The organism is Bacillus sp. ISL-55 (genome assembly GCF_018613155.1).
Lineage (GTDB): Bacteria > Bacillota > Bacilli > Bacillales > Cytobacillaceae > Mesobacillus.
Genome location: NZ_JAGGQU010000002.1, coordinates 56,778 through 105,675, shown reverse-complemented (window position 1 = coordinate 105,675; position 48,898 = coordinate 56,778). Strand labels below are relative to the sequence as shown.

Below are 48,898 nucleotides of genomic sequence, written 5' to 3'. Positions count from 1 at the left end.
AGAAGTAGTACAATTGGCGAACCTTTCAGTAGCCCTTTAGGGTTTGGTCAGTAACAAAGGCTTTCAGCCGCAGAGAAAACCACCCGTTCTCACGGGTGGTTTTTATTTTTACCAAAAATGAATATCAATGAATGAATAGCACAGATTCTTTATCACATTTAGTTCTTTCTTTTAATCCATCCAATTAATATGGAAGCAACAAAAATACGTTAAATCATCAGAAATCTCTTTATATATCGAAAAAGCTCCTGTCAATAAAGCCTATTTGCATAACCTTCTTTTAATTCCTTTTCCACTTGTTCTGCAGAAACATTCGGAATTTTTGAGTGAGCGACTAACATGCTGGGAACTGAGGGGAGAGTCTCTTTCTCCAGCCATGTATCAGGCTTCCATAATTCCGATCTAATAAATGCTTTTGCACAATGTGCATAACATTCTTCAACTTCTACTAAAATACCAAACAAAGGAGCTTTTCCATTCACAGCACTTTGCTCAAGCAGTTCAGGATCACGACTAATATACGCTTTCCCATTTATTCGTAAGGTTTCACCTAATCCAGGGATTAGAAAGAGCAGGCCAATATTAGGGTTAGTAATGATATTGTGGACAGAATCCATTCTTCGGTTTCCCGGCCGTTCAGGAATAAACAAATGCTTTTCATCGAGTACCGACACAAAACCAGGAGCGTCTCCACGTGGTGAAACATCACATTTACCGCTTATGTGCGAAGTGGATAAAGATAAAAAGGGGGATTTAGAAATAAAGTTCCTGCAATGATCATCAACAAAAGAAATGACTTTATTAGCTGCCCGTGGGCTAGGATTTCCTATACTGGAACGGAATTCTTCAAATTCATCTTGTGTAGAAATAATATGTTGATAATTTATAGTCATGGAATCACCTTTCGAAATGGAATATGTACCAATAATACCATTTTATTGATGTTTAAGTTAGGAGCAAGTCGATGCCTGGTTTCTCACCAGTAAAATTGAGGGCTTGGCTTTTGTTATTACCGTCAACGATGAGAATGTGCAGCGAGTAGCCTGGAGCTTCAGGCATCCCATAAACCCACATTGCGATACCTTCAGGATTATCACTGAGCGTTGTATTCGCACCGGAACCTGCATAAACTCCAAGTGTCGTCCTAACCGGTGAATTTGTAAAATCAAAATCCAGCTTCAAGACGGAGAAAACATCGATGAGTTCACGGTAGTAAATGGAGATTGTTTTTTAGGAAAATAAATACCATGGACAAGGCCAGCCCATTAAACAGCATGGGTCTGGCCTTTCTTTATGATTAAATATTTTATCTTGTTATATAAATAAAAGGTGGATAATGAACGCTATTCTAGCATATAAATGGGTGCAGCCATTCTCCGAATTGCAGGTGATTGAAATGGAAGTACAAAAAGGTTTTCAGAATTTGTCAAAGCGGAACATGAATTTTGATGAAGTTTTCCAGCATATCCTGACATTCATCAAAGTGCAGCCAAGTGGCAGCCACCGATTGATCATAGGCACGGACTCCCAAGTACATAGTATGTACACACGCTTCATAACAGGTGTTGTCATACAGCGGGAAGGCAAAGGTGTGTGGGCATGTTACCGGTCCGTTAATATAGCAAGGCGAATTGAATCCCTACAGGAAAAAATTTCGATGGAGACAACCTATACACAGGAAGTTGCCTATATGTTCACTCCGGAGAAACAAAACCAAATTATCGATCTATTGCTGCCTTACGTCAATGAAGGAGCCAGCTTCAAGATGGTGGGGCACTTAGACCTTGGCCGAAGCACAAAAAACAAAACAAGAGTGTATGTGAATGAGATGATTCAGCGAATTGAATCAATCGGGCTGGAAGCAGAAATCAAACCTGATTCATTTGTAGCGTCGAGCTATGCGAACAAGTATACTAAGTAGATTCTGATCTTGAACATCCAGTTCAGGACTATTTTTTTGTCGATAAAGTTGAGGACGATTTTAAAAAAAGGTGTACGGGGGATTAAATTACTTTTCTTAAGCTTGCTGGTCAGATAGAAAAGCGGTTTTTTCGCCATTAAAATAAGACCTTAAATAAGGTCTTGAAATATCCACTCTCAATTTTATGGTTCACTTTTGTTTAGCCTTTAATCGTTTTATTTTTCTCTTATGTGTTCTTATAGCTGTTTGCTTATCCTTTAAACTGGTAGTAATCACTCCATAACTTTCGACAACCACCAGATTATTGTTCCCGCCTTGATAATTTCTATAGGAAATTAACAGAAATATCATCCTTCCCCTATGAATAATATTTGTTTTTCCTTTTTATTGTTCTATCACAATCATTCTAGCTTTTGTTTTTTAAATTAAGATTAAGAACCAATTAAGGTTTCTTTAAATAATTTTTTTGATTCACTAGGCCACTTTCTAGACGTATTTAACCTTCCGATAATAATACTTCAATCGCAACCTTCCCCAGTTGAAACTGCAGTCTCTCCAAATGAAATATAATTATTTTCATGTTAAGGTTGTTTCTTCAATATCATTTGAGGCGAGGATTGAAGGAATACAAGTCTTTTTATGGAATTTTAATAGGAACACTGGAAAATAAGTTGATTCCAAATGGAGTCGCGGGAATTAATGGTATCAAACTAATCACAACTGCCATTCAATGGAGGCTTGTCATGAATAATGAGAGTATAGTAGATGTAAAAGGGTTGAAAAAACGATACGGCAGCTTTACTGCTGTTAATGGAGTTTCTTTTCAAGTTAAAAAAGGAGAAATCTTCGGTCTGCTTGGTCCGAATGGTGCTGGCAAGACGACCACGATTGAAATGTTAGTCGGTCTGAGAAAGCCAGATGAAGGCACCGCAACATTAGCGGGCTTCGATGTAATCAAAGAAGTGAACAAAGTCAAAGAGGTAATCGGGGTACAGCTTCAGTCCACCTCTTTGTTCGAATTGTTAAAAGTAGAAGAAATCCTGCATTTGTATGGAAGCTTTTATCCGACTCACGTGGATATCAATGGACTAATCGAAGATATGCTGCTGACGGAGAAGCGGAATGACAGAATCAAAGGACTATCAGGCGGGCAAAAGCAGCGTCTTGCCATTGCACTTGCACTGATCCATGACCCGGACATTGTGTTCCTCGATGAGCCAACGACCGGTCTTGATCCACAGGCGAGAAGGACCCTTTGGGACATCGTCCTTCGATTGAAAGAGCGGGGAAAAACGATCATTCTCTCGACGCATTATATGGACGAAGCTCATGTGCTCTGTGACCGAATCGGAATCATGGACCAGGGCGAACTGATTGCACTTGACACACCAACGAATCTCGTAAAAAAACTGCAGTCTACAAGTTCTGTAGAATTCCATTTGAGCAATCCGCCAGAGCAAGACTGGTTTTTGAAAATGGACGGAGTCGAGGATGTGTCGATCAAAGACAACTTTGTCCAGTTATATACCGATGATGTTCAAGTCACCTTGACCTCCTTGATCCATGCATCTGCAGAACATCAGTTCAAAATTGAGGATTTACAGACTCGATCAGCGACTTTAGAGGATGTATTTATCCATATGACTGGAAGGAGCATCAGGGAATCATGAGAGCTTATTGGCAACTAACACTGGCACAATTACGGATTTTTGCAAGAAACAAGCAGGTTTTGTTCTTTACCTTACTGTTTCCGATCATTCTAATGCTGGCCCTTGGAACTTTTGCCGGAAACGATAGCAGCCTTTCACTAACAGTAGGGCTGATCGACTCAGATCAAAGTGATTCTTCAAAAGTTTTTACAGAAAGATTTTACAAACATGAAGGTCTTGAGACGATAACGTTCAAAAATGTCAAAAGCGGAAAAGAAGCCCTTAAAAATGGAGACATCCAGCTGTTCATGGAAATCCCAAAAGGATACGGGAACAACCTGGAGGAGCAGAATGAACCATCAACTCTGCCTGTCTATTATAATGAAAAAAATCTCACAACCTCAGAGCTCGGTCTGACAGTAGTGAACGGAATCATTGATCAATACAGCAAGGATCTTGCTGACTATGAGCCAGTCGTAACAATTGAAAAAGTGGGAATAAAAGCACTGACCATCCGTTATGTCGACTTCCTCGTTCCAGGAATCGTCGCCATGATGATCATGAGCAACAACATGAACGGAGTCGCCGGTCAAATCTCCGCCTGGCGTGAAAGAGGAATTTTGCGAAGAATGCAAGGAACGAGACTGAAAGCTTCGACCTTCATTGCTGCACAAATCACCGCCCGCCTGCTGCTCAACGGAACCCAGGCACTCCTCGTCGTCCTAATCGCTCATTTCGTCTTTAGCATCCATGTCGCAGGTTCCTGGCTTGCCTTGATCTTCTTCATCATCCTTGGCACACTAGCTTTCATGGCACTCGGTTTCATTATCGCAGGGATCGCCAAAAACCCAGAAAGCGCAGGACCGATTGCCGGCTTCATCACCTTCCCGATGCTGTTCCTTGGAGGAGTGTTCTTCCCGATAAACAATATGCCAGAACTCATCCAGCCAATCGTAAAAGTCCTGCCAATCGCCCATTTAAGCTCCGCCTTGAGGGAGACGATGAACCTCGGTACACCATTCCTCCAACTAGGGACAGAAACACTGATCCTCGGCTGTTGGTTAATTGGCGGATTCATCGTGGCAAGTTATGTGTTTAAGTGGGAGTAGGAAAGTGAGATGTTGAATAGGTTCTCTAGTAATAGACAACCAGCCATCTACTTGTCTCAATAGAGGTTTTTCATTTGCTTCCTTTTAAAAATAATAAATAGAAATTTGCGGCAGTTATCTTGAACTGCCGCTTTTCAATGCGAAAAAAATGTTGCACTAAGGAAACAAATACCTAGTTATCTAAGTGTATCTATTTGTAAAATAAGTTTGTAATGGTCTTAAAAAGGAGTCATTCACTTGAAAAAAGAAGAGACCATTATTGTTGGCAAGATCATTAAAGCCTTACGAAAACAACTGCTGTTTAGTCAAGAAGATTTAGCGGACTTCAGCAAAAAAGACCGGAACACAATCCGCGACCTGGAAAGAGACCAATACAATCCCGCGCTTGTTACCATCTTTAGATTAGCTGTTGTGCTAGATATGAAGCCATCTGAATTAGTAAGGAAAATAGAAAAAGTAGAAGAAAACTCGGAATACATTAATGTATTCCAAAGTGAAGTAGATGAGATGAAGATCGTTATTAAAAAGGACAAAAGGTCCCAATAGAATGGAGAATACCTATATGAATTCATTGGAGTATATTGACCGCAGCGTCTCCCGAATACAATGATGAAATTGAGATGGAGATCATAAAGTATCAGGATCAGTATAAAGTAGTCGTTACCATATGCCAGGAAGAACCGCCTTATAAGGATTTTATTGGGGTAGGGACTGATAAAAGAAGTGCGAGGAGAGCGGCTAGGAAGGCATTAAAAGGTTTATACTCGGAAGCATATAGTGAGGAAAAGAATTAGTAATCTATATATTCATTTTATCTTTTTCTTGAAGTTTTTCCTGTAATCATTTGGTACTTATTGTTATATTTATACTATAAAAACAAAGGAGAATAACTATGCCCATATACAATAAATTAGTTCGAGATCGCATACCACAAGTAATTGAAAACACAGGAAAAAAATTCTCAACCAGAGTCTTAAATGAAACTGAATATATAGATCATCTCAAGAAAAAAGCCTACGAGGAATTAGATGAATACGTTAATACTGATAACAAGAAAGATGCTGTTGAAGAACTTGCAGATTTGTTAGAAATTATTCATTCTCTTTCTGAATACCATGGTTATTCTATTGATGAAGTTGAAGAAGTTCGAAAGCAGAAGGCTGAGAAGCGCGGTGGTTTTAAGGAGAAGATTTTCTTAATTGAGGTTGAAGATGAGTAAGATTGAGTTAATTACAAATGACTTGGGTAGTCATTTATTGAGTCAAATTGAAAAGGCGTCGACAATATGTATACTGACTTCTTTTGTAATGAAATCTGGTGTTGCATTTTTAAAGAACGCTTTGGCAAGTGCTGCAAAAGCTGGTGCGGATATTAAGATTTGTACGGGGGATTATCTTCATATCACTCAGCCTGAAGGTCTTGCTGAATTATTAGGTATTGATGACAATATTGAAGTTCGTCTTTGGAAGAGTAATGGTGTTTCTTTTCATCCCAAAGCTTATTTGTTTAAGTCAGATTCTGAGGATTGCTTGTTTATTGGGTCTTCGAATCTATCAAAATCTGCTCTTAACAATGGGGTAGAATGGAACCTGTCAGTTAGCAATGATAAGGCAGTCTTTAACGATGCTCTTGAAGAGTTCTTAAAGGTTTTTTATGCTGATCAAACTGTTAAGTTAAATGATGAAACATTGAAAGGGTATATGGAAGTCTATGAGCGATACCATGGAGATAAGCCAAATCTCGCTAAGGTTTGGTCAGATACTGATGAACTGGATTTAATGTTACCTACTCAAAACGAGGTACCTGTACAGCCGGAAATCATTCATGATCCACCGAGAAGTGAAACATACGGTGATATTAAACCACGATTCGCTCAGATTGAAGCACTTGAAGAGCTTGATAAGACTAGGGAAGAAGAATACCAAAAGGCACTTGTGGTAATGGCTACAGGCCTTGGGAAAACTTACCTTGCCGGTTTTTTTGCTAAGGATTACAAAAAGGTCTTATTTATTGCTCATAGGGAAGAGATCCTTTACCAGGCGAGGCAATCTTTCAAAAATATTATGCCCAATAAAAAGTATGGGATATATAACGGTAAGTACAAGGATAGCGATGCTGATGCTATGTTTGCTTCCATTTATACTTTAAGCATGAAGGCACATATTGAGAAATTCAGACCGGATGAATTTGATCTGATTATAGTAGATGAATTTCATCATGCTGCAGCTGAATCTTATCAGAGAGTATTGGATTATTTTAAACCAGAATTCTTACTTGGAATTACAGCTACTCCAGATCGAAATGATAATAAAGATGTTTATGCGATTTGTGATGGAAATGTCGCATACCGGCTTGATTTTCTTGATGCAATTAAACATGAATGGCTTGCTCCTTTTAAGTATTATGGAGTGTACGATGAAACGGATTACAGCCAAATCACCTGGTTGGGAACACGTTATGATGAAGAAGAACTTCTACACTTACAGTTAAAAGAAGAAATGGCTTCGAAAATACTGGGTGCTTGGGAAGATAAAAAGCAGTCAAGGACAATTGGTTTTTGTTCTTCGATTCGCCAGGCAAACTTTCTATCAAGCTATTTTAATAAACAAGGATATAAAACAGTCAGTCTTCATTCTCAACAAAAGGAAGTTGGAAGAGCTGACGCCATAAATAAGCTGGAAGCTGGGGAGTTGGATGTAATCTTCACTGTTGATCTATTCAATGAGGGGGTAGATATTCCGCCAGTAGATACCCTTCTGTTTGTAAGGCCGACAGAGTCTTTGACTGTTTTTACTCAACAAATCGGACGTGGTCTCAGATTAGCTCCTGGAAAAGAGCATTGCGTGATTATCGATTTAATTGGGAACTATCGAAACGCAGATGTTAAGTTAAGTTTGTTTGATATGGCAAGAAGTGTAGGAACATCAAAGAAAATCGAACCAAGAGTTCCTGCAAGTTGCGAACTGAACTTGGACTTACAGGTAGTTAATCTCCTCAAGGAAATGACAAGAAAGCGATCTCCACGTAAGGAAAAGCTGCTGAATGATTATCTTGAGCTTAAGAACGACCTTGGCAGGAGGCCAACTTATCTGGAGCTGCATCTTAAAGGGCACTCTGACTCAGTACACTATAAGCAAGAGTTTAACTCCTATATAGGGTTTTTAAGCTGGGCTGATGAGTTAAGTGGCCATGAAAAGAACGTTTATAAGCGTTATGAGAAGTGGCTGGTTGAGGTTGAGAAAACCAGTATGTCAAAAAGTTATAAAATGGTTCTTCTGTTGGCAATGCTTAATCGTGGTGCCAAAGAATGGAATAAACCGATTTCATCAAGAGAAGTAGCTCCATTTTTCCATAGGTACTTAACTGAAACAGAATATCGAAAGCGGATTGATTTCTCGGATAAATCATCGAAAAAACTATGGGAATACAATGAGAGGGCAGTCAGCAACCTCATTGAAACCATGCCAATGACAATGTGGAATCGTGGAGACGATGGATTAACCATCTTTTCGGATGGGATGTTTAGGGTCAATTTTGATATTTTGGAAGAGGACCACGAAATTCTCTATAAATGGACAAGAGAAATAGCAGAATATCGTTTGCATTCACATTTCGAAAGAAGAGCTATTAACAGTACTCATTAATTTGGGTACTGTTTTTATGTATAATGTAAACTTCTTCAAGTATTCATCCAAATATAGTACAATTTTACATATAGTTCAGAAAGATTAAGGTGATACACATGGAAGTAACAGAAAAGGAACTGATCGTTAACTCTGATGCGGGTAATCTATTAAAAGAGTTAGTAGATTCGATCCAGGAATGTGATCGTTTTTATTTTAGTGTGGCTTTTATTAACTTCAGTGGACTGCAGTTATTGCTTGATCCTATTAAAGAAGCTGAGTTAAGGGGCGTAAAAGGGCGAATCATTACGTCTACATATTTGAATTTTACAGATGCTAAAGCATTGGAGCGGTTAAAGGAATTCTCAAATATTGAGTTGAAGGTTTTTGTAACGGATAGAGAAGTAGGCTTCCATACAAAAGCATACATATTTGAGTATAGAGATCACTTTAAAGTAATTATAGGTTCCTCCAATATTACTCAGAGTGCCTTGAAAAGTAATATTGAATGGAATGTCAAAATTATCTCTAAAGAGGATGCTCATTTTATTAAGGATGTCATTAAAGAATACAATAATCTTTGGGAATTGAGTGTGGAAGCAGATCGGGATTTCATTAAACGCTATGAAGAATTCTTGGAGTCTTTTAAAAAGTCCAATCCAAGGCAGAATGTTATTTATGAGGACAGAAGGTATATCGTTCAAAACAGAATGCAAAAACGAGCAACGGAAAACCTAGAACGATTACGTAGTTATGGAGAAAATAAGGCGCTTGTTATTGCAGCAACTGGAACGGGCAAAACCTATATGTCCGCTTTTGATGTTAAAAATGTTAACCCAAAGAAACTGTTATTTGTCGTTCATCGGGAAGAAATTTTAAAAAAGGCGAAAGAAACTTTTGAATTACTATTGCCTAATGAAGGTTTAACATTTGGACTTTTAACGGGAAATCATAAACAGAAAAATGCTGATTACGTTTTTACGACGATCCAAACAATCTCAAAGTGTTATCATGAATTTTCTCCAGAGGAATTTGATTATCTAATTATTGATGAAGCCCATCATGCAGCTAGCCCAACATATCAAACTATTCTCAACTATTTTAGTCCTAAGTTTACTTTAGGGATGACAGCAACACCAGAGAGAAGTGATAGCCGGAATATTTTTGATATATTTGATAACAATGTCGCATTAGAAGTCCGTTTACATGAAGCTCTAGAAGATGATCTTGTCATCCCATTTCATTACTTCGGAATCACTGATATTGAAAGTGTTGATCTAAGCGATGTAGATATTGATGATATCGCAGAAATCACGAAAAGATTAAAGGTGAATGAGAGGGTCGACTTCATCATAGATAAGATGGATTTTTACGGCCATGACGGGGATAAGCGAAAAGGACTTGGGTTTTGTGCGAGCATTGAACACGCTGAGTATATGGCAAACGAATTCAATACACGGGGTTATAAGAGTGTCATATTACATGGCGGAGACTCTACTGATAAGAGACAACTTTACATTAATAAGCTGGAAGATGACAATGATGAACTGGAGTTTATTTTTAGTGTAGATATCTTTAATGAAGGTGTTGATATTCCTTCTGTTAATACTGTGCTAATGCTTAGACCGACAAACTCTCCCATTGTTTTTATACAGCAATTAGGAAGAGGATTAAGGAAATATGCCAATAAAAGCTTTTTAACGGTACTCGATTTTATTGGAAACCATAGTAAAACCTTTTTGATTGCGCTAGCGCTAAACGGTAGTAGATATTACGACAAGGAGAGCTTGAAGGTTGCAATCGCAACAGGCTTTGCTAATATCCCTGGAGCTACCCATATCCAAATGGATAAGATTTCTCAGGAAAGAATTTTAGAGCAAATCGATCGAGAAAATTTCAACTCTATGAAGTATCTAAAGGAAGAGTACAATGAATTTAAAAAACTAAACTCTGGTCGAATTCCTTTTCTTCTAGTTGATTTTTTAAAGTACGATGGTGCTCCTGATCCGGTTAAATTTATCAATAGGGAAAAGTCGTATTTGCAATTTGTTGCTAAAGTTGAAAGAGATGATCATTTAAAAAAGCTTCTACTCAATGAGGATTTTGAAGGAACTCTCAAGGAGTTATCAAGTAAGCTGCCAATTAAACGGATCCATGAATTTGTGATTCTTAAGTACTTATTGCAACACGATTCGATTAACGCTGAGGAAGCAAAGTATCAAATCCTAAAGTTTGTAAGGGATGTTGACCAAGATACCATACGGCATGCCTTTGAATACCTTAATCAAGATTACTATGATTCAGGTCAGTTAAAGTCAAAACCAAAGCTAGTACAGTATAGAGATGGGCAGCTGGTCAGAACAAACCTGTTAACAAATTTACTGAAAAATGAAGAGTATTATAAATTTATTGAAGATGTGATATCATATGGTATTTTCCGATATGAAAAGGAATTTCAAAGTAATTACTACGGCATCCCGCATTTCAAGCTATATGAACAGTATCAAATGATAGATGCAGCCTTACTATCCAATTACCGTAAGATTCATAGTTCTTTCAGAGGCTCAGGCTTATTAGTGAATGGGAAAGAATTCTTCCTGTTCGTGGACCTTCACAAAGAGGCGGATGTGAAAGAAAGCATTAACTACCAAGACAAGTTTATTAATCAACGTTTGTTCCAGTGGCAGTCTGTCAACAACACTACGCAAGAATCCAACAGAGGACAAGATATTATTTATAACAAAAAGCGTGGCGTTAACCTACATTTGTTTATTAGAAAATACCGAGAGATTGACGGGAAGACAGAGCCCTATATTTATATAGGGAAGGGAAATTCAGTACATTTTGAGGGGAATAAGCCGATTACAGTTCAAATGGAGTTAGAGCACGAAATACCATCTAGTTTATATACGGAGTTCACTAAAAAAGTATAGTCTTCTCATTATGAGAAGACTATATTTTCATGTATTAATTGATCAACCGCTGGAATATCTGCCGGGGCCCACTTTAGGGAGTCCAAATTCTCTCGCTTTAACCATATTAGCTTAGAATGTTCACTAGCAATCGGAGTACCCGAGACGATTCTACATTTAATTGAAATTAAGTTTATGATAAATGTCTCGTATTCATGCGTGTGATCATTGAAAACTTCAGAGTTAGTTTCAATTTTACACTCCAATTCTTCTTCAATTTCTCTTTGAAGTGCAGAGAAAATATCCTCGCCTTTTTCAACTTTTCCACCGGGAAATTCCCACATGTTAGGAAGTGCCATCTCAGGAGATCTGAGAGCGCAAAGTATTTCTTTTTCTTCATTTTCTATGATTGCTGCAACAACTTTTATTAGCTTTTTCATAAGTTCCTCCATGATTAGTATTCGCAGTGATAATGATATCATTGATATTTTTACATACCAAGTCAAAGATCATGGAGTAAAGGAACAAACGCCATTCAACACAAAATATGGAATCGTTGTTAATTGTAAATTACTTCTATTTCGTGTTACATAATATGTTAAAATAATTTATAGTGTGATTATATTGCTTTTATAGAGAACATAAAATATTACATTAGAGTTGTTGAAGGGAAATTGGGGGTTAACAATGAATACTTATTGGAACTTTCCAGCTGCTACTGGTGGGTTAATCAATTCAATAAATAATGCAGGTCTTGAGACTTTCAGAGGGAATGCTTTGGAATCGTTGACCAGGGAGATTTGCCAGAACTCTCTTGATGCGGTTAAGAATACAAATAGTCCGGTTGTCGTGGAGTTTAAGCAATTCCAAATGAATACTAATGACTTTCCTGAGAAGGAACAGCTTGTTAAGGTATTCAATAAATGTGATGCTACATGGAGTGGCAGGAATAAAAAAAGTGAGGATTTTATCGAAAACGCTTTAACTCTGTTAGGGAAAAGCAAAATTAACTTTTTAAGAATTAGTGACTTCAATACTAAAGGGCTTGAGGGTGCCCGTGATGGTGAGATAGGCAGCCCTTGGAGCTCATTGGTCAAAGAAGCAGGATCATCTAATAAAGGTGAAAGCTCTGGCGGAAGCTTCGGTATAGGGAAATCTGCGCCTTTCCTGAACTCGAATCTCAGGACACTTTTTTATTCATCCCAAGATATTACTGGATATGAATCTTATATTGGCGTGGCCAACATCATGTCCTTCCAGAAGAACGAAAACCAAATTACATTAGGTAACGGTTACTTTACACACAATGAAAAATCCCTTGCTATTCCTGGAACATTCCAGCTTGATTCTCAGTTTATTCGTAAAGAGACAGGTACGGATATTTATGTGTCTGCATTCGAACCTGTTGGGGATTGGGAAAGTGAAGTGAAAAAATCTGTGTTACATAATTTTTTCATTACTATTTTCCAAAAGAAATTGGTTGTCAGGATAAATGATTTTGAAGTTACACACGAAAATCTCGGACAGTTGATCCATGACTTGGAGAGCACAGAGGAGAACGAGATTCTGAAAAAATATTTCATTCTCCTAAACTCTGAGAAAACCGTAAAACTAAAATATCCTGCACAAAGTTATAAGAATGGTATTTCATTTGAAGAAGGCGAAGCTGAACTGCTTTTGTTCAAGGGTGAAGATTTGAATCGCCGTGTGTTAATGACGAGAAAAACTGGCATGCGTTTGTTCGAACAGAAGAATATCAGCGGGAGCATTTCTTTTACAGGAATCCTGATGATCACTGGTAACCATATGAACAACATTTTTAAGCAAATGGAGAACCCTGCTCATAATGAATGGGCTCCTGAAAGATATGAGAAGGATCCGAAGTTGGCTAAAAAGATTTATTCTGATTTGAGAAGCTATATTAGAAAGACGGTTAACGAGCTATTCCAGGAAAAAATCACCGATAGCATGGATGCGGTTGGATTAAGTGATTTCCTGCCAAATAAAAATTTGCTTTCAGACAGTGGCAAGAATAAGACTGAATCCTTAACATCTTCGATTAAATCGCTTGTTTCTAAAAAGAAGAAGGAAGACACTCCTAAAAAGATTGTCACTAAGGGTGAGCAAGAGGAAGATATAGAGGAACAGTTAAAAGGTGAATTCGGGATTACGCCGACGGGAGATCAGGGTGGAAACGGGACTGGTCAACACAGTGGCGGCGGAGATACTGGAGGCGGCTCAACTGAAACTGGTGGGAATAATAAACTGGATGATAATGATCCAGGAGATCAAGATAAAAAGAGAGAGCGTAAGCCAAGCAAGAAGCCGGTTCAAATGCAACAAAGGTATGCTTGTGTTGATAAGAATGATGGGAAATACCGATTCATGGTCACTCCTCAAAAATCCTTGGCAAGCGGTCGCCTGGTATTTAAAGTTGTGGGAGAACAAAGTGATTATGATCTTCCTATTAAAAAGGCGGCAACTGATAACTCGGAGGTTTTAGTAGAGAAATATACTGCTAATACTATCTATTTGCAATCTCTTAAAGCGAATAAAAGCTTTATGCTAGATGTGGAAATTGACTACTCGGATTACTGTGTCATGGAGGTGGAGCTGTATGAAAATTAGTAGTGCATACCCATATCCTGTGCTTTATATGAATAATGATGATTATATAGATTCCAGTTTTTCGACAGGCATTGAAGTGGCTGAGTCATTTGGTGAAGTGAAAATTAATGCCCATTTCCAGCTGGACAACAATGGCGTTAAAGAGCTTATTCACCAACAGAAAGCGGTTTTCTTAATCCATGTTGAATGTGGTCAAACCAGTTATCGACAAGCATATGAATCTTTCCGTGATTCATTGGAGATTTCTATTCCTTCGAGTAACTTAAGGGGAAAGATCCAAATTCATTCTTTTGTAATCGCTAAAGATAGAATAACGGATTATACCAATGATTCATTGAGTGACTGGTACAAAGGATTTCCGATTACGTTTGAGAAAGGGAATTTCATTGCAATAGGCGAGGCGATCGAAACGACATTGTTTGAGGATAATGCGGAATTATTAAATTTACCGTCTATTATTACAGTGAGTAAGTCTCAAAAGAAAGAGTTTATGGAAGTCGATTTAAATTCGAACAATATAACGATTGCACTCCCAGAGTATGAATATAATCAATATGCTGGAAATGCTAATTCTCGATTGAAAAATACTATTTTGTCAGCGGTTTTCATGCCTGCTTTGGTATATATTTTTTCTAAAATCAAAGATAGCCAAGGGGACTTTGAAGAATACACATGGTACCAAGTGCTAGATAAAATCTTCGATGAAAACAATCATAAACTCGAGGATGTTGGTTCCGATACTTTTTCTGCATTGAAAGCTGCTCAACTGGTCTTGAGAAAACCATTGAAGACTAGCTTTGAAGAGATTGAAAAACTCAACCGTGCGGAGGATTGACATTGAAACTTAAATTTATCTCAGATGAAACATTAATGGATTTACGGACGAATTATGATGCTTATAAAGAAAACTATTATAATAAGGATCATCAATGGTTCGATGAATATTTTAAAGAAGAAGGTAGAGTAATAGAATCTAGTGTTTCTTTTGGAATGCCTGATTTAAATCTAGATGAAGATTACTCAGTGAGTGACAAAGAAAATGTGAAGGCAATTTATGAGGCATTAAGGCATTTAACGGTATCACAAGCCACCCAGGAAAGACTTTGGTCAGGATTGGCCCACCTGCAATTTAGAGATTTCGCCTTTTATCGGCTGAAGAATGAATTGGAGAGTGGGAATGATACCCGGATTAATACCGCTATGTTCTTCAAAAACGGCAATAAAAGATCGCTGTTCGTTCATATCCTGGCACGCTTATGGTGGGTTGGATATATGACATACGATGAAGCCAATTCAGAAAATCCTTATTGGCTGACAGACTTCTTTTGTGAAAAGGACTTTTCAGCAAGAAGTGTCGTGTTCTTCTCGAGTAACTTCACATCAAATCCCAATATCACTAAAGGCATTCTAAAATCGATATTAAAGTTGCAGAATAGAGGGATCAGCATAAAACGAGACCATTTTGTCCAGGCCAACAAGTATTTGAACGTTGTTGGCGGTGCGATGATACTTGATATGCTGACGACTGATGAAGTTGAGAATATGATAGATAAGTATTTGGTTAAGTATTATGGGATTGCAAGTGAGCAGACTGTATGAACGAAATGAAGCATTCTTTATAGTGGAAGGCTCAAAACTAGAGACAATAAATGAAAAAGTCGCCACAGAATTGAAATCAGTGGCGACTTTTTCATGTTTACTATATGTCTGATTCCATATTCTCCATATACTCATGACGTATCACCGAGAGGCTTTTTCCTGATTCTTTATGAATCGCAAATACATATGTTTGAATACTAGACCATCCATATAATCCTTTTAACCACTTTTGCATGGATTGTTCTGTGTCATTCACAAGGATATTACCGTTTGCTAAAAGAACCCCTTCATCAGGAAAGTCTTTGGCTTTTATTACATCGCCAGCTGTAACAACTCCCCATTCAAGCATTGAGTCTATTTTTGGTAATGCACGCTTAGAGATATTCGTGTTTTTAGGTTTGGACAGAGGTGACGACTTTTCTAAGAAATTCACAAAATAATCATCGTAGTCGTTAAGTGGGAGTACTTTTTCAACGTTTAAATATACTTCCTCGGCAATTTTATACGGTTTTAGTTTAATGCAGCTTATATCTACATTATTACTGTTTAACCAGGCAACAGCTGAAAGCGTTTGTTCGTCAAAGTCTGAAGCCACCAGGATTATCCGTTGTTTTTGATTAAAACTGTTTATGGCATTGTGTTCTTGAAGAAATGCTGATAATTTTCTGCTGCCTAATTCGAAGCTAGTTAAAGAACCTATATCAAAATCACGACGATATTTTTCAATATAGGGAGCGTAAATTTTGGTTACCAAGTCTTCAGGGTCTTTAATAGTTGCATAGCTTGCAGCGTATCTTATAGCCTGGAATTCAAAAGATTCTTTCCTGTTTTCAATATCTTTGCGATCTCTCTTAATTTCAATTAAAACGATGTCTCCATTATTATCAATTGCTGTCAAATCACTACGACCGTAATGAACATTTCTTACCTGTTGACCCACAATTAGCATGGATTTTTCCTCATCAGCTATCATTTCAATATTGGTCCTTAACAATTCCTCTATATCACTTTCTTGCATTCCTAAATCTAAAAATGTCACTGGCTCAATACTCTCCGCTTTATAGTTAGATATCTTGTACATTTACGTCCCTCACTTTCAAAACCAAATCTCATTACCATTAGTCTACCACTTATTTAAAAAAATAATTTAAATAAGAGAGAGGTGCACAGCCTTTTATTTCCATACCGACTCTAGTACTATTAAATTATATGAATTTTTTCTTCAATTTTAAAAAAGAAGGTGCTGTCTTTGCTTAATCTAGATTACTTTAAGTCCATTCTTAACCTGGAAAATACTGAACTACGCTGCAGAAGGTCTCTGGATGAGATATCTCCTGTTATGAAAACTCTGTTTGAACGTTTTGTAGGAGAAATGGGTATCAATTTAAATGATGAAATTTATATAAGAAGTTATGACACGACCTTATCTACTACTTATCATGATGCCAGGAATCCTACTTATGCTGAAAAGAAAAAGAGTTCAGATATCGGGCGAAAATATTTCGTCGGCTTATATCGAAAAGTGAATGAAAAAGAGCATAATTTAATTACCTTGGAGTTAAATAGCTTCAGCAATGTAATCCTTATTCATAATGAAGTCAATTTCATCCCTTTCTGGGCATGGTTTAAAAATGAAAAGATACATGGCGTTATGGACTCGATTCCAGACGAATTTGGTATTCATACTGGTTGGAAAGAGAAAGAGATATTACTTAAGCAGGACTTTGTTCAATACATAAAAGGTTGTATTAAACCGAGAAAGCGTCCATGGTTCCAGATTGGAATGAGCATTCCTTTGGAAGGACAGCTTGAGGAACAGTTTTTAATTGATCGTCTGATTAGTTCTTGGGAAAAGTTAGAGCAATTCAGGGTCTATGTAAGTGAGGAAATTGAAATTTCCTCTAAGACCTATCATGCTTTGATGGCATTGGGTAGTACAAGGAACTTAAAAGAGACTGAGCTATTGGGACGAACTTACTCTGTTGATCTTTCTTCTGTAGAGAATTACAAAACAAATGGAAAGCGTCAATCCTTCCATATCTATGATGCAGATCAAATGGTGACTAAGGGGTTCATTTATTATTTTGAGTTCCATGAAAAGTTCTCTCCATTCCAGACCATCATGGTACAGATTGAAGGCCATAACCATATATTCACCAATGCACGGGAAATATTAGGTGAAGGTATTAAGGAATGGAGGATATCGAAATCCTTTACTACACAAAGTCTGGATAATCATATGGTGATGGCACAGGCTATGAAACTACTGAAAGAACATGGGATAGAAGCGGGTGGCAATGTTTACAGAGTAGGAAGTTTCAATAATGATACTCAGACCTTCATAGAAGGGAATGAGCAGGTAAAGAAGAATTTCATTGATGCAGCATTATTGTTTGCGCATGCCAGCCAAAAGTTGGAGCTGCCAACGGACGAAAATGATGAGGGAGAAGATGTTGAAGGTCTTCCAACTGATGATACTGAGTCATTAGAACCTAATTTTCACTTTGAGGAAATCTCCCAAACAATCTCAAATAGTAGTTTTACGTTTTCTAAAGATATAATACGTGATCTCCATTTGAATTTAACGGCGCTTGATGATAAGCATTTTGTGCTCTTAAGTGGCATTTCAGGTACCGGGAAGACGCAACTCTGCAGGTTATATGCTAACGCGGTGTACGGTTTGGAATATGAGAGTGAGAATCCGTATTTCACGATTATCCCTGTAAGGCCTGATTGGACTGACGCATCCGCTTTATTTGGATACTACAGTTCTTTTGAAAAGCGGTATGTTAAGACTGAGTTCCTTAATGTGATTCTGAACGCATTGAAAGAACGGGAAAAACCGCATTTCATTTTACTGGATGAGATGAATCTTGCACGAGTCGAATATTATTTAAGCGATTATCTAAGCGCTGTTGAATCAAGAAAAGAAATCCCTTTGCATCAAGATGATAATATAGCGGATATCCCTAAGAAGGTTCTTATTCCGCCAAACGTTTATTTGCTAGGAACAATTAACGTTGATGAAACGACACACTCCATTTCAGATAAGGTGCTTGATCGAGCTTTTGTCATGACTTTATCGGATGTCGATTTTAACTCTTATTGGAATCAGGCTGACCAGGATATGAAAGAAGTGCTTGGCAAAGAGTTTGCAATGTTAAAAGAATTACATCAAATGTTACTGACATATGAGCTGCATTTTGGTTACCGTACGATGGGAGAAATGTTAAGGAAGCTGTATGTGAATTCCCAATTGCCAGAAGAGCATCAAATGGAACCTATGGATGCATTGGACCGAGTTATTTCAGAGAAAGTACTGACTAAAGTACGCGGAGATGAAAGAATATCCGAGATGTTAAGCACATTGGAAACATGGCTTAAAGAGAATCTTGATTTAAATTCCGTTTCGCTTAAGCATCTAAACCGAATGCAGGAGGAGCTGGAGTATTATGGAGCCACTCAGTTCTGGAGATAACAAGCTTGAGATATGGGATGATGGGCAAGGATGGATTGATATTTCCAGAGCTTATTTAACGGAAGCCGCTGAATATAAACTCAGGTATCCAGGGGATACAGTAAAGGCTACGTTTCAAGAAGTACCGTTACCTTTTTATAAGCAGGGTGAGTTTCTATATGTTTCACTACTGACTCCTTTTCAAAGTGGCAGTGTGAAAATTTCGGTGAATGGCAATGAAATAGAGTCATATGTTTATCCAGATCATCGAAAACTTACCGAAGAGCAATACAATATAATGGTAGAAGAAATCCTCGAAGAAGCGAATATTTGTTTTCAGCTGTCAGGCCTTGAAACACAGGTCAATACAACAGGCAGAAGCCGGATTGTTTCATGGTCACAATGGAGTTACATTGAAAGAAATTTTCAGCAGCTCAGACAACTCTTTTCGAAAATTGAGAATAGGCCAATTCGGAGACTACAAAAGCAATCTACTATCATGAAAAGAGAAAGAGTGCAACGTGCGGAACAAACGACTTTAGCCTGGTTAGATCGAAAAGGCCATGGCCGGGATATCCCCACGCATCTGGAAACGAACAAAACTTACGAAACTATAAACTTATATGAAAATCAAGTTTTGAAGCAACAAACACTGGATTTATTTAAGCTATTAAAAAATTATGAAAGTGTTGAAACTGTGTCATCAAAAGCCAAAAGGTATAAATCCATCCTTCAGCAATGGCTGAACAGTCCTTTCCTAAGAGAAATCAATGAAAACTCAGGACCGTATAACATTACGCAAACCTTCCGGAAGCATCCTGTTTATCGGCTATGGTACGAATGGTTCGACAAGCTGTACAAACACCGAAGAGAAGGAATCGGCTTTTCATACCCGATTGCGTTAAAGGACACATTTTTCCTTTATGAAATGTGGTGTTATATACAAATAATAAAAATATTAAGAGAGTCCAATTTAGTTAGGGACACCAGTCATTTATTCAAGACTACTAGAGAAGGATTATTTTTAAATTTAGCTGAGAACAACCAGAGTTCTGTAGAGTTAACAGACGGAATGACTCTCTATTTCCAGAGGTCCTATCAATACAACACAAAAACTTATCATACATTTACGCAAAGGATGATTCCGGATATCGTGTTGGAAGGAAAAGAACAAATCATTGTGTTTGATCCTAAATATAGGGTAGCAGGAAACCTAGGAACTGCTTTAGGGGAAATGCATAAGTATCGGGATGGAATCATCCACCGGGAAAGTGGTCAAAAGGCCGCAAGGGAAGTCTATATACTAACCCCCACATCAGATGAACAGGCTGATGGAATGAGATACTTTGATGCGGAGTTCCGTGAGAAATATGGAATGGGTGCTGTAAAGATGGTGCCTGGTGGTCGAAATGATGAATTAAAACATATAGTTTTTACACTCTTTGAACTAATATAAGAGAGTTAGCGAGGAAGGAAGGATTTTTGTGACATTTTCGATTGAGACAATTGCTCAACTTGATCATTCTAAGGAATTTGCCCACTTACATCAAAAGTTTCATCAGTTTAATCCTTTAAAAGTACTACGTGTCGATCAATTTGAAATAAGGCACTCAAATGTTCTTGCGTGGTTATTAGATCCGAATGAAAATCATCATTTAGGAAACTTTTTCGTTAAACAAATTCTTTCACGTTTGGTGACCAGGCAGGAAAATGAAGATAAATTGGTTGGTATCGACTTTCTATCCTATATGCATGCTTCATTCTCAGATGCTGAGATTTATCGGGAGGTAAAGACACATACTAGTCGATATATCGATTTAGTTGTTGTACTTCCATCTCATAAATTAGTTTTGGTTATTGAGAATAAATTTCATGCTTTTGAATCCTTAGGACAACTTGATGATTATCTAGAATATGCTAGAACAGTATATAAGGATTTTAAAGTTATACCGATTTTTCTAACACTTAGAAGTGATACACCGACACATAGTGAATATTTGGTTCTTGATTATAATGACATATTGGAAATCATCCTTTTACATACTGAATTGAATCGTGAAGTAATGTCGGAAAGCATTTTTGATTTTTTGATGCACTATACTGCTATATTGAAAGAAGAACTAGTACAAGATGAGGATGCAATTCAGCTTGCACAAGATGTCTATCAATCAAATAAGGCAGCGGTAGATTTCCTTTACCTAAGTCAACATGATGAATTCCGAAAACATCCAAGATATCGAGAAATCTATCAGAGTGTGGATGGTTTGTCGATTGTTCAAATGAATGCATTGAAGAGAATCTATGAAAAGAAGAAGCAAACGATCGACTACATCTTTAAAATTGGGAGTAGTATTCTTCATGAAGCATTTTTATCTTTCGTTCAACTGGAAGATTTACCAGCAGATGTGTATAAGGCTCATGCTCAGGTTCCTAATTTTATTTTACCTGAATGGCTGGATTTTACCGATGTAATAGGAAAACCGGAACAAGGCTACTGGAGAGGGCATGGCCTAATTATTTGGTTTGAGCGGACATGGGATGAAAGATTAAAGATTAATATTGAGGTTGGCCCAGTCCCTTATGAAAATCGTTTGAAGTTGCTAAATGCACTGGAAACCCAAGGCATTACTATTCGTCCTTCAGCAAAACTAGAGGGCAAAAAATACACCAAAATATATACTGAGACATTAAGTATTATTGATTGGGCAAACAAGCAAGAAGTTGTTACTGGCATGGAAACTCTATATCATGCTGACAATCTTAAAAATACTCTCAGGAAAATTGCAAAAGCGGTAGAGATTATCGAAAACAACTTGGAACAAGAGGTACAAGAAGAACGGTTGATTAGCGAGAGAACATATGAACGATTCCCTCAAAATCCTTTCTTGAAATTTGCTCAAAATCACGGAATCGTTTCGTCACTTTATCGAGTCGGAAACAAGAATGCCTCTTTTTTGATGACCGAGTTCAGAGAATTAGAGAAATCATTCGGGGTTACCCGAGAAAAATGGTGGTGGCATGATAGTACTTTCACATACTGGTTTGAGCGATTAAGAGATGATCGATTAAAATTAACTCTGGAATTGGGGCCTCTTCAAGCTGATAAAAGACTTAAAATGATAAACCAGTTAGAAGAATCTGGAATCGTTTTTTCTGCTCAATCAAAATTGCCAACATCTAGATATACTCGATTGTTCTCAAAATCTGTGTTTATAGAGAATTGGAACGATGAGGAAGAGTTGTATCGAGAGATGGTGCGTTTGTTTGAAGAAGATAAAAATCAGGAACTTTTAGAAATAATCAAATCTCTCTAAAAATTAGTAAGCATCTCAGTAGAGGAATACTTTTCGGACACTATGGGGCTATGTACTCCATCTTGTTCCCTTTGTTTAATAGAGTAGTAGCTGGAAAACCAAATAGTTCTTTCGTTTAATCAAAAGGTTGTAGGTGGTGACATTATTGGATAAAGTTGAAGTGTTAAATTTAGTGCCTAAGTTTTTATCCTTTTACAACCTGGCTAATAACCCTGGTGTTGATGTTGAAAAAAGATGGGCTCTTTGGGAGGAGCATTATAACTTTGCTGCTGTACCTCCTGGAGAAGAGGGAAGAATGATAGCGAGAAATTTGCTGGGTGCTGCTTGGGAGAGTTATGCTAATCATTTATCATTTATTGAAAAATGGGAACCAAATTTGGAGATAGTTAGGGATTTCCTGTCAAAAGTAAAAGCATTGCTTGGATATGACCAGCCTATTGATTTTGTTGTTGTTTATTTTGTTGGAGGATTCGAAAATAACCCTTTTGTTGCTCCTTTTGACGTGGAACGCTTGGCCCTTTGTCTTCCGATAGAGAATGGTGATTCGGAAATTATTCTTGCACACGAATTGACACATATTGTACATGCACAAACTGCGAACTTGACTGCTGAATGGGAACGAACAATAGCCTCCACCATACTTCAAGAGGGATTAGCAACTCGTGTTAGCCAATTTCTCATCCCAGGACATCCTGATGAGCTTTATATTGAGCATAAAAAAGGGTGGCTGCAATCTTGTAAAGAAGATAGAGCAGAAATCATTCCCGGGATATTTCCTTTTTTTGATGATAGCTCATCAGAAGCCGTCACAAAGTTCACCTTCGGGAATGGCACAGCGAACCACGACAGAGAAGCATACTATGTGGGTTGGGAATTGGTCCATTTCCTTTTAGCTCAAGGAGTCACTTTTAAGGAAATGGCTAGTGTACAAGAGAAGGATATTCCAGGTTATTTGCGTGATATTTTTTCAAAGAATGTTGATGTTTCCCTTAATCTCAGGGTATGAATTAGCAGATTCAGTTAAGCAATCAGCTACCTGTAAAATCGAGGTGCAAAAAATGACCAACCTAAAAGGCAAACTAGCCATAGTAACCGGTGCAAGCCGCTCAAAGGGAATTGGGGCAGCGATTTGCCGCTCATTTGCGAACGCTGGGGCAGATGTATTTTTTACACATTGGTCTCGGTTTGATGAGATGAGCGGTAATGGTTTGGAAAATGGATTTCCTAATATGTTATGTGAAGAGTTAAGGGAGTTTGGAGTGGATGCTTCTCATATGGAGGTTGACTTGAGTAGTAGTGAATCTTCGAGTCTTATTATGGACCGGGTTGAGGAAACGTTGGGGACACCTTGTATATTGGTGAACAATGCTACGTTTGGATCGCCTGCGAATTTTCGAACTTTGAATAGAGAAATTCTGGACAAGCATTACCAAGTGAACAATAGTGGGACACTTATGCTTTCTCTGGAATTTGCGAAAAGGTATGAAAAGTCATTTCCTGACGGGAAGGACGGTCGAATCATTAATATGGTGTCTAAAGGTCCTGATCCTAACAATCTGGCCTATATAGCCACTAAAGGGATGATGATTGCTATAACTGAACCTTTATCAGTTGGATTAGCACCCATCGGTATCACCGTGAATTCAGTCGATCCTGGTCCCACTGATTCCGGTTGGATAAATGATGAATTGAGAGCTCAGCTGCTGTCATTATTTCCAACAGGACGGATAGGTGTACCTGAAGATGCTGCAAAGTTGATCACGTTCTTAGCCAGTGACGATTCTGGCTGGATTACCGGGCAAACGATAAAATCCGAGGGTGGATTTTTGGGTAAATAATTTTACATATGTACTTTCATCAGGAGTTTATTAATAGTCAATCCCAACGGCTAAAACTGTTTTAAAGGAAAAGTAAAGAAAGATTTTATTTTCAACTAATGTGTATTTTGAAATATTTGCAACCGTATGGATCACCTGGCGCTTATGTCCAGGTGATTTTTTTGTTTTTTATTGAACAACCAATCCTCAAGTATGTCCCTTCTATTTTATTGTAAAAGTCCCTATCCCCTTGTATTGAAGATGACCTCAGTAGTTGAAACTAATTAGACAGATGTTGTACAAGCAGTTCTAAGCTCTATTCAAAATTCGTAGAATAATGTTGATGAAAGTGGGTTTTTTTCAAAATGAAAAAATATTTGTTGAATATTCCGAGGAAAACATTATACAAAACTTATATGAGTGTGTATAATGTTTGTATAAGGTTTGTATAACGTTGGTGGAGGATTGATTAAATTGATTAAGAAGAAAAAGGTCGCAGTGATTGGTGCAGGTCCTGGTGGGCTAGCTGTTGCTATGCTCCTTTCTGCACAGGGCTATGAGGTGAATGTGTATGAAAGGCAGCCAATCATCGGCGGCAGGACGTCTAAGCTCACTCTGGGTGATTACACCTTTGATTTAGGTCCCACTTTCTTCATGATGCCTTCCATCCTTGAGGAATTATTTCAGATGAGTGGACGTCGTTTACAGGATTATATGGAACTTAACGAACTTGATCCTTTATATACATTGAAATTTGGAGAATTGACCTTTTCTCCTTCTAGAAACAAGGAAAAGATGAAAGCAGAAATGGAAGAAAAGTTTCCAGGCAGCTTCTCTGGTTATGAGAAATTCATGAAGGTAGAAGGGGAGAAGTTTGACCGCGTCACCCCATTACTTCAGCAGCCTTTTACAAAACTGACTGATTTACTGACAAGAAATATGGTTAAAGCATTACCGAAGTTAAATGCGCTTGATACAGTGTATAACCGTTTATCTACATATTTTAAAGACGAACGACTCAAATGGGCATTTTCCTTCCAGGCCAAATATTTGGGGATGTCTCCGTGGGAATGTCCCGGCACCTTTACCATCCTTTCCTATCTTGAGCATCGGCACGGGCTTTTCCATCCAATTGGCGGAGTCAATCAGCTATGTAAGGCAATGGCTGCCGTTATTGAAGAAAACGGAGGAAAAATCCATACCGAAACCGGTGTACAGAAGGTGCTAGTTGAAAAAGGAAAAGCGGTAGGGGTTAGGTTGGAAAATGGTGAAACCGTGATTAGCGATGACGTAATAATAAATGCTGATTTTGGTCATGCAGTTACGACCCTTTTTGACCAATCAGATTTGAAGAAATACCAAAAGGAAAATCTGGAAAAAAAGAAGCTGTCTTGTTCAACATTTATGCTGTACTTAGGTGTGAACAAACCGCTAAATCTCCCACATCATATGATTATTTTTGCAGATGATTATAAGAAAAATGTGGAAGAAATGACGAAAACGATGAAATTATCGGAGAATCCATCCATTTATGTCCACAATCCATCTATATCTGATCCAACCCTGGCTCCAAAAGGGAAATCTTCTCTCTACGTATTGATGCCAGTGCCGAATTTAACGGCCGACATAGATTGGAACGTTGAAAAAGAGAGGGTAAGAGAGCAGCTTCTATCCATCTTGGAGCAAGAGCCAGAGCTACAAGACATTCGTTCTCATATTGAAGTTGAAAAAGTAATCTCTCCTCTTGAATGGCAAAACGAGGTGTATGTTTACAAAGGAGCGACGTTTAATTTGGCCCACAGTCTCGATCAAATGATGTATTTCCGGCCCCATAATCAATTTGAAGATGTAGGTCATTGTTTTTTAGTTGGAGGAGGAACCCACCCAGGCAGCGGTCTGCCGACCATTTTTGAGTCAGCACGAATTAGCGCAAATCTGGTAAACAAGCAATATGGAAAGAAAGAAGTCTACTTTACACAAGATGATGTATTGCAAAAAGAGGAGACGGCATTATGGAAATAGGAATTGTAGGAGCAGGAGTGGGTGGACTTGTATCGGCACTATTGCTTGCTAAACAAGGAAACTCGGTCACCATATTTGAAAAAGAAGCTTTCTTGGGAGGCAGACTAACGTCTCAAGGAAATGAACGGTATCAGATCGATCAAGGACCGACCATTGTCCTTTTGCCGAATTTATTGAAGGAAATTCTTCAGGAGGCAGGGATACCAGAAGAAGAATTGGAGCTCGTTCCGTGTGACCCACTTTACGATATTCATTTCAATGACGGAACTACTTATACCAAGTATAGGGACCTGCCTACCCAGCTAGCCGAAATAGAGCGGCTGTTCCCAGGAGAGTCCGGTCAATTTCTTCGTTATCTCTCTGACATGTCTCGCGTCTATCGTCTAGGAATGAAAGCCTTTCTAAGCAAGAGCTTTAAAAGAAAACGAGATTTCCTTACCTTCGAGAATATGAAGCTGCTAGCTGATTCAAAGGCCTATAAGGATTTGAAAAGCTTTAATGCTTCCTACTTTTCACAATCAAAGCTTCAAGACGCATATTCCTTACAATCTCTATATATTGGCGGTTCTCCATTAGAGGTACCAGGACTTTACGGGTTAGTCTCCTATAGTGAGCATGCTTTTGGTATCTGGTATTTAAAGGGCGGTTATTACAGTCTAATACCAGTGTTAGAGAAAGCCTGTAAACGAATGGGAATCAAGATTCATGTCGAAGCAAAGGTAGAGCGCCTTCAAATTGAACAGAATGTGTGCAAAGGGCTCGTTGCGGACAATAAGGAGTACCGTTTTGACGCAGTCGTTTTCAACGGAGATTTCCCCAATCTGTATCCTATGATTAATACGCGTGAACGGAAGAAAAGCTATAAACCTTCATCGGGTTGTGTACTGGTTTATCTGGGAGTGGAGAAACAGTTTCCAGAGATGAAAGCTCATCAATTTTACTTGCCTGAACACTTTGAAAAGAATATGAAGCAAGTATTTAAAACAAAACAGCTGCCTGATGATCCTTCCTTTTATATCTTTAATCCTGTTGCCTTAGATGAAAAGGCAGCACCTCCTGGAGAAAGTGTCCTTTACATTCTTATTCCTGTACCTTCTGGCGATGACATTGATTGGGAAACGGAAGCACCTGCTCTTGTAGAAAAGGTATTGCAAAAGGCTGAAGATAGACATTTTAACGGTTTAAGAGAATCGATCAGGTGGATGGAAATCCGTACGCCAAAAGACGCTATGAAAGATGGTCTATTTCAAGGCGGAAGCTTTGGTATTGCGCCGACACTATTTCAGTCAGGAGGATTCAGACCGCAACTATCTCCATACAACATTGAACGTCTGTATAGTGTGGGTGCCTCTGTTCACCCGGGAGGCGGGGTTCCAATTGTGATGCAGGGAGCACGCATTTTAAGCGAATTAATTAAAAAGGAGCTGGGAGCATGATTGATTCTAACCTGATACTAGAGTGTGAAAAAATGATGAAGAAAGGATCTGCTAGTTTTTATGAGGCGTTTCGTTTTCTTCCTTCCCCAAGAAAAGAAGCAGTGTTTGTCATTTACGCATTTTGCAGATTAATAGATGACTCAGTTGACGAGCCTGAAAATTCACCTTTTACACTCGAAGAACTAGAACATCAATTCAACCATATTGAAGAAGCGGATGGACACTTTATTTGGCCTTCGTTAAGATGGTTGTTTGACAACTTTCCTATAGATAAAGAGCCATTTTTAAAACAAATATCAGGTCAACGAATGGACTTATCGTTAACACACTACCAAACAATGAATCAACTGGAAGTTTATTGTGAAAAAGTAGCCGGTTCTGTTGGAGAAATGCTTCTTCCCGTTCTTCATGATTCGCCGACCCTGGATGTGCAGAAGGCAGGAATTCAGCTTGGGAAAGCCATGCAGATTGTCAACATCATTAGGGATGTAGGAGAGGATTTAAACAGAGGCCGCCGATATATTCCGGATGAGTGGTTGGCTTCATATCAGTATACCCATACTGAATTTGAAGAGATGACGGTCAATTTTAGTTTCAAGAAAATGATCAACGGACTGATGGACCTTGCGTGGAGCTGGTTTGAGGAAGGATTGGCAGACATTGAATCCTACCCAACTGAAAGTGCGTTTTCAGTTAAACTGGCATCCAACTATTATGCTGCCATTATGGAAGCTGTCAAAATGAATGAATATCAAGTTTATACGAAGCGCGCCGTTGTGAGTGATAAAAAGAAAAAGGCAATCTACTTAACGACGTTACAAAGTGCATTAGAGGATGTTGACCAATCGATTGAAGCTTAATGATGTGTTTTTTGCTGGTACATCAATGGATTAGTATGGATGCTCTTTTACAAGGTGCCGGCTCTTTTAGACAGCCGATGATTTTAGACGGTCCTGCTCTTCCAGGCGGGGTATGATCATTATTTCCAAATCAGGGCAGTTCGTTAAAAAGGCTATAGTCAATCATTGTGAGAAGGAGGGATATCATTGAATCAAGGTAATGATGTGAACAAGAGAAAAGCAGATCATATCCAAATTTGTCTTAATGAAGATGTGAGAGGAAGAGGAATTACAACAGGGTTCGAGAACTTTTCATTTATCCACGAAGCTCTTCCTGAGGTGGATTTTTCAGATATTAACCTGGAGACCTTTTTTCTTGAAAAGAAAGTGGCTACTCCCTTTCTGATTAGCTCGATGACCGGAGGAACCGAAAAGGCGATGACCATTAACCAAAACCTCGCCTGTGCAGCAGAAGAAAAAGGATGGTCATTTGGCGTAGGATCAGGAAGAGCTGCCGTCGAAGATCCTGAAAGAGCCTATACCTTTAAAGTGAGAAAGTACGCACCAAGCATTCCGATTATTGCGAATGTGGGGGCTGTGCAGCTTAATTATGGCTTCGGTGTTGATGAATGTAAAAAAATTGTAGATTTAGTGGAAGCTGATGCTTTAATTCTACATTTAAACAGTTTGCAGGAATTAATTCAGCCTGAAGGAAATACAAACTTCCGTGGGTTATTTCAAAAAATTGAAGAGTTAAGTAAATCATTCCCCCTTCCAATCGGTGTGAAAGAGGTAGGATGGGGAATAAATGGTAAATTGGCTAAACGATTATTTGATCTTGGTATTTCCTTTATAGATGTGGCTGGTGCAGGAGGAACGAACTGGAGTCAGGTCGAAAAACTTCGCTCCACTGATCCGCTAAAACGAGCAGCAGCTAATGCGATTAGTGGATTAGGCATTTCGACATCAGAGTGTCTTCTTGAGATAAAACAAAATCAAGGAACGGGAACGCTTATTGCTAGTGGCGGGCTCAACGACGGAGTAGAGGCAGCAAAGGCTATTGCGCTGGGTGCCGACCTTGCTGGATTTGGCCGATCCATTCTTGCAGAAGCCGTAACGTCGGAACAGGCGTTAATACAGCGTTTTACTCAAACAGAGTACGAATTAAAGGCTGCGATGTTCAGCATTGGAGCTGCTAGCTTAAACGAGTTGAAGAACACTTCATCCATAAAGCGAGTGGGATACTAGTTTTAAATGATCTCTTTCTAAAAGTTTGCGGGTGTGTATAGAAGAAGAGAGATGACTGCTGCAACGAAAGGGATGGTTTTTACAAGTGAAATATCCTTTCCCATGCTCTAAAGAAAGGTATGTTAACCATGAAGATAGAAAAACCTTTTTATTTCATTCAGCAAGTTTCTGAGATTACAGGTTTGTCCAAGCTCGTGATCAGGAAATGGGAGGAACGGTATCAAATTGTCATTCCCAAACGACTTGAAAATGGATACAGAGTCTACACAGAAGCTGATGTAAACAAAATTCTTTCAGTGAAAAATCTAACCGACCAAGGGTACCCGGTGAAGCAGGCTGCCTTTTACATTCAGAAGATTCGAACGAATCCAGATCAGGAATATTAAGCCAGAGTTAATTGAACTTTCTCGGTCTTTGAATCAAGTTCTGGACATAAACTGATTTTTTGTGGCGAACATAATCTCTATCAAAAAAAGTAGGGGAGTGCCATCATTATCATTTTTTGCTGCCTGGAAAATAGTCGTGATGGATGGAGTATGAATGTGTTTCATAAAAGTTAAAATGTTAAAAAAGTGAGGTTTCATTAATGTTCACTGTTATGATTGCAAAATTACTTCGTCTCCTGCCTAATCAAGCAAAAAAGACACCTATGATTCCCTTTCAGCAAGTGAAAATGAAAAAGGATGTGGAAGTTGAGACATCTGTTAAACCTACTAATGTTTCCTTGTATTATCCCTTGGAAGCAAGAGAGAAAAAGTTCCCTGTCTATATTAATTTTCATGGTGGAGCATTCATCATGAATGAAAAGGAGATGGATGATCCTTATTGCCGGTTCCTTGCCAATCAGGCAGATTGTGTAGTTGTGAATGTCGATTATGCGAAAGCACCAGAGTACCCTTTTCCCAGCCCGATTGAACAGGGTTATGAAATTATTCAGTGGATAAGGAGAAGTGCCCACGATTTGAATATTGATGGAGAGAAAATTATGGTTGGCGGACAGAGTTCAGGGGCAAATATAGCAGCAGCCCTCTGTCTCTACCTAGAAGAGAAAGGAGAAAATCAGCCTTTGCTCCAGGTTCTGTCCTGTCCGATGCTGGATTTTACCACCCCGCATGCAGAAAAACCAGAACCTGATAAGTGGCGTGCCAGGTATCCTCAAGTCGCACATTTTTTGAACATGTGCTACGTACCGGACAAAGGACAAGCAGAGGATCCTCTCGCTTCCCCTGTTCGTGCTGTGGTCAATGGGCGCTTAGCTTCTGCTCTTATTCTCATTGCGGAGTACGATGCATTCCGGCCAGAAGCCGAATGGTATTCTGAGAAATTAAAAGCAGCTGGGGTGAACGTTCAACAAGAGATCTTTCTTGATTGTAAACATGCCTTTACCCATTTAGGACCACAAGAAAGAGCGGAAGAGGCCTGGGAGCTTATCGCACGGAAAATCAGGACAACGGCCGAATCCTATGGAACCTGAAAAACTTCCTCAGTTATACATGCACACTTAAGTTTTAGAACGGTAAAGGATTGTAAGGTGCAGACTTGAAGCAGTCGAAGAATTGAATACAAAGACAATCGACATTTAGATATATCAATGTGAGAGAAGGAGAGGTATTAATAGATGAAAAAGAAAAACGTACTAGTGATCGGAGGCGGACTTGGTGGACTGTCGGCTGCGATTTCACTTGCTCAGGCTGGATACGATGTCTCGTTATATGAAAAAAATGAACATATTGGAGGAAAGCTGAACCGGCTTGAACAGGATGGTTTCGGTTTTGATTTGGGCCCATCCATCCTTACGATGCCGCATGTTTTTGAAAAGTTGTTTTCTGCGAGCGGGAAATCCATGAAAGACTATGTCCCGATTGAAAAACTGGATCATCAATGGCGCTCCTTTTTCCCTGATGGAAATATTATCGACTTATATGAAGATTTGAAGGACATGCAAGAAAAAAACGCTGCCCTCAGTGAAAAGGATATTGCAGAATATCAGGATCTTCTTAACTATTCAAAAAGACTTTATGATATGACAGATAAAACCTATTTCAAGCATGGCGTTGATAAGACGAGAGAAATCATGAAACATACGGGCCTGTTCACTGCTTTAAAGAATTTTGACCTGTTTTCTACCGTTCATGGAGCGATTGACAAACGAATAAGCAATGATCAGTTCCGCGATATGCTTTCTTATTTTATCAAATACGTCGGTTCGTCTCCTTACGATGCACCGGCAGTCTTGAACATGATGATCTATATGCAGCATGACCAAGGTGTATGGTATGTACCGGGCGGTTTGAATAAACTTGGTGACGGCCTAGTGAAGCTTGCTAACGAAGTGGGTGTTCAGTTCCACCTGGGCAGGAAGATTGTCAAGCTTGAAAAAAAGAACGGCGAAATCACAGGAGCCATTTTGGAGGACGGTACAAAGCTGACAGCGGATTATTATGTATCCAATATGGAAGTCATACCGGTTTACGAACGATTGCTGGAGGAAGACAGCACTTTTGTGAATAAATTGAAGAAGAAATTTGAACCGGCCAGCTCCGGTCTTGTTATGCATTTGGGTGTGAAAAAGAGCTATCCGCAGCTGCGCCATCATAATTTCTTTTTCGCGGAAAATATGAAGCAGCAAATGCAATCTATCTTTCATCGTCATGAGCTCCCGGACGATCCGGTCATTTATTTGGTCAACGTCAATAAAACAGATCCGACGCAGGCTCCTGCAGGACATGAAAATATAAAAGTACTGCCCCATATTCCTTATATACGGGATCAGAAACCTTTCACGCAGCAGGACTATGAACAATTCGCTGAGCGGGTCCTGATCAAATTGGAAAAGATGGGTTTGCACGATTTGCGGGAAAATATAGTTACAAAAGATTTATGGACACCGGAGGATATCAGAATGATGTATGGCTCTGACCGAGGCGCCATTTATGGAACGGTGTCAGACCGCAAGAAAAATAAAGGATTCAAGCATCCGAAGAAAAGTGAACGCTATGACAATCTGTATTTTGTCGGTGGAACCGTGAACCCAGGCGGCGGAATGCCGATGGTGACCTTAAGCGGCCAGCTTGTAAGCGAGAAAATAGTTCAAAGGGATTCATCCCATGTCAGACAATGATCTTCATTTTCTGAAGACATTACCGGAAAGGCAGAGGGAAGATCTGTTGTTCACAGGAAGACCTTCAGTTGAAGTGGTGAAAAAACAGCTTTTGAAGCTGAAAACCATACTTTTGGAGCACGAAGATGCCTTTATCGAGGCCCTTCATTCAGATTTGGGAAAACCGGCATTTGAATCTTCTTCATCTGAAATCGCCGTTTTATTGAATGAAATCGAGTATGTATGCAAGCATTTAGCGAAATGGAACCGGCCTGTCCGGTCCCGACACCTTAAGTTGGGATATGTGGAATCAATCAAAAGAGTGAGGCATCCATATGCGAGTGTTCTCATCATCGGTTCGTGGAATTATCCGCTCCAGCTTACCTTGATGCCTGCCATTGGTGCCATTGCCGGCGGAAACCGCTGCGTGATCAAACCATCTGAACATGCACCGGCAACGGCTGAATTGCTAAAAGAAATCATGAATCAAGCATTTCCTCCCGAACAATTACATGTTGTGACTGGAGATGCACAAACCGCGAGCCTGTTGACTTCAGCCCCTTTTGACCTGATTTTTTTTACAGGCAGCGGAAAGACTGGGAAAGCTGTGGCAGAGCAGGCAGCTAAACAGCTCACACCGGTGATACTGGAACTAGGCGGGAAGAACCCATGTATTATGGATGAAACAGGCTATTCGAAGGCCGCCATTAGGGATATTGTCTGGGGTAAATTCCTTAATGCTGGACAAACCTGTATTGCACCAGATACTCTTTTCGTCCATCATTCTATTTATGAACAAGCGCTTATTGAAATTTCTGCTTGTCTTTCCGCTTTCTACGGAGATCGGCCTCAGGCAAGCGGGGATTTTGGCAGAATCTGTACGGATGCACATTTTCAAAAGATGGTTGATTTTATCGGCCAGGGAATTGTCCGGGTTGGAGGTACGCATGATCGAAATGATCGCTTCATCGCCCCGACTGTGTTAACGGATATTAAACCAGGAAGTCCGATTCTCGAGGAAGAAATTTTTGGTCCGGTTCTTCCTGTCATTCCTTATACAGATTTAAAAACGTTATTATCGAGTGGCAAACTTCAGCGCGATTCACTTACGGGTTATATATTCAGTACCAACAAGGATCAAATTCAACTGTTCAAAGAACATATGCGTTCACCAACCATCAGTGTCAATTCAGTGATCCATCATGCCGCGAGTCCCCATATCGCTTTTGGAGGGGTTGGAAGAAGCGGATACGGTGCTTATCACGGCAAAGCAGGTTTTCTAGCTTTTAGTTATGAAAAAACAGATTACAGAACGTACCATTACCTTCGTTTTCAAGGTAAATTCCCGCCGTATTCCGACCGAAATATGAATGCATTGAAAAAGTTAAGAAGATGGCTGCTGTAAAAGGAGTATTGAACATGCTGAATATAGTAAGGGCAGGCTGGATGATTGTCCTGTTTGCCTTGGCTTAACCCCACATGGTCATTGTTCAATACTACAGGCGGAGTGTATGACTGCCATTACTTCCAGGACTAGTTATCAAATGAAGCAGAATACTTTTTAGAAGCGAGGGAATTCACATGAAGAAGAAGGTGATTGTCGTTGGAGCGGGTGTAGCAGGGCTAGCCAGTGCCATAAGGCTGCAGCATGCGGGATATCAGGTAGAAATATATGAAAAAGGTTTAACACCCGGAGGCAAAATGAATCGTATTGAACTGGATGGCGGGTACAAATTCGATTTGGGGCCCAGCATCGTTATGATGCCTGAAATATATCGTGAACTATTTGAACTATGCGGCCGCGACCCTGATGATTACATTCCAATGGAAAAATTGGACCCGATTTATCGGGCTTATTTCAGTGATATTCCCGACAAGCCTTTTGATATCTCCTCAGACCTTACTCAATTGACAAAGACAATTGAATCTATAAGCGAAGAGGACACAGCAGGTTTTTTTCAATACATGCATGAAATTTACAAACGATTTATCATTGCCAAGCATCACATCCTTCAAAGACCTTTTCGCAAAAGGAGGGATTTTTATAACTTCGCGATGTTGAAGAAAGCATTGAAACTGAAACCTTATGACACTGCAGATACGTTTATAGGAAAATATATTAAGAATGAACGGCTGAAACAGTTGATCAGCTTTCAAACGCTATACATAGGTATTTCCCCTCTTAAAAGTCCATCTTTTTACACTATGATTCCTATGATTCAATTTTTATATGGAGTCTGGTTTATCAAAGGTGGGATGTATACGATGGCTTTGGCTATGGAGAGGCTTTTCAGGGAACTTGGAGGAACCATTCACTATGGCAAGGATGTGCAGGAGATCGTCATTCAGAATCGTAAAGTGGAAGGGATTGTTGTGGATGGACAAAAAATCTCTTCTGATTATGTTGTTTGTAATGCAGACTTTCCATATGCGATGAAGCACCTGGTAAAAGATAAAAATGCTAAAGGAAAATATACCGATAAGAAAATCGACAGCTTGAAATACTCTTGTTCATGTTTTCTGTTATATCTCGGTATGGACAGGAAATATGAAGAAATTGACCATGTGCATAATTTTATTTTCAACGAAAACCTTGATCAAAATCTTAAAGATATTTTTGATGGGAAGAAACTGACAAATGCTTCTTTTTATGTCTATATAGCTTCAAAAATGGATCCTTCCCTTGCGCCTGAGGGAAAGGATGGACTGTATATCCTCATGCCGGTATCCGATATAGCTACTGCAAATTATAATTGGGACGAGGAAACCATTTCATATTATCGCAGTTACATTTTAAATGAGCTAAAGAAAATCCAGGGTTTTGAAAACATTGAAGATGAGATTGTCACCGAAACCTATACAACACCATTGGATTTCAGGTCGAAATTCAATGCCTATAATGGCGCCACGTTTGGTTTGCAGCCAATTTTGAAACAAAGCAACCACTATCGTCCGCAAAGCAAGGCGAGCCATTGTGAAAATCTGTACTTTACCGGAAGCAGCACACATCCCGGCGCCGGTGTCCCAATCGTGCTATTATCAGCCAGGATTACAGCACAGGAATTGATACAAGACGATACGGGGAAAATGTTTGATTACTCAGTATAAGAAAAGACCAAGCGCCGGAGCTAGACAAGCGTCTCGAGGAGCTAGGGGCTGAAGCTAGACACTAATCAAGGTGAAAGAATTTATACTCATTTAGTCAGAAATAAAGACTTTTCAGTGAATATAAAAGCTGTGTGCTCAATCGCAGCGGAAGGAGGCAGGTTTTATGACTGCTTTAGAAGTGATTAATCTCGTGATTGGATTTGCGGCAGTTTTGATTGGCTTCATCATGTTCTGGTCATTGCCGGTGCCTGGTGTCTCCTCCAGACCTACGGGTGGTCTTTCGTTTCTGTCGATCATTATTCCAGCCAGGAATGAAGAAGGCAGAATATCACCTTTATTGCAATCTTTGCTGGAGCAGCGATTCAGACAATTTGAAATTCTGGTTGTTGATGACGATTCTTCCGACAATACCAGGGCTGTTGCGGAAAGCTATGGTGCAAAGGTTCTGCAGAATCCAGGGGCAGGAAAATCATCAGCCTGCTGGCATGGTGCACAACAGGCCAAAGGGAACTGGTTATTATTTTTAGATGCCGATACGAGATTCACAAATGTTGAGGGGTTAAGCAATCTGCTGCATTTCTATCAGGGGAAGGGTGCCAAAGGCATTACAGCATTACAGCCATTTCATACAGTTGAGCGCTTGTATGAACACATTTCCGTTGTATTCAACATCATCGTCGTGATAGGGATGAATCTATTTACGATTTGGGGATCGCGGTTTAAAACCGCTGGGTCGTTCGGTCCATGCATTCTATGTAATCGGGATGATTACTTTTTATCTGGTGGGCATAAAAAAATCGAAGGAGCCATCATGGATGATCTGGCACTGGGAGAGGCATTTCTTGAACATGATCTCCCGGTTCGTTGCCTGGGCGGCAAAGGAATTATGTCCCTGCGCATGTACCCGGAAGGCATGGGGAGCCTGATCGAGGGCTGGTGCAAAAGTTTTGCCGTCGGTTCAAAGTCAACTCACCCCCTTGTCATGCTAATGGTTATCTTCTGGATTTCCGGCAGCTTCATTGCTGCGGGAGCATTGATCTCTTCCATTACTGAATGGAACCCTGCAGCAATGCTGTTCAGTGGAATATTGTATATCTTATATACGATTCAAACGGCATGGTTTGCCAGCCGGGTCGGTAATTTCAGATGGGGAGTATTCCCTTTTTATCCGATATTATTTTTGTTTTTCGTAGGGATCTATCTGTATTCCTTCATCAGGGTGAATATTTTCCATTCAGTAAGTTGGAAGGGTCGTAAAATTAAGGTCTGAATATCCTGAATTTTTGTGTGGACAATCGTCTATTTTACAGGGGTTATAAAATATCTAATAGAGAAGCTCGGGGTTGAAACCCGGGCTTCTTTGCATGTTGAATTGGGGGAAATAAAAATACACCATTTTGAGCTCTCTCAAAAAGTGTTAATTAATGGTATATGTCGTGTCAATCCCTGGTAATAAACGTGGCAGAAGCGGTACATACTTATATCCGTAATCATACATTGCAATATTCTTCCTTGTAATAAAAGGATAATACAGCGCTCTTGTAGAATTTAATTTGATGGAAATTATTGATTGAGTTGACTTTTGCTAGATATTTAATAATTGTGAATAGAGCTTATTATGTTCATTTATAAAGTAAATGATTCTATTAGTTTCGAATTATTGCAACTGCATCATGTCGAAGAAATTATTGAGTAAGTGATCACAACCCGGAGCATTTAAGACAATAAGGAAGGATTTAAACTGGGGGGACATTTTCTATATGACCAGTAGGAGGATTTGATTGTCTATAGTCTCTTGATAATTGAGCAGTCTTAACTCTTTGTCAGATTCCAGCAGAAGATAAGGTAAACTCCATGCTTCAAAAAAACCTTTAAAGAATAGAAGTGGTGTTATTGAAAAAAAACGTAATCATACTGGATCTGATTTTTTATGTTGGTTTGCCTTTGCTTTTCTGGAATATTTTTCGTGACGTGATTGGTGATTATTATGCGATGCTGGCATCATCCATCCCAGCAATTATTTATAGTATATATCGTTTTTATGAGCTCAAGAAGATCAATATTACCGGGTTATACATAATTACTACTTTAGTTATTGGCACACTGATTGATGTATTGGCTGGCTCTGCATTACAGTTGCTCTGGAACAATGTCTTTTATAATGTGGCGATTGGTACATTGTTCTTAGGTACCATTGTTATTAAAAGGCCGATGGCTATGTACTTTGGTTTGGATTTTGCAGAACTGCAGGGCCATGACCGTACGTTTTGCAAGCATCTTTTCAAACAAAAAGAGGTTTATATAATATTCCAGCTGGTGACTTTATTGATTGCATTTAGAAGTGGTGGTTTTGCTGCTATTAAAACATGGCTGATCATTGAATACGGGGTCGAGGCATTTGATAAGGGGATTCTTGTTAGACAAGCAATAGGCTGGCTGTTTACAGGATTGACTATGTTCGGTTTTTTTTATACTAGTAAGGTCATTAAAGATCACCCTGAAATTTTGAAGAGAGTTGAAGAAGAACTATATGGAGTGGCTAAAAAGATTGAGAAAGAGTAGTAATGTTCTGGGACTTACGAAAGCGAATGGGTATGTATGCCATTTAAATAGTATGAGATTCCATATTTACCACATGTATTATTATAAAGTTAGCTGAGAGAAGTGGAAATAACCTCCATTTTCACCTCCGATTTATTATGATATCTATAAAACCCAATTCCCTGGTCAGGTAAAAATTTTGCCTAATGGTTTAAGGGAAAATATAAGAAACTTAATAGTTGGAGTTTATCTGGGAATTCAGGAGGAACACTATGACCGGAAAACTTTCGGCCTACAGGGTCTACCTTATATATGCAGGGTTGACTGCTTTTTTGTTTGAGATGGTTTTTACCGTCAACGAGATTTATAGAATAGAGGTTGCGGGCTTCAATGCCTTTGAACTGGTCCTTGTCGGAACGGCGCTCGAACTTAGCAGTTTTCTTTTTGAAATTCCGACAGGGATACTGGCGGACACGAAGAGCAGGAAACTGTCCGTCATCATAGGATTGTTCCTGATCGGTCTGGGATTCCTGATTGAAGGTCTGGTGCCTGTCTTTTTAGTGATTTTGCTATGTCAGGTTCTTTGGGGCATCGGCTATACCTTCACAAGTGGTGCGGATGAAGCTTGGATTGCTGACGAGATGGGCGGCAAAGACCTTGCCCGGCTATTCCTGAGAGGAGCTCAGGTCAAACAGTTTGGAGCGCTGCTTGCTATAATTGTCAGTGTTCTCATCGGTACTGTCATGATCAATTTGCCGATGATAATCGGGGGAGTGATGTTCCTGATCCTTGCGGTATTTTTGATACTATTCATGCCTGAGACGGCTTTTCATCCGGCACCTTCAGAGGAACGTGACTCGTTCAGGCAGATGATCCATACTTTCAAGTCCGGCCTCCAGTCGATAAGGACAAAGCAATTTCTGATAGTCATGACAGGAATTGTTTTCTTTTATGGCCTGTTCAGCGAGGGGCTTGACCGTTTATGGATCGCCCATATTTTTGAAATTGGCTTGCCTGACGTAAATATTAAACCGGTTGTCTGGGTTGGTATCATTAATGGGATTGCCATGGTAACGAGCATCATTGCTGTTGAGTATATAAAGAGGAATCTGGAGAAGACGGGAAAGCTGCAGAAGGTATGGCTATTGATTGCCATCAACTGGGCAATGGTACTGAGCATCATCGCTTTTGGACTCGCTGGAAATTTCACCATGGCTTTCTCTGCCTATCTTACATTCTATATACTGCGGATCACCAATGGCCCAATATACAGAGCTTGGCTTAATGAGAATATTGAATCCAAGGTGAGGGCAACAGTCCTTTCCACCTACGGCCAGATTGATGCGCTCGGACAAATATTGAGCGGGCCAATCATTGGATTCATCGCTCTCAAATTCGGATTGGGTCTTTCCATCGTGACATCAGGATTGATTCTGGCACCAGTGGTCATGTTGTATTTGTACTTACTTAGAAGAGTATAAGTGCAGGCAGCATTCAATCATTCGTACACCCATCAAACTGGAGTAGGGCTTGTTGTAAACGGAAAAGGAACCTGGCAGGATAAAGAAATATACAAAGTTGGAGATTTGGTAAAATAACTTTAGTCATTTTTAATCAAAATTAACCTATGTTTTAAAATATCAATTTGAAAGAAGCGACTCTCACTTTATTTCGTTTTTTTATGTCATTAAAGAAAGAAAAGTTAAAAGTGTTTTGTTTATCTACATATCTATTGCATTTATTTTTGGGAGGTAACAATTTGGATAAGATTGAAATCTTAAATTTGGTGCCCAAGTTCCTGACTTTTTATAAAATGGCTAATAAGCCTGATATTGATGGTGAAAAAAGATGGTCTCTTTGGAAGGAGCATTATAACTTTGCGGCGGTTCCTCCTGGAGACGAGGGAAAAAAGATGGCGAGAAATTTGCTGGACACTGCCTGGGGAATTTATCCTGAATATTTAACTTTTATTGAGTCATGGAAACCAAATGAGGTAAAAGTAAGAGAGTACCTGACAAAAGTTAAAGCATTGCTTGGTTATAATGAGCCAATTGATTTAGTCGTTGTTTATTTCGTTGGGGGATTTGAAAATAATCCTTTTGTTGCTCCCTATGACCAAAAGCGTCTGGCACTTTGTCTACCGGTTGAGAACGGAGATTCTGAAATTTTCCTTGCACATGAATTGACACATATAGTACATACACAAACAGCAAATCTTACAGGTGAGTGGGAACGAACAATTGCATCAACTATTTTGCAGGAAGGGTTAGCGACTCAGGTAAGCAAATACTTAGTTCCAATGCATCCAGATGAACAATATATTGAGCGTGAAAATGGTTGGCTGCAATCTTGTAAAGAATACAGAGCAGAAATCTTTTCTGGGGTTTTTCCTTTTTTAGATGATGCCACATCAGAAGCCGTCACAAGGTTCACCTTCGGGAATGGCACAGCGAACCACGAGAGAGAAGCATACTATGTCGGTTGGGAGTTGGTCAATTTCCTTTTAGCTCAAGGAGTCACTTTTAAGGAAATGGCTAGTATTCAAGAGAAGGATATTCCAGATTATGTGCGTAATATTTTCCGAAAATATTCAAGTAGTTCTTAATCTCAGTGTATGAATTTACTGATTTAGTTAAGCAATCTGCTGCCAGGGAAATCAGGAGGTGTAATAATGACTAGTCTAAAAGGAAAAATTGCAATCGTTACTGGTGCAAGTCGTTCAAAGGGAATTGGGGCAGCGATTTGTCGCTCGCTTGCGAATGCTGGGGCAGATGTGTTTTTTACACATTGGTCTCCGTTTGATGAGATGAGCGGAAATGGGCTAGATCAGGATTTTCCTAATATGCTATGTGAAGAGTTAAGAAATATTGGAGTGAATGCTTCTCATATGGAGGTTGACTTGAGTAGAAGTGAATCATCCAGCCTTATTATGGACCGGGTTGAAGAAACTTTGGGTACACCTTGTATATTAGTGAACAATGCGACGTTTGAATCGCCAGCAAATTATCGGACTTTGAATAGAGAGATTCTGGACATGCATTATAAAGTGAACAACAGTGGGACACTTATGCTGTCTCTGGAATTTGCGAAGAGGTATGAAAAGTCAATTCCTGAAGGGAAAGATGGTCGGATCATTAATATGGTCTCTAAAGGTCCTGATCCCAACAATTTGGCCTATATAGCAACTAAAGGTATGATCATTGCCATAACCGAACCATTATCAGTTGCATTAGCCCCTATTGGTATCACAGTGAACTCAGTAGACCCAGGACCTACAGATTCCGGTTGGATAAATGATGAATTGAGAGAACAGTTACTACCACTATTCCCAACAGGCCGTATTGGTGTACCTGAAGATGCTGCACGGTTGATAACGTTCTTAGCCAGCGATGATTCTGGCTGGATCACTGGACAAACGATAAAATCCGAGGGTGGATTTTTGGGTAAATAGATAGTAAGAATGAAGAATGGAATTGTGGAAGAACGGCGACTCTCTCGCTGGTTCTCTCCTAGGTATTTTAAATTTGGTCCGTCTAATTCAGTTTTTTTACCTTTTCGGTTCATTGATTAACTTTTTTAGTGAAATATTAATAGATTATTATATTTTATACCAGGGTCAACCTACTTTATTTAGGATACGGGGATTTGTGCGAGGGGGAGGAGCATGTTCCGCTTTTACGTGAACGATTATATTAGTCTGGAGTTATTACAGCACCATCAAGCGGAGGAGATTTTTAATCTGATTGATGATAATAGGGATCATTTAAGAAAATGGCTTCTATGGGTGGATAAACGGAAAACGGCAGAAGATATGGTGCCGGTGATTAAGTATTGGTTGGAGAACCTGGCTAATAACCAAGGATTCGATGTAGCTATTCGGTATAATGGTGATTTGGCTGGCATGATTGGCGTCCAGTTCGATTGGGGTAATCGAAGTGCGAGCATTGGCTATTTTATTTCTAAAAATGCCGAAGGAAAGGGGATCATTACGGTTAGCTTAAAGAGTCTGATTCAAGAGTTATTTAACAGGTATTCAATGAATAGGATGGAAATTCAATGTGCGGCTAATAACTTGAAAAGCCAGGGCATCCCTGAGAGATTAGGGTTCAAAAAGGAAGGGATCAAACGGGCGGGACAATTTTTATATGATCAATATGAGGATTTGGTTGTTTATAGTCTTTTGAAAGATGAGCTTAAATAAATCTGGAACACTATTAAATGAATTATGATGCCAGCAGTAACAGAGGATTAACCCTGTCTACTGCTGGCATCTTTCATTTTCATTAGAGAGCGTCAACTTCTTTTAGCTGTCTTAAAGCAAATGTCTCCCGCTTTAACCAGCTGTTTTCCTTGAATTGGTCGATTAGGCTTTCGTTTTGCTTAATGGCTTCGTCCAATGAAACCCATTTTGGCGTAAAATCCAGGATGGCTTCGTATTCATCTAATTGCTGTGAATCTTTTTCATCTGTTGCCAGGTTACAAAGGTAGTAGTGTGAAGTCATTTGAAATAGTGCATTGTCGGTATACTCGTCTAATCTTCTTTCAATGACAATGCCAACCTTGTCTTTAACGGCACAATGAATATAACCGGTTTCTTCTCTTACTTCTCGTATTAGACATTCATCATGGCTTTCGTTTTCTTCTAGTCCGCCTCCGGGAAATTTATAATCTCCTCGATTGGATTGAACTAGCAGAATACGATTATTCTTCATAATGATTGCCCTGATTGCTACTCTCTCTTTGGTTTTCTCAAAGCTTTTTAGTATCGGTTTTTCTATTATCATTTCGAAATTCATGTTTTTCACCTTTTTATATTTATAAGATCATAGATTGTTAACGGTTAAAATACCAAGACTATGTAACGCACTAGCTTATTCTAGCTTTCTGTTGAACAGCTCCTATGCTATAAACCTGCATTTAGGAAAGCTGCTGCAGCCTTTGAACTTGCCTTTTTTACCGGTTCTGGAAACAAGGGGACTTCCACAGCGAGGGCATATGTTTTCTGTCACCATTGTTTTCTTTTGCTTAAGTTCGCTTTTAATATCGCTGACATGCTTTTTCTTTATTTCTCTCTTTTGTTTATTATCCTGGATGAGAAATGGGGCGAGTAATTGCTTCACTTTACCGCGCTTAAAAAAGGATACTTCCTGTGTGACCTGGATTTTATCAATTGTAGCCAGAAGCTCGTGGTTTTTGATGACATAGGCATTCTTGAATGGCTCTTTGAATTTCAGGGTGGCTTCTTTTCCGAAAACGATTACTGAGTGGATGGGTATTTCTGCGGCCACTTCACCCAATTGTGCCTGAAGGGCTTTTATATGACCCGAATTCTGCCAAATAGGGTTATATAATTTATCCTTCCGTTTGTAGTTTGTCTGATTCCAATACTGGCTATGTTCGGAGCCAGTAATCCAGCCTTTATAGTTTTTTGTCTCAATAACGAATATACCTTTAGGGGAAATTAATAGATGGTCAATCTGAGTAGTTTGTCCATTTTCTTTCGGTAGATAGAGGTCGTTCATGAGGGTGTAGTCCTGAGAATCTAAGGAAGAGAGAATATTGGCCACACGTTTTTCTCCAACCCAGCCCTTGATACTTGCAAAATTGCGGTTTAAAATCATTACAATTATTAACATCAATACGGGAAAAAAATAAGCTTCCATTAATGATCGACCTTTCATAGTGAAATATTTCCAATAATAGATTACCATATTTTACTTGAATAATATCTATTAAGTTACGAATACTTCATAAAGGACTAAATCCTCGAGGCGGCTTCTTGAGCAAGGAGGAATGTTGCAAAGTATGTCGAACTAATTTTATAGGAAAAATATAGGAGCATGTATTAGCAGACTATGAAAGTATTAACGTCTAAAATTTCAATATAGTGGCTAAAGACGCCTATTCAAATTGAGGTATAGATATCCCAGCATAAATCTTAGGAGAATGTAATTTTTGTATAACCAGGGGAAGGTAACATATAGGTTACCACTAGAATAGTAGTTATCTAGAAAAATTCATAGGCCAAAGAGCTTTGTCGTGCTGCCAATCAAGTTGGGATTTACATAACTGTAAGTAGAGATGCTTTTGTCCGATTGGCCCAATCATATTACTAATATGAGGTGAGATTGTTGATGCAAAATGATGGGCAGGACCGCACAACGGATATTTTACTCGTTATATTGACATTGTTATTGGCTATCTCAGCGTTGGTTTTCTATCCAGTATTTCGAATGTTTTCTTTTTGGGATATTTGGACTTACATATATGTTTAATTAGGAATATAATTTCATGATTCAGGGATCTATAGCGGTTAGTTCATATTTTTATTTTTATTTGTAAAGTCTACTTTACAAAATGTAAGGTTGATTATACAATATAATTATGTTGAGAAGTAAGCCCGTATTATTTTTTTAATCTCTAATGTATAGTTAACTTTACAAAAAGTAAAGTGTAGTATGCATTTGTTTTGTGAAAGGTATGGTGTTTGTAATTAATGGGACTAACAAATCGAGTTAAAGAATTGAGAGCAAAACATCGTTATACACAGAATGATTTGGCTCAGGCGGTTGATGTGACAAGACAGACAATCGTTGCATTAGAAAAGGGAAGCTATATACCGTCATTGTTACTGGCGATGAAAATTGCGCATGCGTTTCAGCTGTCGGTAGAAGAAATCTTTTTTATGGAGGAGGAACAATAACAATGAATCAAAAATTTCTAATGTCAGTCGGGATTTTCGTTTTGTTTGGATGGGCCATGATTGCTTTTTATTATGCACAGATGGATTTTGCTCAAGTGATAAAAAATCCAGAGCCACCGTGGGAAGTGACCATCAATGCGACTCCTGTATTTGCCGCCTTAGTACTCGGTGGAATCTTGTCAGCCATTTTGTTCATGAAGAGCAAAAAGAAAAACAAGTCTTTTGCCAAGGCCTTCTTTTTGCCACCGGAATTTGAAGAAAGTGACGAGCGAGAACAGGAGATTACAGCTAAAGCATGCAGAGCTTCTTATGTCACAATGTGGTATACATTTCCGATCCTGACTGCACTCATGCTGATCTATCCTTTTATCTCAGAAACTATGCCTTATTATCCAGTCATTATTGTCATGTTGTATCCGCTTGTTCAATCAATTGCCTATTTCCTGTCGTGGAAAAAGAATTATTAGAATTATAGCAATACCTTATAAACGCAGGAATCTTCCTGTACATATTTCTGTTTACAACTGGTAAAGTTTAGCTTACTATTATGTTATACGATATATCGTCTCGCATAATAACGAGAGACATAATAATGCTTTAAGTGAATGAAGGGGTGTTATTGATGGCGTATTCTGGGGGACCGATGACCGAAGCGATGTATTATGTGCTGCTTGCCTTAATGCGGCCAAACCATGGGTACCAGCTGATGCAAGCGATTACTGAGGTTTCGAATGGCCGGGTGAATATGGGGCCGGGGACACTTTACGGAGTTCTTTCACGGATGCAGAAGGATGGTCTGATTTCATTGGCTGAAAATGATGGCAGAAGGAAGACCTATGAAATCACAAGAGAAGGGGAACACGCGTTGCGTATCGAATATGATCGATTGAAAGCCTTGATCAAAGACAGCGAGATTCTCGAGGGGAGGTAAGGGAATGACTAAATCAGTTTATAAGCTCCGCCCCAGTGATTATTGGAGAATCGGTGAACATGAAAGCTGGTTTGCTGATATGGCGGCTCAAGGTCTTTATCTGAAAAAGATGGGAATCCATTTTGCCAAGTTTGAAAAAGGCGAACCGAAAAACATGAGGTACAGAATAGATGTATCGATAAATAAAAAAATTTCAGCTGAACAAATCGAGATGTATGGTCAAAGTGGCTGGGATTATGTCACCAGCTATGGTTCTTTTCATGTGTTTTCATCACCTGCCGAATTAGAGGCGCCTGAGCTACATACCGATCCTGCTGAGCAATCGTATACATTGAGGGAATTAAATAAACAATTAGTTTTTAATGCTTTTATCGTCGTGATTGGCTTAATTTTCATGGTGGGTTTATTGGCTTCCAGCTGGTTCCTGGACGGTACACCGACATTAGTTATTTTAGAAGGAATAATGGTTCAGCAAACTTTTTTGGCTATCTTCATCGGATATACAGCTTATACCTCACTTCAGGCGGCTTTCTCCATTCGTGATTTGCGCAAAAGATTAGCCGAAGGAATACCACTTGACCATCATGCTCCCTGGAAGAAGAAGCATCGATTACATACTTCTGTAGCATTTCTTTTTACAGTGATGGTTGGATTGAGTGCGATTATTCCATTCATGCAACTTATGAGAATGGACACGAAAACATTGCCGGAAACAAGCGTGAATTTACCGATTGTCAGATTAGCTGATGTTGAGAATAATCCGGATTTAGTGCGGTCGGAATCTACCTATATAGATGGCGATGTGGATTGGGGCAATCGTTATTCATATGATTGGAGTCCTTTGGCACCTGTTCAATATGAAGCAGATGAGACCGGATTGGTCCCGGGGACATTGTGGAAGGATACTAGCGATGAATATTCACCCTCGATTTCTACGCAATATTATCAACTCAGGATTCCTGCTATGGCGGATGAACTAATATCAGATCTAATGAAAAGATATAGGTATGGAGATACTGGTGAGGATTTTGTGGTGAAAAAGCACCCAGACTTGGACCGCTTAGTCGTTCATGTGGAAGAAGGCATGAATGAAGTATTTGCATCAAAAGGAAACGCAGTCATGTATGTCCGCTATCATGGCTATGCGGATGTGAATTCAGTCATTGACAGTGTGATTGAGAAGATGAATTAAGAGTTATTCAAGATTGTCGAATTAAATGGTATTAGACAATTTCTAATGCCAGAAGGAGTTTTCATCCTTACTTTTTCTGACGGGAAAGAAGATGAAACATGGGAAGGCATAAGAGGCATTACTGAAAATCAAGTAATTCCGTATATGAAGAATGCAGGGTTTAATGACGTTGCTTTAATTAAAGGCCCAGATTCGAGGGGGTATCATACCGTTGCGGTTAGGGGAATTAAGCCATGAATAAACCTTTAAGTTTTCGTTTGTAACTCTCAAGGAAAGCGTTTCTTGGAGAACAAGTCATTAAAAACTTGAAGAACGCAGAGGTCGAAAAAACCTCTGCGTTTTTCTAAGTGATTGAGTTGTATAAAACTGAGGGCTATTTCACTTGTGAATTTGGGTTTTTCTATTTGACAAACGAACTACTTAGTGCCACCCTGAGCTTTCTATTGTTTGTGATTTACCATTTGCGGTGGCTCTTCCATCCATCCGTTTTTAACCATGATTTTGGCACCTTTATGGGCATATTCAAAAACATCCTTCGTAAAGATGGTCATTTTTACAGGCAGGTCATTCCGTAAGCTAAAGGCAGTTCCGAGTGAGTTGCTTCCCAAGGAAAAACTGCAGAACAGACTTGTACAATACATCATTAACTTATCCGAAAATGGAGCCACTGTGGATTGAGTTGCATTTCCTCCCGATGATTGTGGGGCAGGAAGGCTTTCCTGGATCATTAACTCCGTCAATTCTTTGACAATCCCTTTTGCAAGCTCTGCTCCCTCATGAAAGAATTTCTTAACCTCGTTATCATTGGCGCACCGGGCAAAGCCGAGAATCATCTGCAAGCCTGTTAGGTTTGATTCGATTCCTTTTTGAATATGGGCGATCTCAAGTGTGTTTAATGTCCTTTTCTGTTTAAAAGGATTGATGGGTAGCCCGCCAAAGTAATCATAATCCTTTACAAATTCGACGGTCTTTGGCATTGGTACGTATGGAGTTCGAACTAGCAGCCCTTTTTCAAGTAAATATTGTGTGCAAATCCTGTAATACTTCTGGCTGAGAGCGGTAAGGTCTTCCATAAGGATATTGATATCCTCACGAAACGTCATCGTTAAATTCAATGCATGCATTCCCATACTGATTTCTTTTATTAATCGGACGAACATGATATCAAAGCCATTGTCGAATAACTTAGGGACATGTTTATTTACATCTTCTGGTGTGTATCCGACTGGAATGATAGCACCTTCCTGTTCAAAGATTTCTACGATTCTTCCTACATTTACCTCAAGTTCTCCATACAAACTTGTCATAATTCCCCTGGCTTTTTCATCATCAGCCTTGTCTATAAAGTATTCCAGTATTCGAAAAATCATTGTTTTTTCCTGATAGGTAAGCCATAAAGTGGCTAATTCGGAAGAAGTAATGGAAGCTTTCTCTGGCACGGGTAATCCTCCCTAAATATCTTTTGATTTTAGGATGTGATTAAATTGTGTTTTTATGCCATTTTATTAATTGTTTACCTATTAATCATATGTAAATGAAATGTGTTCACAATAGAAGAAGCTAACCCAACTTTTAAAAGGCAGGGTTAGCTTCTTAAAGCAAATAAAAATGGGGTTCAGTTAACAGTTCTATTTTTCTCCTGTTCCTTGGTAAGTGTGGGTGCGTTTAGCTTAATAGTAAAAGTAGAACCTTTTCCTACTTTACTTTGAACTGAAATAGTGCCGCCCATACTTTCTATAATTCTATATA

44 protein-coding genes (1 of these 44 running past the window's edge) are annotated in these 48,898 nt (G+C 39.1%); 36 read left to right on the top strand and 8 right to left on the bottom strand.

Annotation, left to right across the window (positions count from 1 at the left end):
- Positions 1–251: 251 nt before the first annotated feature.
- Positions 252–893 (bottom strand): pyridoxamine 5'-phosphate oxidase family protein, encoded by a 642-nt coding sequence (locus J7E32_RS02075; protein WP_214902871.1) that lies wholly within the window; start codon positions 891–893, stop codon positions 252–254.
- Between the two features lie 52 nt (positions 894–945).
- A complete protein-coding gene (locus J7E32_RS02070) occupies positions 946–1,182 on the bottom strand; it encodes a hypothetical protein (RefSeq protein WP_214902867.1) in 237 nt (78 codons plus the stop codon).
- Between the two features lie 154 nt (positions 1,183–1,336).
- Here J7E32_RS02070 and J7E32_RS02065 point away from each other — a divergent pair, with 154 nt between their 5' ends.
- The 8 genes from J7E32_RS02065 (at position 1,337) to J7E32_RS02030 (ending at position 11,235) form a co-directional block, all read left to right on the top strand.
- Complete coding sequence (locus J7E32_RS02065; RefSeq protein WP_286182599.1) at positions 1,337–1,921, top strand: ribonuclease H-like YkuK family protein; 585 nt, start codon at positions 1,337–1,339, stop codon at positions 1,919–1,921.
- A 743-nt stretch (positions 1,922–2,664) separates the two neighbouring features.
- Entirely contained in the window at positions 2,665–3,591 is a 927-nt protein-coding gene (locus J7E32_RS02060; RefSeq protein WP_214902911.1) for an ABC transporter ATP-binding protein, read from the top strand.
- Positions 3,588–4,679, top strand: a complete 1,092-nt coding sequence (locus J7E32_RS02055; RefSeq protein ID WP_214902864.1) for an ABC transporter permease — start codon at positions 3,588–3,590, stop codon at positions 4,677–4,679. The genes J7E32_RS02060 and J7E32_RS02055 overlap by 4 nt, the downstream gene beginning before the upstream one ends.
- 237 nt (positions 4,680–4,916) lie before the next feature.
- Complete coding sequence (locus tag J7E32_RS02050; protein ID WP_214902861.1) at positions 4,917–5,225, top strand: helix-turn-helix domain-containing protein; 309 nt, start codon at positions 4,917–4,919, stop codon at positions 5,223–5,225.
- A gap of 35 nt (positions 5,226–5,260) precedes the next feature.
- Positions 5,261–5,473 (top strand): hypothetical protein, encoded by a 213-nt coding sequence (locus J7E32_RS02045; protein ID WP_286182597.1) that lies wholly within the window; start codon positions 5,261–5,263, stop codon positions 5,471–5,473.
- Positions 5,474–5,571: 98 nt separating this feature from the next.
- The gene (locus J7E32_RS02040; RefSeq protein WP_214902858.1) at positions 5,572–5,898 is read left to right on the top strand and encodes a nucleoside triphosphate pyrophosphohydrolase; all 327 of its coding nucleotides are present in this window, start codon (positions 5,572–5,574) and stop codon (positions 5,896–5,898) included.
- Complete coding sequence (locus J7E32_RS02035) at positions 5,891–8,323, top strand: DEAD/DEAH box helicase family protein (RefSeq protein WP_214902855.1); 2,433 nt, start codon at positions 5,891–5,893, stop codon at positions 8,321–8,323. The genes J7E32_RS02040 and J7E32_RS02035 overlap by 8 nt, the downstream gene beginning before the upstream one ends.
- A 98-nt stretch (positions 8,324–8,421) precedes the next feature.
- Complete coding sequence (locus tag J7E32_RS02030; RefSeq protein ID WP_214902852.1) at positions 8,422–11,235, top strand: DEAD/DEAH box helicase; 2,814 nt, start codon at positions 8,422–8,424, stop codon at positions 11,233–11,235.
- An 8-nt stretch (positions 11,236–11,243) separates the two neighbouring features.
- On the opposite strand, the gene J7E32_RS02025 is transcribed toward J7E32_RS02030, so the two are convergent.
- Positions 11,244–11,654, bottom strand: a complete 411-nt coding sequence (locus J7E32_RS02025) for a (deoxy)nucleoside triphosphate pyrophosphohydrolase (RefSeq protein ID WP_214902849.1) — start codon at positions 11,652–11,654, stop codon at positions 11,244–11,246.
- Between the two features lie 247 nt (positions 11,655–11,901).
- Between J7E32_RS02025 and J7E32_RS02020 the strand changes: the two genes are divergently transcribed.
- From J7E32_RS02020 to J7E32_RS22730, 3 genes are read left to right on the top strand one after another with little or no spacing between them, the layout of a single operon-like run.
- A complete protein-coding gene (locus J7E32_RS02020) occupies positions 11,902–13,842 on the top strand; it encodes a hypothetical protein (protein ID WP_214902846.1) in 1,941 nt (646 codons plus the stop codon).
- Complete coding sequence (locus J7E32_RS02015; protein WP_214902843.1) at positions 13,832–14,677, top strand: hypothetical protein; 846 nt, start codon at positions 13,832–13,834, stop codon at positions 14,675–14,677. Before J7E32_RS02020 ends, J7E32_RS02015 begins: the two co-directional genes overlap by 11 nt.
- Before the next feature lie 2 nt (positions 14,678–14,679).
- Positions 14,680–15,441 (top strand): DUF6339 family protein, encoded by a 762-nt coding sequence (locus tag J7E32_RS22730; RefSeq protein WP_286182596.1) that lies wholly within the window; start codon positions 14,680–14,682, stop codon positions 15,439–15,441.
- A gap of 100 nt (positions 15,442–15,541) precedes the next feature.
- Here J7E32_RS22730 and J7E32_RS02005 read toward each other — a convergent pair whose 3' ends face one another.
- Positions 15,542–16,522: a hypothetical protein gene (locus J7E32_RS02005; RefSeq protein WP_214902840.1), complete on the bottom strand. Its 981-nt coding sequence runs from the start codon at positions 16,520–16,522 to the stop codon at positions 15,542–15,544.
- Between the two features lie 168 nt (positions 16,523–16,690).
- On the opposite strand from J7E32_RS02005, the gene J7E32_RS02000 reads away from it, so the two are divergent.
- From J7E32_RS02000 to J7E32_RS01905, 20 genes are all read left to right on the top strand, one after another.
- Entirely contained in the window at positions 16,691–18,919 is a 2,229-nt protein-coding gene (locus J7E32_RS02000; RefSeq protein WP_214902837.1) for an McrB family protein, read from the top strand.
- Complete coding sequence (locus J7E32_RS01995) at positions 18,894–20,354, top strand: DUF2357 domain-containing protein (protein ID WP_214902834.1); 1,461 nt, start codon at positions 18,894–18,896, stop codon at positions 20,352–20,354. The genes J7E32_RS02000 and J7E32_RS01995 overlap by 26 nt, the downstream gene beginning before the upstream one ends.
- Before the next feature lie 28 nt (positions 20,355–20,382).
- Positions 20,383–22,212, top strand: coding sequence for a PDDEXK-like family protein (locus J7E32_RS01990; protein WP_214902831.1), 1,830 nt, complete (start codon positions 20,383–20,385; stop codon positions 22,210–22,212).
- A gap of 145 nt (positions 22,213–22,357) precedes the next feature.
- Positions 22,358–23,218, top strand: coding sequence for a DUF2268 domain-containing putative Zn-dependent protease (locus tag J7E32_RS01985; protein ID WP_214902828.1), 861 nt, complete (start codon positions 22,358–22,360; stop codon positions 23,216–23,218).
- 52 nt (positions 23,219–23,270) lie between these two features.
- The gene (locus J7E32_RS01980; protein WP_214902903.1) at positions 23,271–24,050 is read left to right on the top strand and encodes an SDR family oxidoreductase; all 780 of its coding nucleotides are present in this window, start codon (positions 23,271–23,273) and stop codon (positions 24,048–24,050) included.
- A 453-nt stretch (positions 24,051–24,503) separates the two neighbouring features.
- A complete protein-coding gene (locus tag J7E32_RS01975; RefSeq protein WP_214902825.1) occupies positions 24,504–26,051 on the top strand; it encodes a phytoene desaturase family protein in 1,548 nt (515 codons plus the stop codon).
- A complete protein-coding gene (locus J7E32_RS01970; RefSeq protein ID WP_214902823.1) occupies positions 26,042–27,487 on the top strand; it encodes a phytoene desaturase family protein in 1,446 nt (481 codons plus the stop codon). The genes J7E32_RS01975 and J7E32_RS01970 overlap by 10 nt, the downstream gene beginning before the upstream one ends.
- Positions 27,484–28,347, top strand: a complete 864-nt coding sequence (locus J7E32_RS01965) for a phytoene/squalene synthase family protein (RefSeq protein WP_214902821.1) — start codon at positions 27,484–27,486, stop codon at positions 28,345–28,347. Before J7E32_RS01970 ends, J7E32_RS01965 begins: the two co-directional genes overlap by 4 nt.
- A 186-nt stretch (positions 28,348–28,533) precedes the next feature.
- A complete protein-coding gene (gene fni, locus J7E32_RS01960; RefSeq protein WP_214902818.1) occupies positions 28,534–29,574 on the top strand; it encodes a type 2 isopentenyl-diphosphate Delta-isomerase in 1,041 nt (346 codons plus the stop codon).
- Positions 29,575–29,702: 128 nt separating this feature from the next.
- On the top strand, positions 29,703–29,960 hold the full coding sequence (locus J7E32_RS01955) for a MerR family transcriptional regulator (RefSeq protein WP_214902815.1): 258 nt from the start codon (positions 29,703–29,705) through the stop codon (positions 29,958–29,960).
- Between the two features lie 212 nt (positions 29,961–30,172).
- The gene (locus tag J7E32_RS01950) at positions 30,173–31,048 is read left to right on the top strand and encodes an alpha/beta hydrolase (protein ID WP_286182594.1); all 876 of its coding nucleotides are present in this window, start codon (positions 30,173–30,175) and stop codon (positions 31,046–31,048) included.
- 144 nt (positions 31,049–31,192) lie between these two features.
- Positions 31,193–32,695 (top strand): phytoene desaturase family protein, encoded by a 1,503-nt coding sequence (locus J7E32_RS01945; protein ID WP_214902808.1) that lies wholly within the window; start codon positions 31,193–31,195, stop codon positions 32,693–32,695.
- On the top strand, positions 32,682–34,079 hold the full coding sequence (locus J7E32_RS01940; protein WP_214902805.1) for an aldehyde dehydrogenase family protein: 1,398 nt from the start codon (positions 32,682–32,684) through the stop codon (positions 34,077–34,079). The genes J7E32_RS01945 and J7E32_RS01940 overlap by 14 nt, the downstream gene beginning before the upstream one ends.
- Before the next feature lie 176 nt (positions 34,080–34,255).
- Entirely contained in the window at positions 34,256–35,782 is a 1,527-nt protein-coding gene (locus J7E32_RS01935) for a phytoene desaturase family protein (protein ID WP_214902802.1), read from the top strand.
- Positions 35,783–35,945: 163 nt separating this feature from the next.
- On the top strand, positions 35,946–37,052 hold the full coding sequence (locus J7E32_RS01930) for a glycosyltransferase family 2 protein (protein WP_214902799.1): 1,107 nt from the start codon (positions 35,946–35,948) through the stop codon (positions 37,050–37,052).
- 623 nt (positions 37,053–37,675) lie between these two features.
- Complete coding sequence (locus tag J7E32_RS01925) at positions 37,676–38,344, top strand: VC0807 family protein (RefSeq protein WP_214902796.1); 669 nt, start codon at positions 37,676–37,678, stop codon at positions 38,342–38,344.
- A 251-nt stretch (positions 38,345–38,595) separates the two neighbouring features.
- A complete protein-coding gene (locus J7E32_RS01920) occupies positions 38,596–39,804 on the top strand; it encodes an MFS transporter (protein ID WP_214902793.1) in 1,209 nt (402 codons plus the stop codon).
- Between the two features lie 278 nt (positions 39,805–40,082).
- On the top strand, positions 40,083–40,928 hold the full coding sequence (locus J7E32_RS01915) for a DUF2268 domain-containing putative Zn-dependent protease (protein ID WP_214902790.1): 846 nt from the start codon (positions 40,083–40,085) through the stop codon (positions 40,926–40,928).
- Positions 40,929–40,994: 66 nt separating this feature from the next.
- A complete protein-coding gene (locus tag J7E32_RS01910) occupies positions 40,995–41,774 on the top strand; it encodes an SDR family oxidoreductase (RefSeq protein ID WP_214902787.1) in 780 nt (259 codons plus the stop codon).
- A 213-nt stretch (positions 41,775–41,987) separates the two neighbouring features.
- Positions 41,988–42,524 carry a GNAT family N-acetyltransferase gene (locus J7E32_RS01905; RefSeq protein WP_214902784.1) on the top strand — a complete coding sequence of 179 codons (537 nt, stop codon included), beginning with the start codon at positions 41,988–41,990 and terminating at the stop codon, positions 42,522–42,524.
- Between the two features lie 82 nt (positions 42,525–42,606).
- Here the strand turns inward: J7E32_RS01905 and J7E32_RS01900 are convergent, their stop codons facing one another.
- Both J7E32_RS01900 and J7E32_RS01895 read right to left on the bottom strand, forming a co-directional pair.
- Positions 42,607–43,107 (bottom strand): NUDIX hydrolase, encoded by a 501-nt coding sequence (locus tag J7E32_RS01900; protein WP_286182589.1) that lies wholly within the window; start codon positions 43,105–43,107, stop codon positions 42,607–42,609.
- Between the two features lie 114 nt (positions 43,108–43,221).
- Positions 43,222–43,959 carry an NERD domain-containing protein gene (locus J7E32_RS01895; protein WP_214902779.1) on the bottom strand — a complete coding sequence of 246 codons (738 nt, stop codon included), beginning with the start codon at positions 43,957–43,959 and terminating at the stop codon, positions 43,222–43,224.
- Between the two features lie 860 nt (positions 43,960–44,819).
- On the opposite strand from J7E32_RS01895, the gene J7E32_RS01890 reads away from it, so the two are divergent.
- The 5 genes from J7E32_RS01890 to J7E32_RS01870 all read left to right on the top strand — a co-directional run bounded on the left by J7E32_RS01890 (position 44,820) and on the right by J7E32_RS01870 (position 47,386).
- Positions 44,820–45,026 carry a helix-turn-helix transcriptional regulator gene (locus tag J7E32_RS01890; protein WP_214902777.1) on the top strand — a complete coding sequence of 69 codons (207 nt, stop codon included), beginning with the start codon at positions 44,820–44,822 and terminating at the stop codon, positions 45,024–45,026.
- 2 nt (positions 45,027–45,028) lie between these two features.
- Entirely contained in the window at positions 45,029–45,493 is a 465-nt protein-coding gene (locus tag J7E32_RS01885; protein WP_214902774.1) for a hypothetical protein, read from the top strand.
- 155 nt (positions 45,494–45,648) lie between these two features.
- Positions 45,649–45,957 (top strand): PadR family transcriptional regulator, encoded by a 309-nt coding sequence (locus J7E32_RS01880; RefSeq protein WP_214902773.1) that lies wholly within the window; start codon positions 45,649–45,651, stop codon positions 45,955–45,957.
- A gap of 4 nt (positions 45,958–45,961) precedes the next feature.
- On the top strand, positions 45,962–47,149 hold the full coding sequence (locus J7E32_RS01875) for a DUF2812 domain-containing protein (RefSeq protein WP_214902770.1): 1,188 nt from the start codon (positions 45,962–45,964) through the stop codon (positions 47,147–47,149).
- Between the two features lie 45 nt (positions 47,150–47,194).
- A complete protein-coding gene (locus tag J7E32_RS01870; protein ID WP_214902768.1) occupies positions 47,195–47,386 on the top strand; it encodes a hypothetical protein in 192 nt (63 codons plus the stop codon).
- Between the two features lie 203 nt (positions 47,387–47,589).
- Here J7E32_RS01870 and J7E32_RS01865 read toward each other — a convergent pair whose 3' ends face one another.
- Complete coding sequence (locus tag J7E32_RS01865; protein ID WP_214902766.1) at positions 47,590–48,588, bottom strand: DUF3231 family protein; 999 nt, start codon at positions 48,586–48,588, stop codon at positions 47,590–47,592.
- Between the two features lie 176 nt (positions 48,589–48,764).
- A protein-coding gene (locus J7E32_RS01860; RefSeq protein WP_214902763.1) for an ATP-binding protein crosses the window boundary here: on the bottom strand, positions 48,765–48,898 show its end. It continues 280 nt past the right edge of the window; only the last 134 of its 414 coding nucleotides appear in the window; its start codon lies off the right edge, out of view — the gene reads right to left on this strand; its stop codon occupies positions 48,765–48,767.

Bases quoted from the DNA above. Each gene is read 5' to 3' on its own strand.
- J7E32_RS02055 (WP_214902864.1), top strand. From the start codon at position 3,588: ATGAGAGCTTATTGGCAACTAACACTGGCACAATTACGGATTTTTGCA.
- J7E32_RS02040 (WP_214902858.1), top strand. From the start codon at position 5,572: ATGCCCATATACAATAAATTAGTTCGAGATCGCATACCACAAGTAATT.
- J7E32_RS01995 (WP_214902834.1), top strand. From the start codon at position 18,894: ATGGAGCCACTCAGTTCTGGAGATAACAAGCTTGAGATATGGGATGAT.
- J7E32_RS02075 (WP_214902871.1), bottom strand. From the start codon at position 893: ATGACTATAAATTATCAACATATTATTTCTACACAAGATGAATTTGAA.
- J7E32_RS01870 (WP_214902768.1), top strand. From the start codon at position 47,195: ATGCCAGAAGGAGTTTTCATCCTTACTTTTTCTGACGGGAAAGAAGAT.
- J7E32_RS01945 (WP_214902808.1), top strand. From the start codon at position 31,193: ATGAAAAAGAAAAACGTACTAGTGATCGGAGGCGGACTTGGTGGACTG.
- J7E32_RS01950 (WP_286182594.1), top strand. From the start codon at position 30,173: ATGATTGCAAAATTACTTCGTCTCCTGCCTAATCAAGCAAAAAAGACA.
- J7E32_RS01895 (WP_214902779.1), bottom strand. From the start codon at position 43,959: ATGTTAATAATTGTAATGATTTTAAACCGCAATTTTGCAAGTATCAAG.
- J7E32_RS02025 (WP_214902849.1), bottom strand. From the start codon at position 11,654: ATGAAAAAGCTAATAAAAGTTGTTGCAGCAATCATAGAAAATGAAGAA.
- J7E32_RS02015 (WP_214902843.1), top strand. From the start codon at position 13,832: ATGAAAATTAGTAGTGCATACCCATATCCTGTGCTTTATATGAATAAT.
- J7E32_RS01955 (WP_214902815.1), top strand. From the start codon at position 29,703: ATGAAGATAGAAAAACCTTTTTATTTCATTCAGCAAGTTTCTGAGATT.
- J7E32_RS01940 (WP_214902805.1), top strand. From the start codon at position 32,682: ATGTCAGACAATGATCTTCATTTTCTGAAGACATTACCGGAAAGGCAG.
- J7E32_RS01875 (WP_214902770.1), top strand. From the start codon at position 45,962: ATGACTAAATCAGTTTATAAGCTCCGCCCCAGTGATTATTGGAGAATC.
- J7E32_RS01910 (WP_214902787.1), top strand. From the start codon at position 40,995: ATGACTAGTCTAAAAGGAAAAATTGCAATCGTTACTGGTGCAAGTCGT.
- J7E32_RS01965 (WP_214902821.1), top strand. From the start codon at position 27,484: ATGATTGATTCTAACCTGATACTAGAGTGTGAAAAAATGATGAAGAAA.
- J7E32_RS01905 (WP_214902784.1), top strand. From the start codon at position 41,988: ATGTTCCGCTTTTACGTGAACGATTATATTAGTCTGGAGTTATTACAG.
- J7E32_RS01880 (WP_214902773.1), top strand. From the start codon at position 45,649: ATGGCGTATTCTGGGGGACCGATGACCGAAGCGATGTATTATGTGCTG.
- J7E32_RS02060 (WP_214902911.1), top strand. From the start codon at position 2,665: ATGAATAATGAGAGTATAGTAGATGTAAAAGGGTTGAAAAAACGATAC.
- J7E32_RS02065 (WP_286182599.1), top strand. From the start codon at position 1,337: ATGAACGCTATTCTAGCATATAAATGGGTGCAGCCATTCTCCGAATTG.
- J7E32_RS01900 (WP_286182589.1), bottom strand. From the start codon at position 43,107: ATGATAATAGAAAAACCGATACTAAAAAGCTTTGAGAAAACCAAAGAG.
- J7E32_RS01930 (WP_214902799.1), top strand. From the start codon at position 35,946: ATGACTGCTTTAGAAGTGATTAATCTCGTGATTGGATTTGCGGCAGTT.
- J7E32_RS02020 (WP_214902846.1), top strand. From the start codon at position 11,902: ATGAATACTTATTGGAACTTTCCAGCTGCTACTGGTGGGTTAATCAAT.
- J7E32_RS01885 (WP_214902774.1), top strand. From the start codon at position 45,029: ATGAATCAAAAATTTCTAATGTCAGTCGGGATTTTCGTTTTGTTTGGA.
- J7E32_RS01890 (WP_214902777.1), top strand. From the start codon at position 44,820: ATGGGACTAACAAATCGAGTTAAAGAATTGAGAGCAAAACATCGTTAT.
- J7E32_RS01970 (WP_214902823.1), top strand. From the start codon at position 26,042: ATGGAAATAGGAATTGTAGGAGCAGGAGTGGGTGGACTTGTATCGGCA.
- J7E32_RS01935 (WP_214902802.1), top strand. From the start codon at position 34,256: ATGAAGAAGAAGGTGATTGTCGTTGGAGCGGGTGTAGCAGGGCTAGCC.
- J7E32_RS01920 (WP_214902793.1), top strand. From the start codon at position 38,596: ATGACCGGAAAACTTTCGGCCTACAGGGTCTACCTTATATATGCAGGG.
- J7E32_RS01980 (WP_214902903.1), top strand. From the start codon at position 23,271: ATGACCAACCTAAAAGGCAAACTAGCCATAGTAACCGGTGCAAGCCGC.
- J7E32_RS02030 (WP_214902852.1), top strand. From the start codon at position 8,422: ATGGAAGTAACAGAAAAGGAACTGATCGTTAACTCTGATGCGGGTAAT.
- J7E32_RS02035 (WP_214902855.1), top strand. From the start codon at position 5,891: ATGAGTAAGATTGAGTTAATTACAAATGACTTGGGTAGTCATTTATTG.
- J7E32_RS02005 (WP_214902840.1), bottom strand. From the start codon at position 16,522: ATGTACAAGATATCTAACTATAAAGCGGAGAGTATTGAGCCAGTGACA.